This window comes from Streptomyces sp. P9-A2 (assembly GCF_036634175.1).
GTDB classification, from domain to species: domain Bacteria; phylum Actinomycetota; class Actinomycetes; order Streptomycetales; family Streptomycetaceae; genus Streptomyces; species Streptomyces pratens.
In genome coordinates, this window is the sequence record NZ_JAZIFX010000001.1 from 1,207,210 (window position 1) to 1,264,880 (window position 57,671).

Sequence of the window (57,671 nt, forward strand, 5' to 3'; positions counted from 1 at the left end):
CCGGGCTGCGGCTCGCCGGTCACCGTGCCGATCTCGACGTGGTCGAAGCCGAGCATCGCCATGCCGTCGACGCCGACGGCGTTCTTGTCGAAGCCGGCGGCGAGCCCGAAGGGGCTGTGCAGACGCAGGCCGAGGGCCTCGGTGCGCAGTTCCCTGTGGCGGGGCGCGAGCGCGGCGGCGACGAAGGTGCGCAGACCGGGGACGCGCGCGACGAGTCGGATCCAGCGGAAGGCGAGGTGATGGGCCCGCTCCGGATCCATCCGCCGGAACACCAGATGGAAGAAGTACTTGTACATGCCTGTGTCCTCGTGAAGGGCCTGAAGGGCCTCGTGAAGAGGGGGACACCGTTTCCGGTGTCCCCCTCCGGGCCGTCAGTCGCGGGCCGCTGTCAGGTGCTGCGCGTGTTCCTGGAGTGAGCGGACGCCGACCTCGCCGCGGTTGAGGGCGTCGATGCCCTGGACCGCGGCGGCGAGCGCCTGGACCGTCGTCAGGCACGGCACGGACCGTGCCACGGCGGCCGTACGGATGTCGTAGCCGTCGAGGCGGCCGCCGGTGCCGTACGGCGTGTTGACGATGAGGTCGACCTCGCCGTCGTGGATCAGCTGGACGATGGTCTTCTCGCCGTTCGGGCCGGTGCCCTCGGACTGCTTGCGCACGACGGTGGCGTTGATGCCGTTGCGCTTGAGGACCTCGGCGGTGCCGGAGGTGGCGAGCAGGTCGAAGCCGTGGGCGACGAGCTCGCGCGCGGGGAAGATCATCGAGCGCTTGTCGCGGTTGGCGACCGAGATGAAGGCGCGGCCCTTGGTGGGCAGCGGGCCGTAGGCGCCCGCCTGCGACTTGGCGTACGCGGTGCCGAACGCGGAGTCGATGCCCATGACCTCACCGGTGGAGCGCATCTCCGGGCCGAGGACCGTGTCGACGCCGCGGCCGTGGATGTCACGGAAGCGCGACCACGGCAGCACTGCCTCCTTGACGGAGATCGGCGCGTCGAGCGGGAGGTCGCCGCCGTCGCCCCGGGCCGGGAGCAGGCCCTCCGCGCGGAGCCCGGCGACGGTCGCGCCGAGCGAGATCCGGGCGGCCGCCTTGGCCAGCGGCACCGCCGTCGCCTTCGAGGTGAAGGGGACGGTGCGCGAGGCGCGCGGGTTGGCCTCCAGGACGTAGAGGACGTCGCCGGACAGCGCGAACTGGATGTTGATCAGGCCGCGCACCCCGACGCCGCGCGCGATGGCCTCCGTGGAGGCGCGCAGCCGCTTGATGTCGTGGCCGCCCAGGGTGATCGGGGGCAGGGCGCACGCCGAGTCGCCGGAGTGGATGCCGGCCTCCTCGATGTGCTCCATGACGCCGCCGAGGTAGAGCTCCTCGCCGTCGTAGAGCGCGTCGACGTCGATCTCGATGGCGTCGTCGAGGAACCGGTCGACCAGCACCGGCCGGGAGGGGCTGATCTCGGTCGATTCGGCGATGTAGGACTCGAGGCGGGTCTCGTCGTAGACGATCTCCATGCCGCGGCCGCCGAGCACGTAGGACGGGCGGACGAGGACCGGGTAGCCGATCTCGTCGGCGATGGCCCTGGCCTCGGTGAAGGTGGTGGCGGTGCCGTGCTTGGGGGCCGGCAGGCCGGCCTCCGCGAGGACCCGGCCGAAGGCGCCCCGGTCCTCGGCCGCGTGGATGGCCTCGGGAGGCGTGCCGACGACCGGTACTCCGTTGTCCTTGAGTGCCTGGGAGAGGCCCAGCGGGGTCTGGCCGCCGAGCTGGACGATCACGCCCGCGACCGGGCCGGCCTGCTGCTCGGCGTGGACGATCTCCAGGACGTCCTCCAGGGTGAGCGGCTCGAAGTACAGCCGGTCGGAGGTGTCGTAGTCGGTGGAGACGGTCTCCGGGTTGCAGTTGACCATCACGGTCTCGTACCCGGCGTCGCTCAGTGCGAAGGAGGCGTGGACGCAGGAGTAGTCGAACTCGATGCCCTGGCCGATGCGGTTCGGGCCGGAGCCCAGGATGATCACCGCGGGCTTCTCACGCGGGGCGACCTCGGTCTCCTCGTCGTAGGAGGAGTAGAAGTACGGCGTGTTCGCGGCGAACTCGGCGGCGCAGGTGTCGACCGTCTTGTAGACCGGGCGGATGCCGAGGGCGTGCCGGACCTCGCGGACGACGTCCTCGCGCAGGCCGCGGATCTCGGCGACCTGCTGGTCGGAGAAGCCGTGCCGCTTGGCTTCGGCGAGCAGGCCGGCGGTCAGCTCGGGCGCCTCGGACAGCTCGTCGGCGATCTCCTTGATGAGGAAGAGCTGGTCGACGAACCAGGGGTCGATCTTGGTGTGCTCGAAGACCTCTTCGGGCGTGGCGCCCGCGCGGATGGCCTGCATGACGGAGTTGATGCGGCCGTCGGTCGGGCGGACGGCCTCGCGCAGGAGTTCGGCCTTGTCGCCGGGCTCGCCGACGAAGGTGAAGTGGCTGCCCTTCTTCTCCAGCGAGCGCAGCGCCTTCTGGAACGCCTCGGTGAAGTTGCGGCCGATGGCCATGGCCTCGCCGACCGACTTCATGGTGGTGGTGAGGGTGGAGTCGGCGCTCGGGAACTTCTCGAAGGCGAACCGCGGGGCCTTGACGACCACGTAGTCCAGGGTCGGCTCGAAGGAGGCCGGAGTCACCCGCGTGATGTCGTTGGGGATCTCGTCGAGGGTGTAGCCGACGGCGAGCTTGGCGGCGATCTTGGCGATCGGGAAACCGGTCGCCTTGGAGGCCAGCGCCGAGGACCGTGACACGCGCGGGTTCATCTCGATGACGATGATGCGCCCGTCCTCGGGGTTCACCGCGAACTGGATGTTGCAGCCGCCGGTGTCGACCCCGACCTCGCGGATGACGGCGATGCCGATGTCGCGCAGGGTCTGGTACTCGCGGTCGGTCAGCGTCATCGCGGGCGCGACGGTGATGGAGTCGCCGGTGTGCACGCCCATGGGGTCGAAGTTCTCGATGGAGCAGACGACGACCACGTTGTCGTGCTTGTCGCGCATCAGTTCCAGCTCGTACTCCTTCCAGCCGAGGATGGACTCCTCGAGGAGCACCTCGGTGGTCGGCGAGAGGGTGAGGCCCTGTCCGGCGATGCGGCGCAGTTCGTCCTCGTCGTGGGCGAAGCCGGAGCCGGCGCCGCCCATGGTGAAGGAGGGCCGGACCACGACCGGGTAGCCGCCGAGCTCGTCGACGCCGGCCACGACCTCGTCCATGGTGTGGCAGATGACCGAGCGGGCGGACTCGCCGTGCCCGGTCTTGCGGCGGACCTCCTCCACGACGCCCTTGAACAGTTCGCGGTCCTCGCCCTTGTTGATGGCCTCCACGTTGGCGCCGATCAGCTCGACGCCGTACTTCTCCAGGACGCCGTTCTCGTGCATCGAGATCGCGGTGTTGAGGGCCGTCTGGCCGCCCAGGGTGGGCAGCAGGACGTCCGGCCGCTCCTTGGCGATGATCTTCTCGACGAACTCGGGGGTGATGGGCTCGACGTAGGTGGCGTCGGCGATCTCCGGGTCGGTCATGATCGTCGCCGGGTTGGAGTTGACCAGGATCACTCGAAGGCCCTCGGCCCTCAGGACCCGGCACGCCTGGGTGCCGGAGTAGTCGAACTCGGCGGCCTGGCCGATGACGATCGGGCCGGAGCCGATGACCAGGACGGACTGGATATCGGTGCGCTTAGGCACGCTGGCCCTCCATCAGAGAAACGAAGCGGTCGAACAGGTAGGCGGCGTCGTGCGGGCCCGCCGCCGCTTCCGGGTGGTACTGGACACTGAAGGCCGGCTTGTCGAGCAGCCGGAGCCCTTCCACCACGTTGTCGTTGAGGCAGACGTGGGACACCTCGGCGCGGCCGAACGGGGTGTCGGAGACCTGGTCGAGGGGGGCGTCGACGGCGAAGCCGTGGTTGTGCGTGGTGATCTCGACCTTGCCGGTCGTACGGTCCTGGACCGGCTGGTTGATGCCGCGGTGGCCGTACTTGAGCTTGTAGGTGCCGAAGCCGAGGGCGCGGCCGAGGATCTGGTTGCCGAAGCAGATGCCGAACAGCGGGGTGCCGCGCTCCAGGACGGCCCGCATCACGGAGACGGGGTGGTCGGCGGTGGCGGGGTCGCCGGGTCCGTTGGAGAAGAACACTCCGTCGGGCTCCACGGCGTAGACGTCGTCCACGGTGGCGGCGGCGGGCAGGACGTGCACCTCGATGCCGCGCTGGGCCATGCGCTGCGCGGTCATGCCCTTGATGCCGAGGTCGACGGCGGCGACCGTGAACCTCTTCTCGCCGACCGCCGGGACGACGTAGGGCTCGCTGGTGGCGACCTCGGCCGCGAGGTCGGCGCCCTTCATCGGGGGGACTTCCCGGACGCGGGCCAGCAGGGTGGCGTCGTCCGCCGCGGTGCCACCACTGAAGATGCCGACGCGCATGGCGCCCCGCTCGCGCAGGTGGCGGGTGAGCGCGCGGGTGTCGATGCCGCTGATGCCGACGATGCCCTGGGCGGCGAGTTCCTCGTCCAGGGCGCGGCGGGAGCGCCAGTTGGACGGCACGCGCGCGGGGTCGCGCACGACGTAGCCGGCGACCCAGATCCGCCGGGACTCGGGGTCGTCGTCGTTGACGCCGGTGTTGCCGACGTGCGGAGCGGTCATGACCACGACCTGGCGGTGGTAGGACGGGTCGGTGAGGGTCTCCTGGTAGCCGGTCATGCCGGTGGAGAACACGGCTTCGCCGAAGGTCTCCCCCACTGCCCCGTAGGCACGGCCGCGGAAGATCCGGCCGTCCTCGAGGACGAGTACGGCGGGAGTCCTGGCGGCTCCCTTGGTGGAGGTCGTCATCGTGCGCCTTCCGTTTCCGTCTTGTTGATCATGTTGTTCAGGTTCTCGACCCATGCGGTGTGCTCGGCCGCGTGGTCCGAGCGGAAGCCGGAGTCGATCAGCTTGTCGCCGTGCGCCCAGGTCACAACGAGCAGACCGCCCTCGGTGAGGACCTTGCCGGCGATGCCCTTGTCGAGCCGGGCCCCGCGCAGCGCGGCGACGGGGACGAAGAAATCGCTCGCGCCGGGGCGTACGACGTCCAGTCCCGCGTCCGTCAGGGTGAGCTCGGCCCGGCTGCGGGTACCCAGGCCGTGCGCCACGATGCGGTCCAGCCACTGCCCGGCGGTAGTGGAGCCGTGGTAGCGGCCGCTCATCGTCAGTTTCGCCGCACCCGGCGATTCCGGCACAGTGGGCAGCTCGGGCAGGTCGCCCTGGAGGGTGCCGCGCCACTTCCAGCCCTCGCGCATCAGCCAGTAGACGAGCGCGACGAAGAGGGCGAGTCCGACGACCCAGCCGATCCGGGCGGCCCAGTCGGTCACTTCCGCCGATCTCTTCTCGGCGGCCAGCAGGATTACAGGTGTCACGTGAGCTTCCCGTCGATGAGCGTGGCCGTGCCCCGGAGCCAGGTGTGCGTGACACGGCCCGGCAGCGCGCGGCCCTCGTACGGGGTGTTGCGGCTGCGCGAGGCGAAGCCCGCGGGGTCCACGGAACCACGGTATGCCGTGTCGACGAGTGTGAGGTTGGCCGGTTCACCCGCCGAGACGGGGCGGCCGTGGCCTTCGGCCCGTCCGATGCGCGCGGGTGTGAAGGACATCCGGTCGGCGACGCCGGCCCAGTCCAGCAGGCCCGTGTCCACCATGGTCTCCTGGACCACGGACAGCGCGGTCTCCAGGCCGACCATTCCCATGGCCGCGGCGGCCCACTCGCAGTCCTTGTCCTCGTGCGGGTGCGGGGCGTGGTCGGTGGCGACGATGTCGATGGTGCCGTCGGCGAGCGCCTCGCGCAGTGCCATGACGTCCCGCTCGGTGCGCAGCGGCGGGTTGACCTTGTAGACCGGGTTGTACGACCGGACCAGCTCGTCGGTGAGCAGGAGGTGGTGCGGGGTGACCTCGGCGGTGACGTCGATGCCGCGGGACTTGGCCCAGCGGACGATCTCGACGCTGCCCGCGGTCGACAGGTGGCAGATGTGGACGCGGGAGCCGACGTGCTCGGCGAGCAGCACGTCCCGGGCGATGATCGACTCCTCGGCGACGGCCGGCCAGCCGCCCAGGCCCAGCTCGGCGGAGACGACGCCCTCGTTCATCTGGGCGCCCTCGGTCAGCCGGGGCTCCTGCGCGTGCTGGGCGACGACGCCGTCGAAGGCCTTCACGTACTCCAGGGCGCGCCGCATGATCACGGCGTCGTGGACGCACTTGCCGTCGTCGGAGAAGACGGTGACGCCGGCCGCGGACTCGTGCATGGCGCCCAGTTCGGCGAGCGTGCTGCCCTCCAGGCCGACGGTGACGGCGCCCACGGGCCGTACGTCGCAGTAGCCGTGTTCCTTGCCGAGCCGCCAGACCTGCTCGACGACGCCGGCGGTGTCGGCGACGGGGAAGGTGTTGGCCATGGCGAACACGGCGGTGTAGCCGCCGCTCGCCGCCGCGCGGGTGCCGGTCAGCACGGTCTCGGAGTCCTCGCGGCCGGGCTCGCGCAGATGGGTGTGCAGGTCGACCAGGCCGGGCAGCAGCACCTTGCCGTCCGCCTCGACGACGGTCACCTCCTGCGCGTCTCCGGTACGACCGGCGTCCTCGGCGCTCAGCCCGGTGCCGACGGCCACGACGGTCCCGCCGTCGATCAGCACGTCCTGCGGGTCGCCGCCGAGCACCTTCGCACCGCGGATCAGGGTCTTGCTCATCGTGTTACTTCTCCTCCGTGGTGCGGACGGCGTGGGTGAGGGCGGGTTCGTTGCCCCCGAGCAGCAGGTACAGGACGGCCATCCGGATGGAGACCCCGTTGGTGACCTGTTCGACGACGGTGCAGCGCTCGGAGTCGGCCACCTCGGCGGTGATCTCCATGCCCCGGACCATGGGGCCGGGGTGCATCACGATCGCGTGTTCGGGCATCCGTCGCATGCGCTCGCCGTCGAGGCCGTAGCGCCGTGAGTACTCGCGCTCGGTCGGGAAGAACGCGGCCTTCATCCGCTCGCGCTGCACGCGCAGCATCATCACGGCGTCGGACTTGGGCAGGGTGCGGTCGAGGTCGTAGGAGACCTCGCAGGGCCAGGCCTCGACGCCGACCGGCAGCAGCGTCGGCGGGGCGACGAGGGTGACCTCGGCGCCCAGGGTGTGCAGCAGGTCGACGTTGGAGCGGGCGACCCTGCTGTGCAGGACGTCGCCGACCAGCGTGATGCGCCGGCCGGCGAGGTCCTGGCCGATCCCGGTGTCCCGGCCGACGAGCCGGCGCCGCATGGTGAAGGCGTCGAGCAGGGCCTGGGTGGGGTGCTGGTGGGTGCCGTCGCCGGCGTTGATGACGTGCGCGTCGATCCAGCCGGAGGTGGCCAGCCGGTACGGGGCTCCGGAGGCACCGTGCCGGATGACGACGGCGTCGACGCCCATGGCCTCCAGGGTCTGGGCGGTGTCCTTGAGCGACTCGCCCTTGGAGACGCTGGACCCCTTGGCGGTGAAGTTGATGACGTCCGCGGACAGCCGCTTCTCGGCGGCCTCGAAGGAGATCCGGGTCCGGGTGGAGTCCTCGAAGAAGAGGTTGACGACGGTCCGGCCGCGCAGGGTCGGCAGTTTCTTGATCGGCCGGTCGGCGACCCGGGCCATCTCCTCGGCGGTGTCGAGGATCAGGACGGCGTCGTCGCGGGTGAGGTCGGCGGCCGAGATGAGATGACGCTGCATCTTTCAGGCTCCGTAAGACAGTTCATTCGGAAGAACGGGAGAATCCGGGCAGCGCGGGGCGTGACGGCGCACCGGACCGGCGCGCGTGGGTGCCGCGCGCCCGGATCGCTACGGGGAGGGCTGCTTGGCGCCGAGCAGCACGGTGTCGCGACCGTCCTCCTCGGCGAGCAGGACCTTGACCGTCTCCCGCAACGACGTGGGGAGGTTCTTGCCGACGTAGTCGGCGCGGATGGGCAGTTCGCGGTGGCCGCGGTCGACGAGGACGGCGAGCTGCACCGCGCGCGGGCGCCCGATGTCGTTCAGCGCGTCGAGGGCGGCACGGATGGTACGCCCGGAGAAGAGCACGTCGTCGACGAGGACGACCAGCCGGCCGTCGATGCCGTCGCCGGGGATCTCGGTGCGGGCCAGCGTGCGCGGCGGGTGCATGCGCAGGTCGTCGCGGTACATGGTGATGTCGAGCGAGCCGACCGGGACCTTGCGCTCGGTGACCTGCTCGAGCTTGGCGGCGAGCCGCTGGGCGAGGAAGACGCCCCGGGTCGGGATGCCGAGGAGCACCACGTCGTCGGCGCCCTTGGCGCGCTCGACGATCTCGTGGGCGATGCGGGTCAGTACCCGCGCGATGTCGGGGCCTTCGAGAACGGGCCGCGCGTCGGAGTGCGTGTCCATGTGAACGGACCTCCTTCTCCGCCTCACGGGACGGACCTTAAAGGACGTCGGGATTACGGCGGCCACGCTACCAGGTGGGGAGCGACACCCCCGATTCCCCCTCCCGCCACCGCCGGCCACTCCATCGGCGCAACGGTCCGCGCCGGCTCCGGAAGAGTCGGTGTGGACCGTTCGGCTTGACGGGCGAGAGTAACTCTGCGTAACCTCACAGTGAGTTACCAGCCGCGCGGCCCGGAAATCATGCCGGTCGCGTCGACACAGTGCCCGGGAGCTATATGTCCAGCGAATACGCCAAACAACTCGGGGCCAAGCTCCGCGCGATCCGCACCCAGCAGGGCCTTTCCCTCCACGGTGTCGAGGAGAAGTCCCAGGGCCGCTGGAAGGCGGTCGTGGTCGGTTCGTACGAGCGCGGCGACCGCGCAGTGACCGTGCAGCGTCTTGCCGAACTGGCGGACTTCTACGGCGTTCCGGTGCAGGAACTGCTTCCCGGTACCACCCCGGGTGGCGCCGCCGAGCCGCCGCCGAAGCTTGTCCTCGACCTGGAGCGGCTGGCCACGGTGCCGCCGGAGAAGGCCGGTCCGTTGCAGCGGTACGCGGCGACGATCCAGTCCCAGCGCGGCGACTACAACGGCAAGGTGCTCTCGATCCGCCAGGACGACCTGCGCACGCTCGCCGTGATCTACGACCAGTCGCCCTCGGTCCTCACCGAGCAGCTGATCAGCTGGGGCGTACTGGATCCGGACGCGCGTCGCGCGGTCGCCTCGCACGACGAGGGCTGACCGCACCACCGCCCGAGCAGAAACGTACCGCCGGGGTGGCCCGACCTGCAGAGGTCGGGCCACCCCGGCGGTGTTCGTTCCGCGTTCGTTCCGCGGGCCGAGGAACAGGTCAGGGGGCGGCCGGGGGGAGCCCCGGACACGCCGGAGGGCCCGCAGCCAGTCGTGCTGCGGGCCCTCCGGCGTGTCCGTGCCGGTCCGGGCCTGTACGGCCGGCCGGTGCCGGATCAGACCTCGTCGCGGCGGAGCGAGGGCTTGAGCTCCTTGAACCGGCCGAGGAGGCCGTTGACGAACGAGGGCGACTCGTCCGTGGAGAACTCCTTCGCCAGCTGCACCATCTCGTCGAGGACGACGGCGTCCGGGGTCTCGTCGACCCAGATCAGCTCGTACGCGCCGAGACGCAGGATGTTGCGGTCGACGACCGGCATGCGGTCCAGGGTCCAGCCGACCGAGTACTGGGAGATCAGCTCGTCGATGCGCGACGCGTGCTGCGCGTAGCCCTCGACCAGCTGCATCGTGTACTCGCTCACCGGCGGCTGCCGGGTGTCGGACCGGGAGTGCCGGACCCAGTCCGCCAGGACCGTCAGGACGTCGGCGCCGCGCTGGTCGCCCTCGAAGAGGATCTGGAAGGCGCGCTTGCGGGCCGTGTTGCGGGCAGCCACGGTTAGCTGTTCACCCGGCCGAGGTAGTCGCTCGTGCGGGTGTCGACCTTGATCTTCTCACCGGTGGTGATGAAGAGCGGGACCTGGATCTGGTGCCCGGTCTCCAGCGTGGCCGGCTTGGTGCCACCGGTGGAGCGGTCGCCCTGGACGCCCGGCTCGGTCTCGGCCACGGTCAGCTCGACGGCGGCCGAGAGCTCGACGAAGAGCACCTCTCCCTCGTGCTGCGCGACGGTGGCTTCGAAGCCCTCGACGAGGAAGTGGGCGGCGTCGCCGACGACCTTGCGGTCGATGTGCAGCTGGTCGTAGGTCTCCATGTCCATGAAGACGAAGTAGTCGCCGTCCATGTAGGAGAACTGCATGTCCCGCTTGTCGACGGTGGCGGTGTCGACCTTCACACCGGCGTTGAAGGTCTTGTCGACGGTCTTGCCGGAGAGCACGTTCTTGAGCTTGGTGCGCACGAAGGCCGGGCCCTTGCCGGGCTTGACGTGCTGGAACTCGACGACGGACCAGAGCTGGCCGCCTTCGAGCTTGAGCACCATGCCGTTCTTGAGGTCGTTCGTGGAAGCCACGTTGCGGAATCTCCTGGACTGACGTGAGACGACTCGGGGCCGGCACTCGGCGCGAAGCTAGAGCGCCAGCAGCTCCTTGGTCGTGATGGTGAGTAGCTCGGGTCCGCCGTCCGCCTCGGGGCGCACGACGAGCGTGTCATCGATCCGGACACCGCCCCGGCCCGGGAGGTGAACCCCTGGTTCGACGGTGACCGGCACACAAGCGTCCAGTTTACCCATGGTCCCGGGGGTCAGTTGAGGGTCCTCGTCGATTTCGAGTCCGACCCCGTGTCCGGTGAGCGCCGGAAGGGCCGCCGCGTACCCCGCGCTGTCCAGCACCTGGCGGGCCGCGCGGTCCACGTCACGGCAGGCGGCACCGGGTACGAGGGACTCCCGGCCGGCCCGCTGAGCGGTGAAGACAAGGTCGTACAACTCGATCTGCCAGTCCGCGGGAGCGGTGCCGATGACGAACGTACGGCCGATCTCGCAGCGGTACCCGCGGTAGGCGGCGCCGAGACAGACGGAGAGGAAGTCGCCCTCCTCCACCCGCCGGTCGGTGGGCCGGTGGCCGGGCCGCCCGGCGTTCGGGCCGGTGGCGACGGAGGTGGCGAAGGCGGGGCCGTCTGCGCCGTGGTCGACCAGGCGGCGCTCCAGTTCCAGCGCGAGATGCCGTTCGGTGCGGCCGACGAGGATGGATTCCAGCAGCTCGCCGAGGGCCTGGTCGGCGATCTCCGCACCGATACGCAGACAGGAGATCTCCTCCTCGTCCTTGACCACCCGGAGCTGTTCGACGGCGCCGCCGACATCGGCCAGGCGCAGCCCGGGGGCGACCGAGCGGAGGGCGCGGTGCCGGGTCACGGTGAGGTGGTGCTCCTCGACGGCGAGGGAGTCGGCGCCCCCGGCGGCAGCGAGCCCGGCGGCCTCGACGGCGGGATCACCGCCGGTGCCGGGCACGACGTGCACCCGCAGCTCCTCGTCGGGCCGGCTCTGCTCACCACGGTCGTCGGGCAGCCCGGCGCACACCAGGAAGTCCTCGGTCTGGCTCAGCAGCAGCACGGCGCCTTCGGGGGCGGGGCCCGCGAGATAGCGCACGTTGGCGGGCCGGGTGACCAGCGCCGCCGCGCTGCCCCCCGCGTTGCAGCATTCCCTCAGCCGCGTCCGGCGGAGCGCGTACACCTCAGACATGTCCCGAGCCTATGAGCGGTGGCCGAAAACCGCCGGTCGAGAGGTCCGAGTGGGCGGCGGCACCCGGCAGCGTCCCGGGACAGCGCGACGAGGTACCGGCGCCGGGCGACCCCGGGCGGGCTGCTGCGGCCGTGTCCGGCGGGCGGGAGCGGGAACGGGGAAGGAAGCGGGAACGGGGACGGAAGCGGGGATGGGGACGGAAGTGGGTGAGGACGCCCGCTACGGAACGGCCGGAGACCCGGCCACCCGCCCGATGGGGCCGTCACCGGCGGCGCCCGGAGACACCACCACGGTAAGACGGAGGGAGTTGGCCGAGCGGCCCTCAGAGCCTGTCCGGCAGGTCCAGCGGGCCCGGCCGGCGGGAACACACCGCGCCTGCCCACGGCAGGCGTGCGGGCGCTGCCGGTGGGCCCGGCAGCATCGCGTGGCTCACCAGGACGGAGGGCTGGCGATGGACCTGGCGAGGACGTCGTCCAGGACGTCGGCCGTTTCCGGTACGCCGAGCTGGGAGTTGTCGATGATCGGGAGGCCCGAGCCGTACCAGCCGGCCATACGGCCGTGGATGCGGGCGACCTCCTCGTCGCCGAGGCGGCGGTTGCCGGACCGCTCGGCGTTGCGTTCCAGGACGATGTCCAGACCGGGCAGCAGCACGACCGGCAGCAGGCCGGGCCCCACATGCCGTTTCCAGCCACCGAGGCCGACGACCGGACGGTCGGGGAAGACTGCGTCGTCGAGGATGCAGGAGATCCCGTTGGCGAGGAAATTGCGCGCGGCGAAGCCGCAGGTGCGGCGGGCCAGCCGGTACTGCGCCTCCGAGTGGTCGTTCCACCCGGTCTGCGGATCGGCGAAGCCGGACCGCACCCACTCCCGTACGTCGTCCAGGCTGATGTGCGCGGTCGGCACCCGGCGGTGCTCCGCCCAGTACTTGGCGACGCTGGTCTTCCCGGCGCCCGCGGGGCCTATGAGCAGGACCGCGAGGGTCGTGCCGGCCGGGTCGGCCGCCGCGAGGGCCTGCGGGGCACTGGGCATGGCGACGGGGCCGCCCGGCGGCAGCGGCACGTGCCCGGTGGTGTCCGGTGGCGGATGCGGGGACCGCGGGACGCCCATGGGCTGCGGCGCCGGTCCGGGGTAGCCGGGGGGCGGCGGTGGCGCGGGCACCGGGACGGGCCCCTGGTGCGCTCCCGGGGGGTGCCCTCCCGGATGATGTGCGGCCGGTGACCAGCCGTCGGCCGGTCCGTGCCCCGGTCGGTGGGGCGGCGGCAGCGGAGAACCCACTGCGTGCTGCATCCGGTGCCACTCCGTCTCGGTCTGCTGGGCTCGGTTCACTCGCCGCAGGCGACAAGCACTGATGGCAGGGTGGGTCCCCGCGCTCTCCGACAGCCTAGAGCGTCGGGGCGGCTGTTCGAACGGGTACCGCCCCTGCCGTTGTCCGATGAACGGCCGAAAATGGCCCTGAGTGCCCAACCTGCCGCGCCGATTGCCCGGCGGGGCAGTGGCTTGCCCCGCCGGGCACCGGTCTGCCGACGGGGGCGGGGTCCACGGGTGCTACTTCGCGACTTCTCCGTACGCGGCGAGCAGCACCGCCGGGTCCGGTCCCTCCAGCACGGTGGGCTTGGCGAGGCCGTCGAGGACGATGAAGCGCAGCAGGTCGCCGCGGGACTTCTTGTCGACCCTCATGTTCTCCAGCAGCCTGGGCCACTGGTCGTGGCGGTAGTACAGGGGCAGCCCGACCGATTCGAGGACGGCGCGGTGCCGGTCGGCGGTGGCGTCGTCCAGCCGGCCGGCGAGCCGGCCGAGTTCGGCGGCGAAGTGCATACCCACCGACACCGCCGCGCCGTGGCGCCACTTGTAGCGCTCGTTCTTCTCGATGGCGTGGCCGAGCGTGTGACCGTAGTTCAGGATCTCCCGGCGGCCCGCCTCCTTCAGATCGGAGGAGACGACGTCGGCCTTGACCCGGATCGAGCGCTCGATGAGCTCGGCGGTGTGCGGGCCGGCCGGGGTGCGGGCGGCCTGCGGATCGGCCTCGATGAGGTCGAGGATCACCGGGTCGGCGATGAAGCCGGCCTTGATGACCTCCGCCAGCCCGGAGACGTAGTCGTTGGTCTGGAGGGAATCCAGGGCGGCGAGGTCGCACAGCACACCGACGGGCGGGTGGAAGGCGCCCACGAGGTTCTTGCCCTCGGCGGTGTTGATGCCGGTCTTGCCCCCGACGGCCGCGTCGACCATGGCCAGCACCGTGGTCGGCACCGCGATCCAGCGCACCCCGCGCAGCCAGGTGGCGGCCACGAACCCGGCCAGGTCGGTGCTGGCGCCGCCGCCCACGCCGACGATGACGTCGGTACGGGTGAATCCGGACTGGCCGAGCGCCTTCCAGCAGTAGGCGGCGACCTCGGCGGTCTTGGCCTCCTCCGCGTTCGGCACCTGGATGGCGACGGCCTCGTAGCCCTGCTCGGCGAGATCGGCGCGGAGCGCCTCGCCGGTCTCGGCCAGGGCCTCGGGGTGCACGACCGCGACCCGCTTGGCGGCGGTCCCGATCAGCCCGCCGAGCTCGCCCAGGAGCTGCCGGCCCACCAGGACCTCGTACGGGTCGGTGCCCGCGGTGCCGCCGACCTGAATCCTTGTCACCTGGTCTGTCACAACGTCCTCCGGCCGGGGGTCCGGGGGTTGTCCCCGGGGGATACGGTCTTCATCTCCAGTGCGTCCAGGGCGGAGCGGGTGACCTCTTCCGGCGTGCGGCCGTCCGTGGCCACGACGACCGTGGCCACCTCCTCGTACAGAGGGCGCCGGGCCTCCATCAGCTCGCGCCACTGCTTGCGCGGATTGACGGCGAGCAGCGGCCGGGCGACGTTGAGGCCGGTGCGCCTGGCCGCCTCCTCGACGTCCATCGACAGGTAGACGACCCGCTGCCCGGCGAGCAGCGCGCGCGTGTCGGCGTCGAGGACGGCGCCGCCGCCCAGGGCCAGGACACCCTCGTGTTCGGCGAGCGCGGTGCGCACAGCCTGCTTCTCGAGCGCGCGGAAGGCGGACTCGCCCTCGTCCACGAAGATCTCGGCGACGCTGCGGCCCGTCCCGGCGACGATGTCGTCGTCGGTGTCCCGGTAGCCGACGCCCAGGTGCTCGGCCAGCAGTTGCCCGACGGTGGACTTGCCGACGCCCATCGGGCCGACCAGCACGATCAGCGCAGTCACCGGATGGCCAGGTTCTCGAGGTAGGACGTCACGTTGCGGCGGGTCTCGGGAACGCTGTCGCCGCCGAACTTCTCCGCGACCGCGTCCGCGAGGACCAGGGCGACCATGGCCTCGGCGACGATGCCGGCCGCCGGCACGGCGCACACGTCGGAGCGCTGGTGGTGGGCGGCGGTCTCCTCGCCGGTGACGACGTCCACGGTCTTCAGCGCCCGCGGCACGGTCGCGATCGGCTTCATCGCCGCCCGGACCCGCAGCAGCTCACCGGTGCTCAGACCGCCCTCGGTGCCGCCGGAGCGGCCCGAGGAGCGCCTGATGCCGTCGTCGGTGGCGACGATCTCGTCGTGCGCCCGGGAGCCGGGCACCCGTGCCAGGTCGAAGCCGTCGCCGACCTCCACTCCCTTGATCGCCTGGATGCCCATGAGTGCGGCGGCCAGCCGGGCGTCCAGGCGCCGGTCCCAGTGCACGTGCGAGCCGAGGCCGACCGGTACGCCGTAGGCCAGCACCTCGACGACTCCGCCGAGGGTGTCGCCGTCCCTGTGGGCCTGGTCGATCTCGGCGACCATCGCCTTCGACGCGTCCGCGTCCAGGCAGCGCACCGGGTCCTCGTCCAGCTTCTCCACGTCGGCCGGGGTCGGGTACACCCCGTAGGGGGCCTGGGCGGCCGCCAGCTCCACCACGTGGGAGACGATCTCGATGCCGGCCGTCTCCTTCAGGTACGAGCGGGCCACCGCGCCCAGTGCCACGCGGGCCGCGGTCTCGCGCGCGGAGGCCCGTTCCAGGATCGGACGGGCCTCGTCGAAGCCGTACTTCTGCATGCCGGCGAGGTCGGCGTGGCCGGGGCGCGGGCGGGTCAGCGGGGCGTTGCGGGCCAGGCCGGCCAGCACCTCGGGGTCGACCGGGTCGGCCGCCATGACCTGCTCCCACTTCGGCCACTCGGTGTTGCCCACCATCACCGCGACCGGGGAGCCCAGGGTGAGACCGTGCCGCACACCACCGAGGAAGGTGACCTCGTCCCGCTCGAACTTCATCCGGGCACCGCGGCCATAGCCCAGCCGCCGCCTCGCGAGATGGTCCGCCACCATGTCCGTGGTGATCGGCACGCCGGCGGGAAGACCCTCCAGCGTCGCGACGAGTGCGGGACCGTGGGACTCCCCCGCGGTCAGCCAGCGCAACCTGCTCAACGGTGCTCCTCCATGCTCGCGCCCGGTACTGCCCCGCGCACGCGGCGTCGCGTACGACTACGGCGCGACGGGGTGCGCGGCCCCGGCCCGCCACGTCCGATCCTCCCACGTTCGTGCGGCGTGTCCGGTCGCCGGTCCATCAGTCGGACGAGCGGCGCCGGGGCGGAAGAGCCGCGGGTGCCAGGGTCCTGGCGAGGCGGTCCGGTCTCCCGGTCCGGTGGCCCCGGCCTCCGGCGGCCGGTCCCGGCCGTCAGGCCCGGCCGTCAGGCCCGGCCGTCATCCGGGCGCTGCCGCGCGGGTGCGTAGGCCCCGAGGAAGTCGGCACCGCTCTCCCCCGCCGTGACCTGCGCAGGGGCGTGTGGTGCGGGCGGGCGGGCCGGCCTGGCTGGGCCGCGGCGCGTACTGGCCCAGGTAGTCGGCTCCGCTGCCCTGCCCGTACTGGGCCGCCGCGTGGACCGGCCGGCCCGCGTCGGTGGCGCGCCGGTATGCGGCCCTGCGCTTGATCTTGACGGCGCAGGACCCGACGAAGGCGAGAACGATCAGGGCCAGCACCGTGATCTGCACCCAGCCGGGCAGAAAGCCCATCAACGCGTTTAAGATCTGAGACCTCACGGATGCCAGTGGTGTGCCTGCGGACATGAACACGTGCCCCTCCCCGGTTCCGCCCCCTGCGGAACCGGACGGGATCCTATCGGGCCGCGAGCGCCCGCTCCCCTGCTTTTCGCATGGCGTCCAGCGGGGCCGGTGAGCAGCCCGTCATCTGCTCGACCTGGAGCACCGCCTGGTGCACCAGCAGGTCGAGGCCGCCGACCACCGCGCCGCCGTACGCCGACCAGCGGGCCGCGAGAACGGTCGGCCAGGGGTCGTAGAGCACGTCGAAGAGAGCCGCGGGACGTTCCGGGACGGCTCGGGCGAGGCCGTCGGTGACGCCCGCCGGGGTCGTGGTGACCACCAGCGGGGCGTGCAGGGCCTGCTCGGCGTCGGCCCAGTCGGCGATGCGCACCGTCACGTCCAGGCGTTCGGCCCACTGCCGCATCTCGGCGCCGCGCGCGGCGCCGCGCACATAGACGACGACCTCGCCGGCGCAGATCCGGGACAGCGCGGCGAGCGCGGACGACGCGGTGGCTCCGGCGCCGAGGATCGCGGCGGTGTCCACCTTGTCGATGCCGTGCTCGCGCAGAGCGGCGACCATGCCGGGGATGTCGGTGTTGTCGCCGGTCCGCCGGCCGTCCTCGGCGAGAACGACGGTGTTGACCGCGTCGACCGCGGCGGCGGTGTCGCTGATCCCGTCCAGCAACGGGATCACGGCCCGCTTCAGCGGCATGGTCAGCGACAGCCCGGCCCAGTCGTCCCCGAGCGTCTCGAAGAAACCCGGCAGGGCCTGCTCGTCGACGTCGAAGCGGTCGTACGTCCAGCCCTCCAGCCCCAGCTCCGCGTAGGCGGTGCGGTGCAGCACCGGGGAGAGGGAGTGGGCGATCGGGGAGCCGAGGACGGCCGCGCGGCGGGGTGCGACCATCAGTTGCCCCTCGATGCATTCCACTTGTCGACCAGCTTCTGGTGCTCGGCGTTGGTCTTGGTGAACTCACTCGTCTTTCCGTCGAGCGAGATGAAGTAGTACCAGCCCTCGCCCGTCGGACTGAGCGCGCCCTTGATGGCGTCCTCGCCCGGGTTGCTGATCGGTCCGGGCGGCAGGCCCTTGTAGAAGTACGTGTTGTAGGGGTTGTCATAGTTCCTGAGCTCGCGGAGGCTCAGGTCGAGCTTGCTCTGGTTCTTGACGTAGTTGTAGGTGGAGTCGAACTCCAGCATGCCGTTGGTCTCGGTGTTGCCCGGCTTGAGCCGGTTGTAGATGACCTCGGACATCTTGCGGAAGTCGCTGTGGCTGGTGCCCTCGGCCTGGACGAGGCTCGCCACGGTGACCAGCTGCCACGGGTCCTCGAGCCCGAGACTCTCGGCCTTCTTCTCGACACCGAGTTTCTCGTAGGTCGCGGTGGCCTGCTCGACCATGCTCTTCAGCACGTCCTCGGGCGTCTGTCCCTCGGACACGCCGTAACTGGAGGGGAACAGGAACCCTTCCAACGGGTCCTTGACGTCCTCGCCGTTCACCGCCCAGTCGGGCAGGCCGAGCTTCTCCCAGTCCGCCTTGGCAACCTTCGCGGTGGTCCCGTCCTCGACCTCGAGGCGTTGGTCGATGAGCTTGTAGATCTCGGCGTTGCGCCTGCCCTCGGGGATGACCAGGTTGTTGCGGCTCTTCGGGCTGAGCATCAGCTCGACCGCGCTCTCGGCCGACATCTCCAGCTGAAGCGTGTAAACGCCGTCCTGGAGTGTCTTGCCCTGCGGGTTGCTCGCCTGGGCCGCGACGAAGGCGTCGACGCTCTTGACGACTCCTTCCTTCTTGAGCACCTGACCGATGGCGGACCCGGTCGAGCCCTTGGGGATCGTGACGGTGACCTGTTCACCATTCCCGTCGCCCGCGAAGTCCGGGGCGCTGGCGAAACGATCCTTGACGAACTGCCAGCCGACATAGCTCACACCGGCCACACCGCCGCCGAGGACCACCACCACCACGAGGCAGGCGACCCCGCTGCGTCGCTTCTTGTCCTTGGTGCCCTTGGCGCTCTTGGTGCCCTTGCCTCCCTTGGCGCTCCTGCCACGGCGCTCGCCGCGACCGCCGGGCTTGTCACCCTCGTCGCCCTCGTCATCGTCGTCGTCCGAGAAGAAGGCGTGTTCACCCTGGTCGGGGCCCGGGTCCCAGTCGGTCCGCGGCTCCGGTTCCGCGTCCTGCTCCGGCTGCCGTTCGGGCTCGGCGCCGCGCCGGGCGGGCGGCTCGGGCGGCGGGTAGGCGTCGGGGGTCGCGTAGGGGTCGGGCTGCTGGGCGCCGTACGCCCCGCCCTGCTGCCCGTACGGGTCCGTGGGATCGGCCGCCGCGTACGGGTCCTGCGGGTGGGCGTGAGCGCCGGTCTGCCAGCCGCCCGTGTCGTACTGCTGCTGGTCCGGGTTCTGCTGGTCCGGGTACTGCGCCTGCTGGGGGGCGTACTGCTGACCGTAGTGCTGCTCGCCGTACTGCTGCTGGTCGTACTGCTGGTGACCCTGCTGCTGATGGCCCTGCTGGTCGTGCGGCGCGTACTGCTGCTGCTGTCCGTACCCGCCCTGCTGCTCGGCGGTGCCCCAGTCGCCGTATTGCTGCTGGGGCTGCTGCGACTGCTGCGGGTAGAGCTGCGCCTGGCCGTCGTAGGGGGGCTGCTGGGGCTGCTGACCCTGCTGGGTCTGCTGCCCGGCCCATCCGCCGTCCCCGTACAACGGGTCGTCCGGATGCCACGGTTCGGAGCCTTGGCCCCGGCCATACTCAGTCATCGATCCCCTAGAGCCGCGAGGCGGCGGTCACGCGGCTGTGGGGGTGGCCGGCGTCCGTTGCGCCTCTCTTTCGCGGCGGCTGTTCGAACGCCACCGCATCGCGCGGAACGTTACCGTACCGCGATCACCTCGCCACTTCGACGCCCTCACCGGGTGCATTGCCTGACACCCGTTCGGATTCAAGGGCCTGCTGGAGGATGATCACGGCGGCGGCCTGGTCGATGACGGAGCGTCCCTTCTTCGACTTCACGCCCGAGGCACGCAGCCCCTGGCTCGCCGTCACCGTCGTCATCCGTTCGTCGATGAGACGCACGGGCACCGGGGCGATCCCGCGGGCCAGTTCCTGCGCGAAGGCCCGGACCTTGACCGCGGCGGGGCCCTCGCCCCCCTTGAGGGAGCGAGGGAGGCCGACGACGACCTCGATCGGCTCGTACTCCTCCACGAGCCCGCGAAGGCGCCGGTGAGCCGCCGGGACGTCCCGGCCGGGGACGGTCTCGACCGGGGTGGCGAGGATCCCGTCGGGGTCGCACGAGGCGACCCCGATCCGGGCGTCCCCGACGTCGATCGCGAGCCGGCGGCCGCGGCGCATGGTCCGGCCGCCCGAGGGATCGTTCACCGGTCCGCTCACTTGGCCGTGTCCGCCACGAGCCGCTCGACGGCGTCCACGGCGTCGCCGATGGCGGCCGGGTTCTGGCCGCCGCCCTGGGCGACGTCCGGCTTGCCGCCACCGCCGCCGCCGAGGGTCTTGGCGGCGGCGCGGACCAGGTCACCGGCCTTGAGACCGCGCTCACGGGCGGCCTCGTTGGTGGCGATGACCGTGAGGGGCTTGCCGTTGACGGTGGTGAACAGGGCGACCACGGCGGCCCGGCCGCCCTGGATCCGGCCGCGCACGTCGAGCACCAGCTTGCGCAGGTCGTCGGCGGTGGTGCCGTCCGGGACCTGGCCGGTCACCAGGGCGACGCCGTGGACGTCCTTGGCGGACTCGGCGAGGCCTCCGGCGGCCTGGAGCACCTTCTCGGCACGGAACTTCTCGATCTCCTTCTCGGCGTCCTTGAGCTTGCCGAGCATGGCGGAGACCTTCTCCGGGAGCTCCTCCGGGCGGCCCTTGATCAGCTCCTGGAGCTGGGCGACGACCGTGTGCTCGCGGGCGAGGAAGTTGTAGGCGTCCACGCCGACCAGGGCTTCGATACGGCGCACACCGGAGCCGATGGAGGACTCGCCGAGCAGCTTCACCAGGCCCAGCTGGGCGGTGTTGTGCACGTGGGTGCCGCCGCACAGCTCCTTGGAGAAGTCGCCGATGGTCACCACGCGCACGCGCTCGCCGTACTTCTCGCCGAACTCGGCGATGGCGCCCTGCTTCTTGGCCTCGTCGATGCCCATGACGTCGGCGCGCACGTCCAGGTCGCGGGCGAGCACCTCGTTGATCTTCTGCTCGACGTCGGTCATCACGGCCGTAGGAACGGCGGACGGCGAGCCGAAGTCGAAGCGGAAGCGGCCGGGCTGGTTCTCGGAACCGGCCTGGGCGGCCGTCGGACCGAGGGCGTCGCGCAGGGCCTGGTGGGTGAGGTGGGTGGCCGAGTGGGCGCGGGCGATGGCCGTGCGGCGGCGCTCGTCGATGGAGGCGTGGGCCTTGGCGCCGAGGGTGACCTCGCCGACCTGGACGACGCCCTTGTGCACGTAGACGCCCGGGACCGGCTTCTGGCAGTCGCGGATCTCGATGACGGCACCGGAGTCGGACCTGATCCGCCCGGTGTCGCCGATCTGGCCGCCGCCCTCGGCGTAGAAGGGGGTGCGGTCGAGGACGATCTCCACCTCGTCGCCCTCGGTGGCGGCCGGGGAGGAGACACCGTCGACCAGGATGCCCACGACGGTGGACTCGCCCTCGGTGGCGCTGTAGCCGGTGAAGTCGGTGGCACCGGCCCGGTCCGCGATCTCGCGGTAGGCGCCGAGGTCGGCGTGGCCGGTCTTCTTGGCCCGGGCGTCGGCCTTGGCCCGCTCCCGCTGCTCCTTCATCAGGCGGCGGAAGCCGTCCTCGTCCACGGAGAGGCCCTGCTCGGCGGCCATCTCCAGGGTGAGGTCGATCGGGAAGCCCCAGGTGTCGTGCAGCAGGAAGGCCCGGTCGCCGGACAGGACCGTGCCACCGGACTGCTTGGTCTCGGTGACGGCGGTGTCGAGGATGTTGGTGCCGGCCTTCAGTGTCTTGAGGAAGGCGTTCTCCTCGGCGACGGCGACCTTCTCGATCCGCTCGCGGTCGGTGACGAGCTCGGGGTACTGCTGTCCCATCATTTCGATGACGACGTCGACCAGGTCCTTGACGACCGGGCCGGTGGCGCCGAGCAGGCGCATGTTGCGGATGGCGCGGCGCATGATGCGGCGCAGCACGTAGCCGCGGCCCTCGTTGCCGGGGGTGACGCCGTCGCCGATGAGCATGACCGAGGTGCGCATGTGGTCGGTGACCACGCGCAGCGAGACGTCCGAGTCCTGGGCGTCGCCGTAGCGGACCCCGGTCAGGTCGGTGGCCTTGTCGATGACGGCCATGGAGGTGTCGATCTCGTACAGGTTCTGCACGCCCTGCAGAATCATGGCGAGCCGCTCCAGGCCGAGGCCCGTGTCGATGTTCTGGCTCGGCAGGTCCCCGAGGATCTCGAAGTTGTCCTTGCCGATGCCCTCGCCCCGCTCGTACTGCATGAAGACGAGGTTCCAGATCTCCACGTACCGCTCGTCGTTGACGGCGGGGCCGCCCTCGGCGCCGAATTCGGGGCCGCGGTCGTAGTTGATCTCGGAGCAGGGGCCGCAGGGGCCGGGGACGCCCATGGACCAGTAGTTGTCCTTCATGCCCAGGCGCTGGATGCGCTCCTCGGGCACGCCGACGACGTCGCGCCAGATGCGCTCGGCCTCGTCGTCGTCCTTGTAGACGGTGATCCACAGGCGCTCGGGGTCCAGGCCGTAGCCGCCGTCGTCCTGGGAGCTGGTGAGCAGCTCCCAGGCGAGTTTGATGGCGCCTTCCTTGAAGTAGTCGCCGAAGGAGAAGTTGCCGCACATCTGGAAGAACGTGCCGTGCCGGGTGGTCTTGCCGACCTCTTCGATGTCCGGCGTGCGGACGCACTTCTGGACGCTGGTGGCGCGCGCGAAGGGCGGCTTGACCTCGCCCAGGAAGTAGGGCTTGAAGGGCACCATGCCGGCCGGGACGAGGAGCAGAGTCGGGTCGTCCGCGATGAGCGACGCCGAAGGGACGACGGTGTGCCCGCGCTCCTCGAAGAAGCTCAGCCAGCGGCGGCGGATCTCAGCCGACTCCATCAGTGGTCCTCATTCCGGTTGTACGGGTTCGTCGGGTACGCCGAGCCCTCGGCGTACCGCGGGTTGTTCTTCGGGTTGTTGCGGTTCTCGATGGCGGCGTACCGGCGGGACGCCGGGAGTTCCCGGCCGACGGGGGCGTCGAGACCGAGGGCGTCGCCCAGTTCGGCCTCGCGGCGGGCCATGTTGTCGCGGACGTCGAGTGCGAAGTCCACCGCCCGGTCCTTGATGCGGCCGCCGGCCTCGATCGCCTTGTTCGCCGCGGTCGCGGCGAGGCTCTCGGGCGTCAGCTGCCTCAGTTTCCGGTTGACCTTGGTGGTGGCCCACACACCTGCGGCGACGCCGGTGGTGAACCAGAACGTACGGCGGAACATCGCTGGGTCAGTCCTTCTTTCCCCGGGTGCGCCTCGCCCGCCGCGTGCCCGGGACCGTACGGCCCACGATCACGGTGCGGCCCGGCGCCTTCGCGGGCTCGGTCCTGGCGGAGTCCGTCCTGGCGGGCGCGTCCTCCCTGCGGCCGCTGACGGCCCGGCGCACGCCGTAGCCGAACGCGGCGACCTTGACCAGCGGGCCGCCGAAGGTGGAGGCGACGGTGGTCGACAGGGCGGAGGCGTTGGAGGTGACCTCCTGGACGTCGGAGGCGATCGCGTCGACCCGCTCGATCTGGGTCTGCGCGGTGCGCACCGCGGTGGAGGCGTCGGCCAGCAGCGGGACGGCCTGGTCGGTCACGTCCGCCACGAGCTTGGTGGTCGCCCGGAGCGTCTGGGCCAGCCTCGCCAGTGCGACGGCGAGGAAGGAGACCAGGATCGCCCAGAACACGGCCACCAGGATTCCGGCCACCTCTCCACCGGACACTGTGCGCACCTGCTCCCTGAGAAACGTGCCTGAACATCGAGAAAATCGTGCACCGAGCCTATCGCGCCACCGGCGGGACTCCGTACCGGATTACCGCCCGCCGCGGGCGGAGTCGAGGGGAAGGCGGCCGAGGCGGCGGTGCTCCAGGGTGCGGCGGAGCGGATGTGGCCGTCGGTGGGGCTGTGGCTGTTCGGTTCGGCCCACTACAACACGCCGCACGAGCTGTGCGAGGCGCGGGCCCGGGAGCAACTGGGCGACGAACGGTACGAGGAGAGCGTGCGGCTGGGGCGCGGCTCGGCCGGGACGCGGCGGTCCGCCGGGCGGTGCGCGGGGCCGGCGCCGCGGTGGGCGATCCGTCGCCGGACGGGAGCGTGCGGCAGACGGCGGTCGGGGCGCCCACGCAGCAGCCCGCCGCCTCGCCCACCCGTAAGGGCGGGGAGACGGCGGGCTGAGTCACCGCGTGCCTGCTGGGGTCAGCGGGCGTAGTACTCGACGACGAGCTGCTCGTCGCAGATCACCGGGATCTCCTTGCGGTTCGGCTCACGGTCCAGGCGGAACGCCAGGGACTTGAGGTTCACCTGGAGGTAGCGCGGGGTCTCGCCGTCGGGGGCGAAGCCACCCTCGCGGGCGATCGTGAACAGCGTCTTGTCCTTGCTGCGCTCACGGACCTGCACGACGTCGTCCGGGCGGACACGGAAGGAGGGCTTGTCGACCTTCTTGCCGTTGACCTGGATGTGGCCGTGGGTGACCATCTGGCGGGCCTGGTAGATCGTGCGGGCGATGCCCGAACGCAGGACCAGGGCGTCGAGGCGGCGCTCGAGCTCGATGACGAGGGCGTCACCGGTCTTGATCGTCGTCTTGGCGGCGCGCTCGTACGCGCGGACGAGCTGGCGCTCGCTGACGTCGTACTGGGCACGCAGACGCTGCTTCTCCAACAGACGGACCTTGTAGTCCGAGTTCTGCTTGCGGCCGCGGCCGTGCTCGCCCGGCGGGTAGGGGCGGGCCTCGAAGTACTTGACGGCCTTCGGGGTCAGCGCGATACCGAGGGCACGCGACTTCTTGACCTTGGGGCGGGGCTGATTCGCCACTGTTCTTGTCTCTTTTCCAAAGTTTCCGGCTCACCAGGGTTAAGGGAGGTCGCATCCGCAGTCGGGGAAACCCCGCGGGTCCGCGCGGGACCTGCCGGGCAGCCGCTCCCCTGGCCTGGGCACATACGTGCAGCACGCGAGTGGCCCACCGGCCGGTCCCGGGAATCCGGGTGGTGGTGGGCTGCCCGCGACACCGTTCGACGGTGCGCGACGCTCCTGGATTCCCTGCCCCGGGGGGCGGGTCTCCGGCTGGATGTCCCGCTCTGGTGGTGCCGGTTTCCCTTGCGGGGCCGGACGCGGGACGCAGCTTCGGCAGATTCTACAGGGTGCTCACGGCTACTTCCGACCGAGGTGCTTCCTGGTCCACCCCACCGCGTCGGCGTACCGCGCCTCGGCACCGTGCCGGGTGGGTTCGTAGTACGCGCGGTCCTTGAGGGCGTCGGGGGCGTACTGCTGCCGGGCGATGCCCTCGGGCAGGTCGTGCGGGTACACGTACCCCTGGGCGTGGCCCAGTTTGGCCGCGCCCTTGTAGTGCCCGTCGCGCAGATGGGCCGGCACGGGCCCGGCCAGTCCCTTGCGGACGTCGTCGAGAGCGGCGCCGATCGCGGTGGTGGCCGCGTTGGACTTGGGGGCCAGGGCGAGGGCGATGGTGGCGTGGCTGAGGGTGAGGGCGGCCTCGGGAAAGCCGATCATGGCGACGGCCTGGGCGGCCGCGACCGCGATGGGCAGCACGTTCGGATCGGCGAGGCCGATGTCCTCGCTGGCGGAGATCATCAGACGGCGGGCGATGAAGCGCGGGTCCTCGCCGGCCTCGATCATCCGGGCGAGGTAGTGCAGGGCGGCGTCCACGTCGGATCCACGGATGGACTTGATCAGGGCGCTGGCGACGTCGTAGTGCTGGTCGCCGGAGCGGTCGTACTTCACGGCGGCCCGGTCGACCGTCTCCTCCAGGGTGGCCAGGGAGATCTCCGTCTCGCCCTTGTCCAGAGCGGCCCCCGCGGCGGCCTCCAGGGCGGTCAGGGCGCGGCGGGCGTCCCCGCCGGCGATGCGCACCAGGTGGTCGCCGGTGTCCTCGGGGAGGGTGAGGGCGTCCTTCAGGCCCCGCTCGTCGCCGAGCGCACGGTGGAGCAGATCCCGGATGTCGCCGTCGGTGAGGGGTTCGAGGGTGAGCAGGAGCGAGCGGGACAGCAGCGGGGAGATGACCGAGAAGTAGGGGTTCTCGGTGGTCGCGGCGATCAGCGTGACCCAGCGGTTCTCGACCGCGGGGAGCAGGGAGTCCTGCTGGGCCTTGCTGAAGCGGTGGATCTCGTCGAGGAAGAGAACGGTCTCCTTGCCGTACCCGCCGGAGGCGCGGCGGGCGCCGTCGATGACCGCGCGGACCTCCTTGACGCCCGCGGTGATCGCCGACAGTTCGACGAAGCGCCGGTCGGTGGCCTTGGACACGACGTGGGCCAGGGTCGTCTTGCCGGTGCCGGGCGGTCCCCACAGGAACACCGAGGACGGGCCCGCGGGGCCGGAGGCGCCCTCGCCGACCAGCCGGCGCAGGGGTGAGCCGGGCTTCAGCAGATGTTGCTGGCCCACCACCTCGTCGAGGGTGCGCGGGCGCATCCGGACGGCGAGAGGGCTGCCGGTCGGGTCCTTCTCCTGGCGGTCTTCGGCTGCGGCGGTGAACAGGTCTGGCTCCACACCGAAACCCTAAAGGACCGCACCGACAACGTGGTCGGTGCGGTCCTTGTGACTCCGGGGCGGTACGACCTCGAGGTCAGCTGGTCCAGAGTTCCCACCAGCGGGTCAGGATCAGCATGCCGATGATGCCGATGTGCAGGACGGGCATGACCCAGGTGAACTCGCCGAAGAAGCTCTTGAGCCGGCCGGGGCCGGGCAGGAAGCCCTTGCGGACGTTGAACGACGTGACGTACCAGAACATGATGATCGTGGCGACCCAGGCCAGACAGCACCACAGGCACAGGGCGTTGATCCGGTACAGGGACTGGAACATCAGCCAGGCGCAGAAGACGGTGCCGAAGAGGGTGCCCGCGTTGAGGGTGAGCCAGTACCAGCGCGGGAAGCGGGCCCCGGCGAGCAGACTCATGCCCACGCAGATGACGATGCCGTAGGTGACGAGGCCCAGCATCGGGTTGGGGAAGCCGAAGACGCTCGCCTGGTCGCTCTCCATGATGCTGCCGCAGGCGACCACCGGGTTGATGCTGCAGCCGGGGACGTAGGTCTCGCCCCTGGCCTTGGCCTCGAGCAGCTTGAACTTGTCCAGCGTGATGACCCATGCGGCGAGTACACCGGCGGCGCCGGTGATGACCAGCAGCAGGGCGAACGCACGGCCGGCGCCCTCGCGCGGTGGCCCGGCGGGGGGCCCCGGCACGGGGTCGGGCTCGGTGGAAACGTCCTTCACTGTCGTCTTGCTCATCACGCCGATTCCGTCACTGGAGAGTGTGGGCCTGCTTCGGGCAGGGCCATTGTGCCGCACGTGACTGTGGATCCACCGTCCGCCGGCCACAAGAGCGTATGAACAGGCCCCGCGGGCGTACGGTTTCGGCCGCAGTATGTGCCCCGGCCGTACATACACTCCAGCCTAAGTCCCCGATCGAGGGAATCGACGCCCGCGCTGTTGACTCGACGGGGCGCATCGACGCCGAAGGCGCCGGGCCCGCTGGGGCACACCGGCGCCTTCATGCGCGTGAGGGAAGGGCGGGGGTCAGCCGAGCCGGGCCTCCAGCTCGGCCACGATCTCGTGGACGCCCACCGCGGTCTGCTCGCCGGACTCCATGTCCTTGAGCTGGACGACGCCCTCGGCGAGGTCGCGCTCGCCGAGCACCAGGGCGTAGCGCGCGCCCGAGCGGTTGGCCGCCTTCATCGCCGCCTTCAGGCCCTTGCCGCCGTAGGCGAAGTCGGCGGCGACGCCGTTCTTGCGCAGTTCGGTGACCTTGGCGAACAGCACCCGTCGGGCCTCCTCGCCGAGCGGGACGGCGAACACGCTGGTGGTGGCCGGGAGCTCGAGTTCGACACCCTCCGCCTCCAGGGCCAGCACGGTGCGGTCGACGCCGAGCGCCCAGCCGACGGACGGCAGCACGGGGCCGCCGATCATCTCCGAGAGACCGTCGTAGCGGCCGCCGCCGCCCACCGCCGACTGGGAGCCCAGACCGTCGTGGACGAACTCGAAGGTGGTGCGCGTGTAGTAGTCCAGTCCTCGCACCAGCCTGGGGTCGTCCTCGAAGGCGACGCCCGCGGCCGTGACCAGCTCACGGACCTCCTCGTGGTACGCCTTGCAGGCGTCGCACAGGTAGTCGCGCAGCAGGGGGGCGCCGGTCAGCTGCTTCTGCACCGCTTCGCGCTTGTCGTCCAGGACGCGCAGCGGGTTGATGTCCGCGCGGCGCAGGGTGTCCTCGTCCAGGTCCAGTCCGCGCAGGAAGTCCTGGAGCGCGGTCCGGTAGACGGGGCGGCATTCCTTGTCGCCCAGGGAGTTCAGCAGGATGCGGAATTCGCTGAGCCCCAGGGAGCGGTACGCCTGGTCGGCCAGGATGATCAGCTCGGCGTCGAGCGCCGGGTCCTCGGCACCGATCGCCTCGGCGCCGACCTGGGAGAAGTGACGGTAGCGGCCCTTCTGGGGGCGCTCGTAGCGGTAGTACGAGCCGGAGTACCAGAGCTTGACCGGGAGGTTGCCCGCCTTGTGCAGGTTGGCCTCCAGGGCCGCGCGCAGCACGGAGGCCGTGCCCTCGGGCCGCAGGGCGAGGCGGTCGCCGCCCTTGGTCTCGAAGGCGTACATCTCCTTGGTGACGATGTCGGTGGACTCACCGACACCGCGCGCGAACAGTTCGACGTTCTCGAAACCGGGTGTCTCGATGTAGCCGTAGCCGGAGCCGCGCAGCGGGGCGGCGATGGCCTCGCGGACGGCGAGGTACGTGGCGCTGTCCGGCGGGATCAGGTCGTAGGTGCCCTTGGGGGCCTTGAAGGTGCTCACGGAAACTCTTGTCACATTCCTCGTCGGGGAGCGTCGGCGGCGCCGCGCCCTGGGCCGTCCGCCGCCACCTGCCGCAGATACGGGTTGGTGGCGCGCTCCTGGCCGATGGTCGTCCGGGGGCCGTGTCCGGCCAGCACCACGGTCGAGTCGTCGAGCGGCAGGCACACGCGGGCCAGCGAGTCGAGCAGTTCGGCCGTGTCACCACCGGGCAGGTCGGTGCGTCCGATGGAGCCGGCGAACAGCAGGTCGCCCGAGAAGAACACCGGCGGGATGTCCGCCGCCTCGGGCAGGCCGAAGGTCACCGACCCCTTGGTATGGCCCGGCGCGTGCGCGACCGTCAGCCGCAGCCCGGCCAGGTCGAGCTTCGCCCCGTCGGCCAGTTCCCTGACGTCGGCCGGCTCCCCGACGGTCAGCTCGCCCATCAGCGGCATGCCGATGGTGCGGCCGATGCCCTTCTCGGGGTCGCTCATCATGTACCGGTCGTCGGGGTGGATCCAGGCCGGTACGTCGTGCGCCCCGCACACGGGGACGACGGAGGCCACGTGGTCGATGTGTCCGTGGGTGAGGACGACGGCGACGGGCTTCAGCCGGTGCTTGCGGACCGCCTCCTCGACTCCGGGGGCGGCCTGGTGGCCGGGATCGATGATCACGCACTCCTCACCGGCGGCGGGGGCGACGAGATAACAGTTCGTCCCCCAGGCCCCGGCGGGGAACCCGGCAATGAGCACGTTCGTCCTTCGTTGTGTCGGTACGGGAGGCTTGCCACGGGGCTTCGCCCGTGGCCAGAGCCTACCGGCGCTGCCGTTTCCTCAGCCAACCCATATACGGTACGGGGCACACGCAGTCAGTCGGTCCGCCGCCCGCACGCGTATTCGGTCGGCACACGAGAGGCATGAGGAGTAACCCGGTGGTCAGCCAGGAGCAGCGGCGGCGTCAGCTCGCCCGGGAGAAGTTCTTGCGGCAGCAGCAGCGGCGTACCGAGGCGCGCCGCAAGGGGCGGATCCGTAACTCGGTGATCGCGTCCGTCCTCGGTGTGGTGCTGGTCGGCAGCCTCGGGCTGTACACGGCCGGGGCGTTCGAGCAGGACGAGGACACGTCCAACGCGAACGCGGAGGTCACGCCCAGCGCTGAGGCGCCGAGCAAGGCGCCCGACCCGTGCGAGAAGCCCGCGGGGGGCAAGGTCGCGACGAAGACCTGGAAGAAGGAGCCGGCGCTCTCCATCGACAAGTCGGCGAAGTACACGATGACGCTCGAGACGACCTGCGGCGCGATCGACATGGCGCTGAAGGCGTCGGCGGCCCCGCACACCGTCAACTCGTTCGAGTTCCTGGCCGGTGAGGGCTACTTCGACCACAGCACGTGCCACCGGATCACCACCAACGGCATCTACGTGCTGCAGTGCGGTGACCCGACGGGCGCCGGCACCGGCGGCCCCGGCTACACGATTCCGGACGAGAACCTGAAGGACGAGAGCCTCAAGGACAGCACCTACCCGGCGGGCACCGTCGCCATGGCGAACACCGGGCAGAAGGACAGCGGCGGCAGCCAGTTCTTCCTGGTGTACGAGGACAGCCCGCTCCCGCCGAGCTACACCCCGTTCGGCACCCTCTCGGAGGCCGGCCTGAAGGTCCTGAAGAAGATCGCCGGAGCCGGTGACACCACCGGAGCGGGTGACGGGCCCCCCAACGCGACGGTCGTCATCAACAAGGCGACGGTCACCAAATCCTGACCGCCCAGCTGCGGAACTTCGGTCGCGCGGGATGCGGACAGGCATCCCGTCGGTCGCCTATGTTGGCCGTGACGAAAACTGTGGACGATGCCCGGGGGCAGCAGAGCCCTCCGCAGGCATCATGTGGAGGAGGCGCTGTGAGCAGCGACCCGTGGGGCCGCGTCGACGAGACGGGGACCGTGTACGTGCGTACGGCCGACGGAGAGCAGGTCGTCGGTTCCTGGCAGGCGGGCTCCCCCGAGGAGGCTCTGGCCTACTTCGAGCGCAAGTACGAGGGCCTGGTTGTCGAGATCGGCCTCCTCGAGAAGCGAGTGAAGACCACCGATCTGTCCTCGAAGGACGCCATGACGGCGGTCGGGCACCTTCGGGAACAGGTCGACGCCCATCACGCGGTCGGTGACCTGGCCGCCCTGCGGGTGCGGCTGGACAAGCTCGTGGAGCTGGTGGACGCCCGGCGCGAGGAGCGCAGGGCACAGCGGGCGAAGCAGTCCGACGAGGCGCGCCACGCCAAGGAGGCGCTGGTCACCGAGGCGGAGGAGCTGGCGGGCTCGGACCAGTGGCGGGCGGCCGGTGAGCGGCTGCGGGCGCTGGTGGACACCTGGAAAGGTCTGCCGCGGCTGGACCGCAAGTCCGACGACGAGCTGTGGCACCGCTTCTCGCACGCGCGGTCGGCGTTCTCCAAGCGGCGCAAGCAGCACTTCGCGCACCTGGACGCGCAGCGCGAGGAGGCCCGCAAGACCAAGGAACGTCTGGTCGCCGAGGCCGAGGGGCTGTCGAAATCGACGGACTGGGGTGTGACGGCGGCGCGCTACCGGGACCTGATGTCGGAGTGGAAGGCCGCGGGCCGTGCCCAGCGCGAGCACGAGGAGGACCTGTGGAACCGCTTCCGCGGCGCCCAGGACGTCTTCTTCGCCGCCCGCGGCTCGGTCTTCGCCGAGCGTGACGCGGAGCAGACGGAGAACCTCAAGCTCAAGGAGGAGCTGGCCGGGGAGGCCGAGAAGCTCCTGCCGGTCACGGACCTGAAGGCCGCCCGTGCCGCGTTCCGCGCGCTCAACGAACGGTGGGAGGCCATCGGTCATGTACCGCGGGACGCCCGGCCGAAGGTCGAGGGCCGGATGCACACCGTGGAGCGGGCCCTGCAGGAGTCCGAGGAGACCGAGTGGCGCCGGACCAACCCGGAGGCACGCGCGCGTGCCGAGGGTCTGACCGGCCAGCTCCAGGCGGCCGTGGACAAGCTGAAGGGCCAGATCGAGCAGGCACGGGCGCAGGGCAACAACTCCAGGGCCCAGAAGCTCGAGCGGGAACTGGAGGGCCGTCAGGCGCTCCTGGACCAGGCCCTGAAGGGGCTGCAGGAGTTCGGCGGCTGACGCCGAGGACCAGCACGGCAGAGGGGCTCCCGTACCGCGTGTACGGGAGCCCCTCTGCCGTGCTGGTCGTGCGCCGTAACCGGTCTACGTCCGGTTGCGGGCCGAGGTCACCCTGTACACGTCGTAGACGCCCTCCACGCCCCGTACGGCCTTCAGGACGTGCCCGAGGTGCTTCGGGTCGCCCATCTCGAAGGTGAAGCGGGAGGTGGCGACGCGGTCGCGGGAGGTCTGGACGGCCGCGGAGAGGATGTTGACGTGCTGGTCGGACAGCACGCGTGTGACGTCCGACAGCAGCCGGGAACGGTCCAGCGCCTCGACCTGGATGGCGACCAGGAACACCGAGGACTGGGTGGGCGCCCACTCGACCTCGAGGATGCGTTCGGGCTCACGGGACAGCGAGTCGACGTTCACGCAGTCGCTGCGGTGCACGGAGACGCCGCTGCCGCGGGTGACGAAGCCGATGATGGGGTCGCCGGGGACCGGTGTGCAACAGCGGGCCAGCTTGACCCAGACGTCGTCGACGCCCTTGACGACGACCCCGGGATCGGCGTTGGAGCGGCGCTTGCGGCCCCGCCCGCGGGCCGGCGGCACCGACTCGTCGATCTCCTCGGTGGCCGCCTCCTCGCCGCCGAGGGCCTGCACCAGCTTCTGGACGATGTTCTGCGCGGTGACATGACCCTCGCCGATCGCCGCGTACAGCCCGGAGATGTCCGAGTAGCGCATCTCGTGCGCGAGGGTGACCAGTGAGTCGCCGGTGAGGATGCGCTGGATCGGCAGGTTCTGCTTGCGCATCGCACGGACGATGGCGTCCTTGCCCTGCTCGATCGCCTCGTCGCGTCGCTCCTTGGAGAACCAGGCGCGGATCTTGTTGCGGGCGCGCGGCGACTTGACGAAGCCGAGCCAGTCCCGGGAGGGGCCCGCGCCGGCCGCCTTGGAGGTGAAGACCTCCACCAGGTCGCCGTTGTCCAGGGTCGACTCGAGCGGGACGAGCCGGCCGTTGACCCGGGCTCCTATGGTGCGGTGGCCGACCTCGGTGTGGACCGCGTACGCGAAGTCCACCGGGGTGGCGCCCGCGGGGAGCGCGATGACATCGCCCTTGGGGGTGAAGACGAAGACCTCGTTGCGGGACAGGTCGAAGCGCAGGGACTCCAGGAACTCGCCGGGGTCCTCGGTCTCCTTCTGCCAGTCGAGCAGCTGCCGCAGCCACGCCATGTCGTTGACGGCGGCGGATTCCTTGTCGGCCTTGCCGGATTTGCCCGGGGTGACGTCGGTGCGCACCTTCGAGGCCCCGGCGACGGCCTCCTGCTTGTACTTCCAGTGCGCGGCGATGCCGTACTCGGCGCGGCGGTGCATGTCGAACGTGCGGATCTGCAGCTCGACGGGCTTGCCGCCGGGGCCGATGACCGTCGTGTGCAGCGACTGGTACATGTTGAACTTGGGCATCGCGATGTAGTCCTTGAACCGGCCGGGGACCGGATTCCATCGCGCGTGCACCGTGCCGAGGGCCGCGTAGCAGTCGCGGACGGTGTCCACGAGGACGCGGATGCCCACCAGGTCGTAGATCTCCGCGAAGTCCCGGCCGCGGACGATCATCTTCTGGTAGACGCTGTAGTAGTGCTTGGGGCGGCCTGTGACGGTCGCCTTGATGCGGGCCGCGCGCAGGTCCTGCTGCACCTCGTCGGTGACGATCGTCAGGTACTCGTCGCGCTTGGGGGCGCGTTCGGCGACCAGGCGGACGATCTCGTCGTACATCTTGGGGTAGAGGATCGCGAAGGCGAGGTCCTCCAGCTCCCACTTGATGGTGTTCATGCCCAGCCGGTGGGCGAGCGGCGCGTAGATCTCCAGCGTCTCGCGCGCCTTCTTCTCCTGCTTCTCGCGCTTGAGATAGCGCATGGTGCGCATGTTGTGCAGGCGGTCGGCGAGCTTGATGACCAGGACACGAGGGTCCTTGGCCATGGCGACGACCATCTTGCGCACGGTCTCGGCCTGCGCGGCCTCGCCGAACTTGACCTTGTCCAGCTTGGTGACGCCGTCGACCAGCAGGGCGACGGTGTCGCCGAAGTCGCGGCGGAGCTGTTCCAGGCCGTACTCGGTGTCCTCCACCGTGTCGTGCAGCAGGCCGGCCATCAGGGTGGCCGGGTCCATGCCCAGCTCGGCGAGGATGGTGGTGACGGCCAGTGGATGGGTGATGTACGGGTCGCCACTCTTGCGCTTCTGTCCGCGGTGCCAGCGCTCGGCGACCTGGTAGGCGCTCTCGATCTGGCGGAGGGTGGCGTTCTCGATCTTGGCGTCGTTGCCGCGCACTATCCGCAGCAACGGCTCCAGTACCGGGTTGTACGGGTTGGCGCGCTGGACCCCGAGCCGGGCCAGACGGGCGCGGACGCGGTGGGAGGAGCCGGAGCGGGCCGGCTGCCCGCTGTTGGGGCGGACCACGGGTGCGGAGCGCTCGGACGACGGGGATCCCCCCGCTCGGGCGGAGTCACGAACGGGGGACGGTTTGGGCCGTGGCTGCTCGGGCTTGTCCGCCGCCGCGGCCTGGCCGTGCTGGACCGGCCCGCGCGGGTCGTTCTTCGCGTGGGGCGTGCTCGGCACGGGCTTGGCCGCGGCAGCCGAGCCCGACTCGGGCTTGTCTGCGGTCAGGTGCTGGGCCTCGTCTGCCAAGAGGACTCCTCGTACACGATCCGGGCCCCAGATAAGGTTCCGGAGCCCCCATGGTAGCCATCCCGTGCCTGCGGATCTCCCTCGGACCGGCTGGGCGGATCGTTCACCCTTGAAACGCACGGGGCGGGCCCCGGGTTCCCCCGGTGCCCGCCCGCGCGGTGTCCGTCACACCCGTCCGGCACACCGCGTCGCCGGTGGGAAGGTGTCCCCCGGCGCTCGTCAGAGCGTGAGCAGCGCCTCCAGGGGGGCGCCGGCCAGGGCCGGCTCCACGCGCGCCCGGCCGCCGAGGAAGCCGAGCTCCATCAGTACGGCGAGGCCCGCGACGTCGGCGCCCGCCCTGCGGATGAGCTGGACCGACGCCTCGGCGGTGCCGCCGGTGGCGAGCACGTCGTCGATCACCAGGACGCGGTCGGCGGCGGTGAGGTCCTCGGCGTGCACCTCGATCTCGGCGGAGCCGTACTCCAGGTCGTACGCCTGGCTGAGGGTGGCTCCGGGGAGCTTGCCCGCCTTGCGCACGGGGATGAAGCCCAGGCCCGCGCGGACGGCGACCGGGGCGCCGAGGATGAAGCCGCGGGCCTCCAGGCCGACGATCTTGGTGGCGCCGGTGCGTCCGGCGATCTGTGCGAGGGCGTCACTGAGGGCGGTGAACGCCTCCGGGTCGGCCAGGAGCGGGGTGATGTCCTTGAACATCACCCCCGGCTCCGGATGGTCCGCCACGTCCCGGATGCGGTTCAGCAGCAGTGCGGAGATATCGGTGAGTTCGGTCATCGGCGCTTTCCGGAAGGTCGGCCGCGCCCGCGGCTGCGGGACACGGACTGGTCACGTGGGCCGACGACGGCGGCAGCGGCGTCGTCCGGCCCATTCTCGTAGTTGTCGTCGGGCACCCGGACACCTCTCGGCTCGTCGCCCGTGTCGGTGCCCTGGGCACGCTTGGCCAGGACACGCTTCTTCAGGGACCGCATCCCGGGCTCGAGCTCCTTGAGGTCGGCGACGAGCGGAGTGGCGATGAAGATCGACGAGTACGCACCGGCGGCCAGGCCGACGAACAGGGACAGCGAGATGTCGTTCAGCATGCCGGCGCCGAGGACACCGCCGCCGATGAACAGCAGGGCCCCCACCGGCAGCAGCGCGACCACCGTGGTGTTGACGGAACGGACCAGGGTGCTGTTGATGGAGCGGTTGGCGATCTCGCTGTAGGTCCAGCGGGACTGCTTGGTGATGTCCTTGGTCTGTTCCTTGAGGCTGTCGAACACCACGACCGTGTCGTAGAGCGAATAGCCGAGGATGGTCAGCAGTCCGATCACCGTGCCCGGTGTGACCTCGAAGCCCACGAGGGCGTACACGCCGACGGTGATGGTGATGTCGTGGATCAGCGCGATGAACGCCGCGACCGCCATGCGCCACTCGAAGGCGATCGCCAGGTAGATCACGACCAGGAACAGGAAGATGCCGAGGCCCTGCCAGGCCTTGTTGGCGATCTGCTCGCCCCAGCTGGGACCGACCAGGTCGGCGTTGATCCGCTCGGGGTCGACCTTCAGGTCCTGGGAGAGCTCCGTCTTGATCCTGTCCGAGGCGCTGGTGTCGATGGCCGCGATCTGGATGCGCAGGCTGCCGTCACCGAGCTTCTGGACGATGGCGTCGTGCCCGGAGGCCTCTTCCGCGTAGGTCTCGGCCTGGGAGACCGAGGCGCTCATGTTCTTCGGTGTGGTGAAGACCGCCCCGCCCTGGAACTCGATGCCCATGTGGAGGCCGCGCACCGCCAGGCCGACGATGGCGAGGACGGTGATCAGGATGGAGATGCCGTACCAGATCTTGCGGCTCTTGATGAAGTCGTAGCCGACCTCACCGTGGTGCAGTCGGGCGCCGAGACTACCGAGCTTCGACATCTCTCACGCCTCCTTCGGCTGGGAGGGGGTGGAGTGGCGGCGGGTGCGGCGCAACGGCGGCTTCGCTCCCAGGGCCTTCGGATCGAGGCCGGACCACTTGTGACCGCTCGCGAAGAACTTCCGGCGGGCCATCAGCGTCAGCAGCGGCTTGGTGAACAGGAACACCACCACGACGTCGAGCACCGTGGTCAGACCGAGCGTGAACGCGAAGCCCTGGACCTTGCCGACGGTGACGACGAAGAGCACCGCGGCGGCGAGGAACGAGACGAAGTCGGAGACCAGGATGGTGCGCCGGGCACGCGGCCAGGCACGCTCCACGGCGGTGCGCAGGACACGGCCCTCGCGGATCTCGTCCCGTACCCGTTCGAAGTACACGATGAACGAGTCCGCCGTGATGCCGATGGCGACGATGGCTCCGCAGACGGCCGGCAGGTTCAGCGCGAAACCGATGGTCGGGCCGAGCAGTGCCATGATCACGTAGGTGAGGGACGCGGACACCAGCAGCGAGGCGATCGCGATGAACGACAGACCGCGGTAGTAGACCAGCAGGTACAGCACGACCAGGGCGAGGCCGATCGCGCCGGCGATCAGGCCCGCGTGGAGCTGGTCCCCGCCGAGTGCGGCGGTGACGGTGGTGACGCTGTCCTCGCGGAACGTCAGGGGCAGTGCGCCGTAGGACAGCATGTTGGCGAGTTCCTCGGACGACTTCTGGTCGAAGTTGCCGGAGATCTCCGCGTTGCCGCCGGTGAGGGCCTGGCTGACGTACGGGTCGGAGACGACCTCGCCGTCCAGGACGATGGCGAACTGGTTCTGCGGGGACGGGTTCTGCGCCAGCTTGCCGGTGATGTCGGCGAACTTCTTGCTGCCCTTGTCCGTGAAGTCCATGGTGACGGTCCAGCCGGCACCGGTCTGCGTGTTGAGGACGGCCTTGGCCTCGTCGACGTCCGTACCGTCGACGGCGGCGGGGCCGAGGATGTACTTCTGCCACTGGCCCTGGGAGTTCTGGCCGCAGGCCACGGTCGAGTCGGTGGCCTTGGTGCCGTCACCGGCGGTGGCGCGGACGTCCGCCTTGGTGCAGTCGAGCGCGGCGTACTGGGCCTGGAGCTTGCTGTCCGCCTCGGCGGGGGCGCTCTCCGTCGCGGACGCGGAGGGGCTGGCCTCGGTCTCGGCCGAACCGCTGGGGGTCGCGGACGGAGTGGTGTCGGCCTTCAGGGCCTCGGTGACCGCACGGCCCTGGGTGGTGGCGTCGGCCGACGGGCTGGTGGAGGCGGACGGGGACCCCTCGTCGGTGGTCTTGTCCGTGGCCTTCTCGCTCACGCCGTCGGTGGCCTTCTCACCCTCGGTACCCTCGGCGGAGGCGTCACCAGTGCCGCTCGGCGTGGGGGCTGCTCCGCCCGCGGCGAGTTCGGTGGCGACGACCGGACGGAAGTAGAGCTTGGCGGTGGTGCCGACCTGTTCCCGGGCCTGTTCGGAATTGGTGCCCTTGGGAATGTTGACGATGATGTTACGGTCACCCTGCGTCTGGACTTCGGCCTCGGAGACACCGAGACCGTTGACGCGACGTTCCATGATGGAGACCGCGGTCGCCATATTGGTCGGGTTGATCGCGGATTCCTGGCCGGCCTCGGGGACGGCCGCCAGCGTGATGCTGGTGCCGCCGGCGAGGTCGATACCCAGCCGCGGAGTGTCGTGCCCGGAGGCGAACATCCCTCCGGTGAGCGCCACCATGGCGATCAGAATCAGGGCCAGCGAGCGCCACGGCTTACTTGTGACGCTCGCATTATTTCCCTTTTTGAGTGCTGCCACCTTCTCGTACTCCCTCTCGGGCCGCCTCGCGCCCGGTCAGGTGGCGGGCAGCCATGACATGGTCTCGGGCTTCCGCTCGAGCTGGGCACGTCCCGGGATGCACGGGCAGCACGGCCCGCGCACCCCGGGGCACGACTACTTCGCCTCGGAACCGCCGTCGGACTTCTTCGCCTGCTCGTCCGTCTTCGCCTTGTCGGCGGCGTCGGCCGGCTCGGTGTCAACGGTGTCTGCGGGCACGTCGGCCGCGTCAGCCGTGTCCTTCTTACCGAAATCGACCGGCGCGTCGTCGGAGGCGACGGAATCGTCGGTCTCGGTGAGGGAGGAGGCATCGTCGGGGACGACATCGGCGTCGGAGTTCAGGTCGTGCTCGATGCCGTGAACGATGTGGTTGTACTCCTCGTCGGTCAGTACGGCACCGATGGAGTTCTTCGCGAACAGCAGGTCCACGCCGGGTCCGGCGTCGAGGAGGACCGTGTCCTCACTGACCTCCTTCACCGTGGCATACATGCCCCCGATCGTGCGGACACCGGAACCCGGCTGCATCTGGTTCCGCATATCGATGGCCTGCTGCTGCTTCTTCTTGGCCGACCGGGTCATCAGGAACATGGCCCCGATGAGCACAATGAACGGGAGGAGGGTCAGGAGACTCACGGGTCGGACTTCCTTCACACGACCGCGATGGTGAACGGCCTGTTGGTTGGGGGTATGTGATGCCGCCGACAAGGCGTGGCACCGGCGGAGTCTAGGCGAGTCCGCGCGCAGGGAACAACGCTCAGCATGGCACCGGGGTTCCTCTCGTGACCAGTGCCGTCCCTCTCACTCCCCGAACAGGTCCGGTTGTCCGTTTCCGGCAGGTCGGGAGCCGGGCGGGACGAGGCCGAGGTGCTCCCATGCCGCCGGTGTGGCGATCCGGCCGCGCGGGGTGCGGGCGAGCAGCCCCTCCCGTACGAGGAAGGGCTCGGCGACCTCCTCCACGGTCTCCCGCTCCTCCCCCACCGCGACCGCGAGCGTGGACAGACCGACCGGTCCGCCGCCGAACAGCTTGAGCAGGGCCTTCAGCACCGCCCGGTCGAGCCGGTCCAGGCCGCGGGCGTCGACCTCGTAGACCGCCAGGGCCGCCTCGGCGATCTCCCTGGTGATCCACCCGTCGGCCTTGACCTGGGCGTAGTCGCGGACGCGGCGCAGCAGGCGGTTGGCGATGCGGGGCGTGCCGCGCGAGCGGCCGGCGATCTCCGCGGCACCGTCGGCCTCTATCCCGACGTCCAGGAGGCTTGCCGAGCGGTGGACGACCCGCTCCAGCTCGGTGGGCTCGTAGAACTCCATGTGGCCGGTGAAGCCGAAGCGGTCGCGCAACGGCGGCGGCAGCAGGCCCGCGCGCGTGGTGGCGCCGACCAGGGTGAACGGGGGCAGCTCGAGGGGGATGGCGGTGGCGCCGGGACCCTTGCCGACGATGACGTCGACGCGGAAGTCCTCCATCGCCATGTAGAGCATCTCCTCGGCGGGCCGGGACATGCGGTGGATCTCGTCGAGGAAGAGGACCTCACCCTCCTGGAGGGAGGAGAGGATCGCGGCCAGGTCGCCCGCGTGCTGGATGGCCGGCCCCGAGGTGATGCGGATGGGGGCGTCCATCTCGGCCGCGATGATCATGGAGAGGGTGGTCTTGCCGAGGCCGGGGGCTCCGGAGAGCAGCACGTGGTCGGCGGTGGCACCGCGCGCGCGGGCGGCCCGCAGCACGAGGTCGAGCTGCTCGCGGACCCTCTCCTGGCCGATGAACTCGTCCAGGTCCTTGGGGCGCAGGGCGGCCTCGACGGCCTGTTCCTCCCCGTCGGCGACAGATCCCACCAACCGCTCGGCGGCAGCGGGGTCGGTCGTGTCGTCCCAGTTCACTGAAAGTCTCCTAGCCGGGTGGGGCGGGGCGGTACAAGGGTGCGGGTCTTATGGGGAAGGGACGGCGGTACGGGCTAGCGGGCGCGGTTCAGGGTCTGCAGGGCCGCCTTCAGCAGCGCGCCCACCTGGGGTGTGCCCCCGGCCGCCTCGGCCTGGGGGGTGACGGCGGCGACGGCCTCGTCGGCCTCGCGCGTCGCGTAGCCGAGGCCGATCAGGGCGGCGTGCAGCTGATCGCGCCAGCCGGCGACGACGGGGCTCGCGGCGGTCGCCGTGCCCACCGGCGCGCCGAGGCGGTCCTTCAGCTCCAGGAGCAGCTTCTGGGCGCCCTTCTTGCCGATGCCGGGGACGGCGGTGAGCGCCTTCTCGTCGGCGGTCGCGACGGCCCGGCGCAGCGTGTCCGGGGCGTGCACGGCCAGCATCGCCTGGGCGAGGCGGGGGCCGACGCCGCTGGCGGTCTGCAGCAGTTCGAAGGTCTGCCGCTCGTCGTCGTCCGCGAAGCCGTAGAGGGTGAGCGAGTCCTCGCGTACGACGAGGGAGGTGGCGAGCCGGGCGGTTCGGCCGACCCGCAGCGTGGACAGCGTGTTCGGCGTGCACTGGACGGCCATGCCGACGCCGCCGACCTCGACGACCGCGGCGTCGGGTGCGAGCGCGGCGACCGTGCCGCTGACGAAGGCGATCATGCGGTGCGCCCCTTCGATGGGTCGGGTGATGGGTTCGGTGAGGGGATCGGTGCTGTGGGTGTTCTCGGGCCGGACGCCCTCGAGGCGGCCGTGCGCGCAGTGGTCGTGCGGGGGGCGGTGCGCGGTGCGGTGCGCGAGGCGTGCAGAGCGGCGGCCTGCTGGAGCCGGTTCTGCGCGGGGGCCCGCCAGATGTGGCAGATGGCTAGGGCGAGGGCGTCTGCCGCGTCGGCGGGCTTCGGGGGCGCGTCGAGCCGCAGCAGACGGGTGACCATCGCACCGACCTGGGCCTTGTCAGCGCGCCCGGAACCGGTCACGGCCGCCTTGACCTCGCTGGGGGTGTGCAGGGCGACGGGAATCCCCCGGCGGGAGGCGCACAGCAGGGCGACGGCGCTCGCCTGGGCGGTGCCCATCACCGTACGGACGTTGTGCTGGCTGAAGACGCGCTCGACGGCGACGAACTCCGGCCGGTACTCGTCCAGCCACTGCTCGAGGCCCTGCTCGACGGCGACGAGACGGTGACCGAGATCGGCGTGGGCGGGCGTGCGCACGACGCCCACGCCGAGCATGGTCAGCGGTCGCCCCGCGACCCCTTCGACCACCCCGACACCGCATCTCGTCAGTCCCGGGTCCACCCCCAGTACACGCACTCTGCACCCCTCTTCGCGGCTGATCCGCCGCCGCTCTCGCGGACCTGGTCGATCGCCGTCGGGGTTCCTCAATCGCTGGTTGCGGTCCGGCGGACGGTGATCCTTGACGTGTGCCAGGCTATCGGCTGCCACTGACAGGAGCGGCGGGCCGACGGGGAGGTCTCCCCGTCGGCCCGCCGGAATCGTCGTGCACGCGGCAGCGCTACGCCTCGACCTTCTCCATGATCTCGTCGCTCACGTCGAAGTTGGCGAAGACGTTCTGCACGTCGTCGCTGTCCTCCAGCGCGTCGATCAGCTTGAAGATCTTCTTGGCGCCCTCCTCGTCCAGCTCGACCTGCATGGTCGGGACGAAGTGGGCGTCGGCGGAGTCGTAGTCGATCCCGGCGCCCTGCAGAGCGGTACGGACCTCGACCAGGTCGGTGGCCTCGCTGAGCACCTCGAAGGACTCACCGAGGTCGTTGACCTCCTCGGCGCCCGCGTCCAGGACGGCGGTGAGGATGTCGTCCTCGGTCAGCTCGCCCTTGGGGACGATCACGACACCCTTGCGGTGGAACAGGTACGACACCGAACCCGGGTCGGCCATCGAGCCGCCGTTGCGGGTCATCGCGACGCGCACGTCGGAGGCGGCACGGTTGCGGTTGTCGGTGAGGCACTCGATGAGCACCGCGACACCGTTCGGGCCGTAGCCCTCGTACATGATCGTCTCGTAGTCGGCACCACCTGCCTCGAGACCGCCGCCGCGCTTGACGGCGGAGTCGATGTTCTTGTTCGGCACCGACTGCTTCTTGGCCTTCTGAACGGCGTCGTAGAGGGTCGGGTTGCCCTCCAGATCGACACCGCCCATACGCGCGGCGACCTCGATGTTCTTGATCAGCTTCGCGAAGAGTTTGCCGCGCTTGGCGTCGATCACGGCCTTCTTGTGCTTCGTCGTGGCCCATTTAGAGTGGCCGGACATCTGCCTGTCTCCTTCGCGTAACCCATCTCTGCAACGAACGCAGGAATCCTACAAGGACCTGTCCGGGATTTTCCCGTCGTCCGCCCGTAGGGCGGGCCCGGCGGCGTCATGGGGGTCCCCCCTGCTCGAGCGGAGCCGAGAGCTTGGGGGAGCGTGCGATCGCAAGGCGCCGGAGTGCCCTCGTGGCGAAGTCACGTGGGCGGTTCGGCAACGCCGCTGGGGGTCCCCCCTGCTCGAAAAACTTGGGGGAGTACGTGCCGGACGCCGCCGGGCAGGCGGGAAAATCCCGGACAGGCCCTGGAGCGTGTTTCGAAAGGAGCGTCGGCCGCCCGGAGGGCGGGCCCCGCGGTGTCATGGGGGTCCCCCCTGCTCGAGCGGAGCCGAGAGCTTGGGGGAGTGCGTGCCGGACGCCGCGGGGCAGGCGGGACTTTCGAAAACGCCCTAGGATCCGGCCGCCCGGTACCCGCGCGCCATGTCGACGAACAGGCCGTGCACTCGGTGATCACCCGTCAGTTCCGGGTGGAACGACGTGGCCAGCGCATTGCCCTGGCGGACGGCGACGATGCGTCCGTCGTGCTCGGCGATCACCTCCACGCCGGCGCCGGCGGACTCGACCCAGGGGGCACGGATGAAGACCCCGTGCACGGGACCGCCCTCGATGCCTCTGACGTCGACCGCCGCCTCGAACGACTCGTTCTGCCGTCCGAACGCGTTGCGGCGCACGATCATGTCTACGCCTCCCACGGTCTCCTGACCGGAGCGAGGGTCGAGGATCTTCTCGGCGAGCAGGATCATCCCGGCACAGGTGCCGTAGACCGGCATGCCCTCCCGCACGCGTGTGCGCAGGGGCTCCATCAGGCCGAACAGGACGGCCAGCTTGGAGATGGTGGTGGACTCCCCGCCGGGGAGGACCAGGCCGTCGACCTCGGCGAGCTCCTCCGGGCGCCGCACCGGCCTGGCGACGGCGTCGGCCGCGGCCAGGGCGACGAGGTGCTCCCGTACGTCGCCCTGGAGGGCCAGGACACCGATGACGATGTCGCTCATGCCCGGGGCCTACCAGCCGCGGTTGGCGTAGCGCTCGGCCTCGGGGAGGGTGTCGCAGTTGATGCCGACCATGGCCTCGCCGAGGTTGCGGGACGCCTCCGCGATGATCTTCGGGTCGTCGTAGAAGGTGGTCGCCTTCACGATGGCGGCGGCGCGCTTGGCCGGATCGCCGGACTTGAAGATGCCGGAGCCGACGAAGACGCCCTCGGCACCGAGCTGACGCATCAGAGCGGCGTCGGCGGGGGTGGCGACACCACCGGCGGAGAACAGCACGACCGGCAGCCTGCCCAGCTCGGCGACCTCCTTGACCAGCTCGTACGGGGCGCGCAGCTCCTTGGCGGCGGCGTACAGCTCGTGGTTGTCGAAGCCGCGCAGCCGGGCGATCTCGTTCTTGATCTGACGCAGGTGGCGCACGGCCTCGACGACGTTTCCGGTGCCGGCCTCGCCCTTGGAGCGGATCATCGCGGCGCCCTCGGCGATACGGCGCAGGGCCTCGCCGAGGTTGGTGGCACCGCAGACGAAGGGGGTGGTGAACGACCACTTGTCGGAGTGGTTGACCTCGTCGGCCGGGGTGAGGACCTCGGACTCGTCGATGTAGTCGACGCCGAGCGACTGCAGCACCTGCGCCTCGACGAAGTGGCCGATGCGGGACTTGGCCATGACCGGGATGGAGACGGCCGCGATGATGCCGTCGATCATGTCCGGGTCGGACATACGGGCCACGCCACCGTCCTTGCGGATGTCGGCGGGGACGCGCTCCAGTGCCATGACGGCGACGGCGCCCGCGTCCTCGGCGATCTTCGCCTGCTCCGGTGTGACGACGTCCATGATCACGCCGCCCTTGAGCTGCTCGGCCATGCCGCGCTTCACACGGGCGGTGCCGGTCTCGGGACCCTGGTTTTCGGAGAGCGTGCTGGACACGAGTGACCTCACTGATGACGAAGAGGGGGGATTGCTGCACCACCGAGGAAACGTGAACGGACCAGTCCACGGCAAGAGCCAATGGAGAGACGGTGGATCGTTTTGGGCGGAACTCCCGGCCGCCCTCCCGGCGGGTGCCGCCGACAGGGCCCGTCCGGCGGATCGTTCCGGAGCGGCGGGGCCGGGATCCTAGGCCGCGCGTTCGATCAGGGCGGCCGGGGGTTCGTCGTCCGTTTCGAACGCCATCGGGAACGGCGCGTGTCCCGCCAGCCGGAACCAGCGCACCTTCCGGTGCCGGCGCAGGGCGCGTGCGGCCCGTACGGCGTCGTTGTGGAAACGGCGGGCCATCGGCACCCTGCGGACCGCCTCGGCGAGTTCCACCGCCGCGTTCTCTCCCCCGGGCGCCTCCTTGACCGCGTCCACCTGCTGCGACTCGGCGAAAACGGCCCGCAGCGCCTGGCTCAGTTCGCTCTCGGCGACCTCCCGCTGCTCCTCCACCGCCTGCCGCGCGGCGTGCGCGGCCTCGTAGAGCACGATCGAGGCGGCCGGGTCGAGCACCCCTGACGTGGCCAGTTCCTGGGCCACGGAGGCGCGGCGCAGCAACTGCGCGTCCAGTGCGGCGCGTGCGGCGTCGATCCGGGCGTGCAGCCGGTCCAGCCGCCCCGCCGTCCAGCTCAGGTAGAGGCCGATCACGACAAGGGCGACGAGGATCCAGATCAGGGTTGCGGTCACGGGCGGCAAGGCTACCGGGGCGCCGCGCCCGCCCGGGCGAGTGCCCGCGGCGCCCCGGGCCCCGACGCCCTCGCTCGTCGCCGTTCACCGGAGGTACGGCTGTCATGGCCGGGCCCTGCCATGACAGCCGTCCTCAGTCCCTCACCGGCCCGAAGCGCGACCACAGTCCCGTCGTCCGCTCGTCGGCCGCCACCGCCGCCGCTCCGGCGGTCACCGTCTCGTAGACGGACATGATGTCCGCGCCGACGGTCGACCAGTCGAAGCGGCGGACGTGGGCGCTGCCCCGCTCGCGCAGCTTCGCACGCCGTTCCGGGTCTCCCAGGAGGCGTACCGCGGCCTCGGCGAGCGCGTCGGCGTCCTCGTTGGGGAACAGCTCGCCGGCCGCCCCCCGGTCGAGTACCTGGGCGAAGGCGTCCAGATCGGAGGCGAGCACCGGTGCCCCCGCGGACATCGCCTCGACCAGGATGATGCCGAAGCTCTCGCCGCCGGTGTTGGGCGCCACGTACACGTCGACGCTGCGCAGGAAACGGGCCTTGTCCTCGTCGCTGACCATGCCGAGGAACTCGACCCGGGAACGGAGTTCGGCGGGCAGCCTCTGCACCGCCTCCTTCTCGTCGCCGCGCCCCGCGACCAGCAGCCGCGTCTGCGGGCGGGCGGCGAGGATCTTCGGCAGGGCCCGCATCAGCACCGGCAGGCCCTTGCGGGGCTCGTCGATGCGGCCGACGAAGCCGATCGTGTCGCCCTGCCACGCGGGTTCGGGCTCGGCCCGGGCGAAGAAGTCGACGTCCACCCCGTTCGGGATCACCACCGCGTCGCCGCCGAGATGTTCGACGAGTGTGCGGCGGGCGTACTCGCTCACCGCGATCCGTGCGCTGATCTTCTCCAGCGCCGCCTGCAGGATGGAGTACGCGGCGATCATGGCCCTGGAGCGCGGGTTGGACGTGTGGAAGGTGGCGACAATGGGTCCCTGGGCCGCCCAGCAGGCCAGCAGGCCGAGTGAGGGCGAGGTCGGCTCGTGGATGTGGATCACGTCGAAGGCGCCCTCGTGGAGCCAGCGACGCACCCGGGCCGCCGACAGGAAGCCGAAGTTGAGCCGGGCCACCGAGCCGTTGTACGGCACCGGCACCGCGCGGCCGGCCGAGACGACGTACGGCGGCAGCGGGGTCTCGTCGTCGGCCGGGGCGAGGACGGACACCTCGTGGCCGAGGCGGATGAAGTACTCGGCCAGGTCACGGATGTGGAACTGGACGCCGCCCGGTACGTCCCAGGAGTACGGGCAGACGATGCCGATCCTCACGGAGTCCCCTCCCGGGCGTCCTGGCCGGGGTCCCGCGCCGGATCGAGATCCTTGAGCCACAAGCGCTGCAGCATGTGCCAGTCCTCCGGATGGTCGGCGATCCCCGTGGCGAAGGCGTCGGCCAGCGCCTGTGTCATGACGGACGTCTTCTCGGCCCGCGTACCTGACTCGGGGACCGGGACCGCTGGATGGACCCGGCCCCGCATCACGGGCGAGTCGTCGTACCAGAGCGTCGCCGGCAGCAGCAGCGCCCCGGTGTGCTGGGCGAGCAGGGCGGGGCCGGCCGGCATCCGCGCGGTCTCCCCGAAGAACTCGACCTCCACACCGGAGGCCGACAGGTCGCGGTCGGCGACCAGGCAGACCAGTCCCCCGTCGCGCAGCCGCCGGGCCAGCGTGCCGAACGCGCTGCCGCCGCTGTGCGGGAGCACCTCCATGCCGAGGCCCTCGCGGTAGGCGACGAAGCGGTCGTACAGCGTCTCCGGCTTCAGACGCTCGGCGACGGTGGTGAACGGAATACCGAGCCCGGTGGTGGCCCAGGCGCCCGCGAGATCCCAGTTGGCGAGGTGCGGCAGCGCGAGGACGACACCCTTGCCGGCCGCCATGCCGTCGGTCACCCGGTGGATGTCCTTGATGTCGATGCCGTTCGCGATGCGCTCCGGGCTCCAGGCGGGCAGCCGGAATGACTCCATCCAGTACCGCAGGTACGAACGCATGCCCGCGCGGGACAGTTCGGCGAGCCGCTCGGGGCCCGCGTCGGGCACCACGCGCGCGTAGTTGCTCTCCAGCCGGAGCACGCCCTGGCCGCGCCGCTTCCAGGCGATGTCGGCGATGGTCCGGCCGAGCCGCACGGCGACGGGTTCGGGGAGCTTCTTGACGGTGGCCCAGCCGGCGCCGTACAGAGCGTCGCTCAGGCGGTCCCGCGCGCTCACTTCGCGGCCCCGCTCCCGCGGGCCTCCTGCTCCCCGACGGCCTTCTGCTGCCCGGCGGCCTCCTGCTCCTCGGCGGCCTCCGCCTCGGCGGACTCCCGGCGCACCGTGACGACCCGCTGGATCAGCGTGATCAGGCTGCCGACGGCGACGATCCACAGGGCGACCGGCAGCAGGTACTGGATACCGGGGACACCGAACGCGTGCAGACCCGCCAGACCGGCCGCGACCAGCGAGATCACGAGCCGCTCGGCCCTTTCGATCAGCCCGTTCACGGCCACCGGCAGTCCGATCGACTCGCCGCGCGCCTTGGTGTACGACACCACCTGGCCGCTGGCCAGGCAGAAGATCGACACGGCGCACAGCACGATGTCGTCGCCCCGGCCCGCGTACCACAGGGCGAAGCCGCCGAAGACGGCCCCGTCGGCGACCCGGTCGAGGGTGGAGTCGAGGAAGGCACCCCAGCGGCTGGAGCGGCCCAGCTGGCGGGCCATGTTGCCGTCGACGAGGTCGGAGAACACGAACAGCGTGATCACGACCGTGCCCCAGAAGAACTCGCCCAGGGGGTAGAAGACCAGCGCGCCCGCGACCACACCGGCGGTGCCGATGAGCGTGACCGTGTCCGGGCTGACCCCCCGCCGGATGAGAAACGCGGCGAACGGTGTGAGGACACGCGTGAAGAATGCACGCGCGTACTTGTTCAGCATGGCCTTCCCGACGGTCGGTGTGACCGTGTGGCCCCACTGGCCACCGGCTGGCCCATCGTAGTCACGTGCGCGTGCCACCGACGGCCCTGGCACCTGAGGACCCGGTACGGGACCGCCGCCGCACGGCCCCGCGGACCGGACCGGGCCGAACGTCGCGGCCGGAGCCGGCGCCGGGACGGCCGAAGGCACCATCGGGCAGCGCCGGGAGGCGCGGGATCGCGTCCTTCGTATGGACGCGCCGTGACGGGAGTGGAAAGCTCGAAGGACCGCGGGCGTCGCCGGAGCCGTCACCGCTCGGGGTGCCCCCGGGCAGGCCCGGGGAGGATTCCGCGCGTCCGCGCCCACAACGACCTCACCGTGCACGGGAGGCAGGACCATGGGCGACAAGGCGCACACACACCCCGGAGCCGCCGGAAGGGCACAGGCGGCCGACCACCCCACGTCCGTACGGAACGTGGTGCTGGTCGGCCACTCCGGATCGGGCAAGACGACCCTGGTGGAGGCTCTCGCGCTGACCGCGGGAGCCGTGAACCGGGCGGGCCGGGTGGAGGACGGCGGCACCGTGTCCGACTACGACGACATCGAGCACCGGCAGCAGCGCTCGGTACAGCTCTCCCTGGTGCCCCTCGAATGGGACGGCATCAAGATCAACCTGTTGGACACTCCCGGATACGCCGACTTCGTCGGTGAACTCAGGGCCGGTCTGCGAGCGGCGGACGCGGCCCTCTTCGTCGTCTCGGCCTCCGACGGCGTGGACGGCCCCACCCGCATGATGTGGGACGAGTGCGCGGCCGTCGGCATGCCGCGGGCCATCGTCGTCACACACCTGGAGGCGGCACGCGCGGACTTCACCGAGATGACGCGCGTGTGCGCCCGGACGTTCGGCGGGGACGACCCCGACGCCGTCCTGCCGCTGTACCTGCCGCTGCACGGTCCGGAGGGACCCGACGGACACGCGCCCGTGACGGGCCTGATCGGACTGCTGACCCAGAAGCTGTTCGACTACTCGTCCGGCGAGCGCAAGGAGTACGAGCCCGACCCGGACCGGCTGCCGCTGATCGAGGAGGCCCGCGACCGGCTGATCGAGGGGATCATCGCGGAGAGCGAGGACGAGACTCTCATGGACCGCTACCTCGGCGGCGAACCGTGCGACGTCAAGACCCTGATCGAGGACCTGGAGAAAGCCGTCGCGCGCGGTGGGTTCTTCCCCGTCCTGGCCGCCGCCCCCGCGGCCGAGGGCACCCGCCAGGGCCTCGGCACGGTCGAACTGCTGGGGCTGATCACCGGCGGCTTCCCGACCCCGCTGGAACACGGCACACCGCGGGTGACCACCGTCGACGGCACACCGCGCGAGCTGAACCCGTGCGACCCCGACGCCCCGCTGGTCGCGGAGGTCGTCAAGACGTCGTCCGACCCGTACGTCGGGCGGATCTCGCTGATCCGGCTGTTCTCCGGCACCCTGCGCGCCGACCAGACGGTGCACGTCTCGGGACACGGGCTGGCCGACCGGGGCCACGAGGACCACGATGTCGACGAACGGATCGGCGCCCTGTCCACACCGTTCGGCAAGCAGCAGCGCCCGGTGTCCCACGTCATCGCGGGCGATCTCGCGTGCGTGGCGAAGCTGGGCCGCGCGGAGACCGGGGACACCCTGTCCGCCAAGGACGACCCCCTGCTGATGGAACCCTGGGAGATGCCCGACCCGCTGCTGCCCCTGGCCATCCAGGCACACAGCAAACCGGACGAGGACAAACTCTCGCAGGGACTGGCCCGCCTCGTCGCGGAGGACCCCACCATGCGCCTGGAGCACAACCAGGACACCCACCAGGTGGTCCTGTGGTGCCTGGGCGAGGCCCACGCGGACGTGGCCCTGGAGCGCCTGCGCAGCCGGTACGGCGTCCAGGTGGACGTCGTGGCCCACCGGGTGCCCCTGCGCGAGACCTTCGGCGGCAGGGCCTCCGGGCGCGGACGGCACGTCAAGCAGTCCGGCGGGCACGGGCAGTTCGCCATCTGCGAGATCGACGTGGAGCCGCTGCCGGGCGGTTCGGGCATCGAGTTCGTGGACAAGGTCGTCGGCGGCGCGGTGCCACGGCAGTTCATCCCGTCCGTCGAGAAGGGCGTACGGGCCCAGGCAGCCAAGGGAGTCGCGGCCGGTCACCCGCTGATCGACGTACGGGTGACACTGAGGGACGGAAAGGCGCACTCGGTGGACTCCTCCGACGCGGCCTTCCAGACGGCCGGCGCGCTGGCGCTGCGGGAGGCGGCCGCGGACGCGCCGATCAACCTCCTGGAGCCGGTGGCCGAGGTGGGCGTGCTGATCGGTGACGACTACGTGGGCCCGGTGATGAGCGATCTGTCCGGCCGGCGCGGCCGGGTGCTCGGCACCGAGCAGTCGGCGGGCCGACGCACCCTCATCAGGGCCGAGGTCCCGGAGATCGAGATCGGCCGGTACAGCGTCGATCTGCGGGCGCTCTCGCACGGCACCGCGCGTTTCAGCCGCCGGTACGTGCGGCACGAGCCGATGCCGGCGCAGGTCGCCGAGCGGGTCCGGGAGGAGACGCTCAGCGCCTGACCGCGGACGGGACACGTGCCTCCTCCTCGTCGCCATGGCCCGGGATCCGGCGCAGGACACCCTCGGGACACTCCCGGCAACTCCGCGGGCGCCCGCGCACCACCGCGCCCGGACATGCGCCCGGAAGCGGCGGAACGCGCCCCCCGCGGGGCCTCGCTTCGTACCGGCAGACGGCTTTCGGCCGTCCACCGACGGACGCCGCCGGCTGCGGATATCCTGAAGACCAGTTCAACAGGTGTGCGGAGCAGGGAAGTCGGGAAGGCCGCAAGACGACAGTCACGGCGATCGGGGGCGGGAATGGCCGTTGAAGGCGGTTACGCGGAGTTCTTCGGCCCGCAGGTGCCACGCACCGGCGACGAGGGCCAGACCCCGACGTTCGCGCTGGCCTCGGCCGCCTACCGGGACAACGAGGCCGACGAGATACTCAAGGCCGACACCGAGTGGCACAAGTCGTCCGTCGGCAAGCCCCGGATCGCGCTGTTCCGGCCGAATCTGGGCGAGGCGTTCTCCCGGGCGGTCATCGACCGGATGCTGGGTTCCGGGCGGGCACCGCTCATCCAGTCCTTCGGCACCCAGCCGCAGGTGGTCGTGGAGCACAGCCTCGCGGCGCACCGCATCCGCAGGGAACGGGACAACTGGCTCAGTGCCGTGATGGTCCTGTGCGGCGTGCTGTTCCTGCCCGGGTTGCTGGTCTGGCTGCTGGTCTTCCAGATCCGCACCACCATCGCCAGGCGCGAGGACAAGCGGGCCGGCGCGCTCGCCACCACGCTGCTGATCGCGATGGGACTCCTCGCCGTGGTCTTCCTGCTCCGGATGCCCTTCGACGGATTCTGGGGCTGGTACGCGCGCGCTTGTGTCGTCGCCCCGGTGATCGGCTGGTTCTGGGCCAAGCGGATCTGCGAGCGCACGGCACGGGACCTCAGGGAGCGCTGGAGCAGTCTCCTCTCCGGCGGCAGCGTGGGCGCCAAGGTGCCCGAGGCGGTACCGAGCAGCCCCGGCGAGACGGCCGCCGAGGAGCTGCGGCAGTCGCTGGCCCGGCTCAGCGCCGAACAGCAGTCCAACTCCGTTTTCTACGCCGGGCCCAAGGGGATACTCGGCATGGGCACGCGCTGGGGCAGCTGGCAGCTCGCCGAGGAGCTGCTCCCGGTCGACCCGGACCGGGAGATCAACCCGTTCCGCAGCTGGGACGTCATCAAGGCCGTCCACGACCGGCTGCGCATGCTGGAGCGCGGCCCGCTGCACACCGGCGGTTTCACCAAGCCGACGGTGCGGCACTGGATCGTCACCCCGATCGGGGAGAACGCGGGAGCGGTGTCCCGGCCCGACGGCACCGATGTCGAGGCGTACCAGATCAAGTCGCACGCCATACAGGAGATCTGCAACAACCAGCAGTTCGGCGCGGGTGACCGGCACTACCTGGGCGTGCAGTGGACCCTGTGGGACGGCCAGCTGGTCATCACCATGCTGATCACGGTGACGGTGCTGCACGAGACGCTGCGCATCGAGGTCACCGGGCATGCCCTGGGCCCGGTGCACTCCCTGTTCACGAGCAAGCCGGCGGCCAAGGAGAAGAGCGTCCAGAAGTCGGTCAAGTTCTGGGAGACCCGGACGGTGAAGCTCCCGCTGGTCGACACCGACGAGGTGGTGCGTCTGGCCGCCCGTGCGCCGCTGACCTGGTATCCGCCGCTGCTCTACTGGCTGGGCGGCAAGCTCTCGCTGCCCGAGCCCTTCGGCCTGCGGCACGCCTGGGCGGACAAGCCGTGGCGGCACCGCTTCATGGCCGACGACGCGCTGCGCGCGGCCACGCCGGTCCTCCGGGCGGTGCACTCGGCGGCGATCAAGGTGCTGAAGGAGAACGGCGTGGACACGGAGAAGTTCGGTGCCCGATCGGCGGGCCTGAGCGGTGCCATCCAGGACGCGGCGCCCAAGAAGGCCGACGTGTACGACGCGTAGGCCTTCGGCCGTGGGCGGGGCGGCCGCCGAGGCTGTTGTCCCGCCCCTCGTCGACCGGGCGGATCACGCCGTGGGCCAGGCCTCCGCGAGCATCTTGCGGGTGTCGGCCAGCAGTTGCGGCAGTACCCTCGTGTGGCCGATCACGGGAAGGAAATTGGTGTCGCCGCCCCAACGCGGCACGATGTGCTGGTGCAGGTGAGCAGCGATGCCCGCGCCGGCCGCCGAACCCTGGTTCATTCCGATATTGAAGCCATGAGCACCAGACGCGGCGCGCAGAGCTGTCATCGCTTGCTTGGTCAGCTCGGCCAACTCGACCGTTTCCGCGTCGGTGAGATCCGTGTAGTCGGCGACATGTCGATAGGGCACGGCCATCAGGTGGCCACCGTTGTAGGGGTAGAGGTTGAGCACCGCGTACACATGCTCACCCCGCTTGACGATCAGCCCGTCATCGTCGGACTTGGCCGGGATCGAGCAGAAGGGGCACCCGTCGTCGGCGCCGGGACCGCTCGGTTTGCTCTCGCCCTGGATGTAGGCCATCCGGTGCGGCGTCCACAGACGCTGGAACGCGTCGGGCGTTCCCACTCCCAGCTGCTGTTCCGGCTCACTCGTCATGAGGTCCAGCATATGGCTTCGCCACGGGGGTAGGACAAAGGCCCCCGGGCTCGCTCCCGGGGGCCGATCCCCGCGTCGGCGGGGAGCACGCATCGTCCGTCCCGACGAACTTCTCCGGGTCCGGATCACCCCCGCTCAGGCGGGGACCACGTCAGACCTGAGCCCGGCGCTCCACCACGTCAACGATCTCGGCGATCGCTTCGTCACGGGGAATGCCGTTCTTCTGCGACCCGTCGCGATAGCGGAACGACACCGTGCCCGCGTTCATGTCGTCGTCGCCGACGATCACCATGAACGGCACCTTCTGCTTCTGGGCGTTCCGGATCTTCTTCTGCATGCGGTCCGAGGAGGGGTCCACCTCGACCCGCAGGCCCTGCTTCTTCGCGTCGGCAGCGAACTTCTCCAGGTACTCCACGTGGGCGTCGCCCACCGGGATGCCCACCGCCTGCACCGGCGCCAGCCACGCCGGGAAGGCACCCGCGTAGTGCTCCAGCATCACCGCGAAGAACCGCTCGATGGAGCCGAACAGCGCGCGGTGGATCATGACCGGGCGGGTCTTGGAGCCGTCCGCGGCGGTGTACTCCAGGTCGAAGCGCTCCGGCAGGTTGAAGTCGAGCTGGATGGTCGACATCTGCCAGGTGCGGCCGATCGCGTCGCGGGTCTGGACGGAGATCTTCGGGCCGTAGAAGGCGGCACCGCCCGGGTCCGGGACCAGCGGCAGCCCCTGCTTCTCGGCGACCTGGCGCAGCGTCTCGGTGGCCTCCTCCCACGCCTCGTCCGTGCCGACGAACTTCGTCTCGTCCTTGGTGGACAGCTCCAGGTAGAAGTCGGTCAGGCCGTAGTCGCGCAGCAGGTTCAGGACGAAGGTGAGGGTCTTGTCGAGCTCGTCCGCCATCTGCTCGCGGGTGCAGTAGATGTGCGCGTCGTCCTGGGTGAAGCCGCGGGCGCGAGTCAGGCCATGCACGACGCCCGACTTCTCGTAGCGGTACACGGTCCCGAACTCGAAGAGCCGCAGCGGCAGTTCACGGTAGGAGCGGCCGCGCGCGTCGAAGATCAGGTTGTGCATCGGGCAGTTCATGGGCTTGAGGTAGTAGTCCACGCCCTCGTCGAGCTGCATGGGCGGGTACATGCCGTCGGCGTACCAGTCCAGGTGGCCCGAGGTCTCGAAGAGCTTCCCCTTCGTCGCGTGCGGGGTGTAGACGAACTCGTAACCGGCCTCCTCGTGCTTGCGCCGCGAGTAGTCCTCCATGACCCGGCGGATGATGCCGCCCTTGGGGTGGAAGACGGCGAGGCCGGAGCCGATCTGCTCCGGGATCGAGAACAGGTCGAGCTCGCTGCCGAGCTTGCGGTGGTCGCGCTTCTCGGCCTCGGCGAGGAACTCCAGGTGCGCCTTCAGCTCGTCCTTGGACGGCCAGGCGGTGCCGTAGATGCGCTGGAGCATCGGGTTCTTCTCGCTGCCGCGCCAGTAGGCGGCGGCGTTGCGCATCAGCTTGAACGCCGGGATGTTCCGGGTGGTCGGCAGATGCGGACCGCGGCAGAGATCCCGCCAGCACAGCTCGCCCGTCTTGGCGTCGAGGTTGTCGTAGATCGTCAGCTCGCCGGCGCCCACCTCGACGTCCGCGCCGTCGTCGTGCGACGCGGAGCCCTTGAGGCCGATCAGTTCGAGCTTGTACGGCTCGTCGGCGAGTTCCTCGCGGGCGGCGTCGTCGGTCACCACGCGGCGCGAGAAGCGCTGGCCGCGCTTCTGGATCTCCTGCATGCGCTTCTCGACGGCCTTGAGGTCCTCGGGCGTGAACGGCTTCTCGACGTCGAAGTCGTAGTAGAAGCCGTCCTTGACCGGCGGACCGATGCCCAGTTTGGCCTCGGGGAACAGCTCCTGCACGGCCTGGGCCATGACGTGCGCGGTGGAGTGGCGCAGGATGCCGAGGCCGTCCGGGGACGAGATCTCGACGGCTTCGACGGTGTCGCCGTCCTCGACCTCGTGGGCGAGGTCCTTGAGCTCACCGGCCACCCGCGCGGCGATGACCGAGCGCTCGCCGGCGAAGAGCTCGGCGGCCGTGGTGCCCGTCGTCACCACGCGTTCTTCCCGCTCGGAATCGCGTTGGATGACCACACGGACGTCTGACACCGGTTTCTCCTGACTGAAGGCTGGGCCGCGGCGCCATACCTGAGCGCACGCATGGGTGCGATCGTACCGACCCGGACCGGTGCGGGGCGAAATCATTGCCCGCGGCCGTATCCGCCGCCGTCCTCGCCGGCGTCCCTCGTGCCGTCCCGGGGGTCGCCCGCGACGCCGCAGGTCTCGCCGGAGAGGACCGCGGTTTCCACGACGTGGTGGTGTTTCCGAAGGTCGCTCGCGCAGTGGGCCACCGCTTCACGTTTCGCCTGGAGCGCCTGTCCCCCGGCAACCTCCCCACCCCGCGGGGAGTGCGGCACGTGGGCCGGGGCCTTCGGGTCTGGTTCACCCGCGGCGGCACCTCGGAGCCGGTCGCCCCTGCCTGGTCCTTGCCCGATCCCGCGCCCGAACCTCGGGCGGTGGCGGGGGCCCTTCCGGGCTCGCGGCCCCGAACGCGAAGAAGCCGGTCCGCCTGGGGCGGACCGGCTTTCCCGGTGGGCGATACTGGTTTCGAACCAGTGACCTCTTCGGTGTGAACGAAGCGCTCTCCCACTGAGCTAATCGCCCGGGAACGGACTGAACAATACAGGCCCCGGCGGGCTTGGTTCAAACCGCTTGGAGGTGCGCGGCCAGCCCGCGCCGCCCGGAGCGCATCATCAGGGCGTGGTTCGCGTGGAAGAGGGGGCGGCCCGGCACAGCGAGGCGGCGCAGCAGAGGTTTGCGGACGTCGACCTCCTGGTCGTAGCGGGCGAGTGCGGTGCCGGGGCCGGCGGGGGTGACGGTCCAGCGGGCCCAGCCGTCGAGGTCCCCGGACAAGCGCGTCTCGAGGACTCCGGCCAAGGGGTCGCGCCGTGTCTCCCGCAGGGTCGCCGTCAGGTCGAAGGGCAGGACGGAGCGGATCCGGACGACCCCGCCGGCGGCGTCGAGCCGGGTCGCCTCACACACCTGCGGCCACCAGCGGGGATAGTCCTCGATGCGTTCCAGGGCGCGGTACACCGGCTCGGCGGGCGCGGGCAGGCTCCACAGACTGCGGAAGCGGTAATGGTTCCGGTCCATGGAAGGAGTGTGCCCACCCGCGCCCGGGACGTACGGTCTCCTGCCGCCCCCTACGACCTCACCCGCGATAGGGAGTGGATCAGCGAGCGGCGTCATGCGGCTTCGCATCCGAGGCGGAGGAGGGAGTGATGGCGGAGCCATCGCGACCGACGACGACGCCGGAGGCGAAGCCGCAGGGCGTCGGGAGCCCGCTCGCTATCGCGGGTGAGGTCGTCAGGGCATCCGGTGTCCCAGCAGGGCGAGGTTCTCGATGGCGGCGAGGCCGTAGAGCGCGGTGTCGTTGGTGGACACCCAGGTGGCCTCACTGCCGGCGACCAGGGCGGTCGGCCCGGTCACCTTCTCGGTCTGCCAGGGGGCGGATTCCTTGTACCCGTCGGAGTTGTAGAACTTGTCCCAGGCCCGGTCGGCGAGTTCGTCGTCGCCGGTCTGCACGGCGGCGTAGGCGTCCAGGCGGGAGTGGCCCTGGAAGAGGATCAGGCTGCCGAAGTTCGATCCGTAGCGTGCCGCCTGTTCCGTCTTGCTCGCGTTGAAGTAACGGCAGTAGTCGTAGTACGCCTCCTCGAAGGCCGGCATGTCGACCAGGTCGATGAGTTCGGCGCACAGTTCGTTCAGGCCGAAGACGGCCGACAGATGGGAGACGCCGACCACGGGTTCCTCGGCGATCGCGAACTTCCCGGTGTCCAGGTCGTACAGTCCGCTGCCCTGCACGAATCCGTTGGGCTGGGCGGCGATGGTCTCCATGGTGGACAGGACGCGTGCCTTCGCCTTCTCCCACTTCGGGCCCCGGCGTTCCCATTCGGTGAGCCAGGCCGAGACCAGGCCGCTCCAGTCGGTGCCGAAGCCGATGGACAGGGCGTGCCGGTCGGGGGTGTACGGCTCGGTGCGGATCTTGCGCAGGGGGTCCAGGGCGAGGAAGGTCTCGTCGGAGTCCACGTTGGCGTGCATGAGGTCGCCGACGCGTTCGTCGGCGGTGAGGAAGTAGTAGTAGCGCCGGTAGGTGGTGTTGGCGATGCGCTGCTGCTTGGCGCTGTCGGCCCAGTGCTGGACGCCGTGCCGGGTGCCGAGGCCGGCCCACTCGCCCAGGTGGTAGACGTCGACCTCGCCGGTGTGCCGGGTCATCGCCTCGGCGAAGCGGAAGATGTCGGCGCGGCCGGAGCGCAGGTAGGCGTACCAGAGCCAGAGGTCGGGCGAGAGTTCGGAGTTGTCCCAGGCATAGCCGCCGACGTCGTAGCGCCACTGGTGGCGGGCGGTGTCGTAGGTGTGCATGATGTCGCCGTAGTCCCAGAAGCCGTACCAACGGCGCATCTCCACCTGGTCCTTGTAGTAGGTGAGGAGGAAGTCGAGGTGGTCCTCGATCTTCGCCTTGGCCGGGGTGGAGCGGTCGGGTGCGGAGAACAGGCCGGGGCCGAACACCTTGGCGCCGATGAGTTGCTTCGGCGGTGCGGCGAGTTGCGGGAGGACGCGGACGGCCTCGACCTGTCGGGCGAGTTCCTCGGCGCTCGGGGTCGACTCGTTGGCCCAGAAGAGGAGTTCGGAGGTACGGGCGATGCCGTAGGGGGTGCCGAACTCGGGCTCGTAGTCCTCGTAGGTGATGTTGAGGCCTTCGAGCTGTTCGGGGAAGGTGTCCTGGCCCATGCCGTCGTGGTAGAAGCGCAGGTCCATGGGCTGCGCCTC

The 57,671-nt window shown here is 70.6% G+C and carries 50 protein-coding genes, 1 tRNA gene and 1 pseudogene (2 of these 52 only partly in view); 6 read left to right on the forward strand and 46 right to left on the reverse strand.

Going from position 1 to position 57,671, the window contains the following annotated elements; genetic code table 11:
• The 7 genes from V4Y04_RS05385 to pyrR all read right to left on the reverse strand — a co-directional run.
• Positions 1–296: the beginning of a quinone-dependent dihydroorotate dehydrogenase gene (locus V4Y04_RS05385; RefSeq protein ID WP_332426149.1), read on the reverse strand. 811 nt of this gene lie to the left of the window's left edge; the window shows 296 of its 1,107 coding nt (coding positions 1–296); it begins with the start codon at positions 294–296; its stop codon lies beyond the left edge, outside the window.
• Between the two features lie 75 nt (positions 297–371).
• Entirely contained in the window at positions 372–3,680 is a 3,309-nt protein-coding gene (gene carB, locus V4Y04_RS05390; protein ID WP_332426150.1) for a carbamoyl-phosphate synthase large subunit, read from the reverse strand.
• On the reverse strand, positions 3,673–4,815 hold the full coding sequence (gene carA, locus V4Y04_RS05395; RefSeq protein WP_332426151.1) for a glutamine-hydrolyzing carbamoyl-phosphate synthase small subunit: 1,143 nt from the start codon (positions 4,813–4,815) through the stop codon (positions 3,673–3,675). The genes carB and carA overlap by 8 nt, the downstream gene beginning before the upstream one ends.
• Positions 4,812–5,378 (reverse strand): PH-like domain-containing protein, encoded by a 567-nt coding sequence (locus V4Y04_RS05400; protein WP_332426152.1) that lies wholly within the window; start codon positions 5,376–5,378, stop codon positions 4,812–4,814. The genes carA and V4Y04_RS05400 overlap by 4 nt, the downstream gene beginning before the upstream one ends.
• Positions 5,375–6,688, reverse strand: a complete 1,314-nt coding sequence (locus V4Y04_RS05405; protein WP_332426153.1) for a dihydroorotase — start codon at positions 6,686–6,688, stop codon at positions 5,375–5,377. Before V4Y04_RS05405 ends, V4Y04_RS05400 begins: the two co-directional genes overlap by 4 nt.
• Before the next feature lie 4 nt (positions 6,689–6,692).
• The gene (locus V4Y04_RS05410; RefSeq protein ID WP_332426154.1) at positions 6,693–7,676 is read right to left on the reverse strand and encodes an aspartate carbamoyltransferase catalytic subunit; all 984 of its coding nucleotides are present in this window, start codon (positions 7,674–7,676) and stop codon (positions 6,693–6,695) included.
• A 108-nt stretch (positions 7,677–7,784) separates the two neighbouring features.
• Positions 7,785–8,342, reverse strand: a complete 558-nt coding sequence (gene pyrR / locus V4Y04_RS05415; protein ID WP_332426155.1) for a bifunctional pyr operon transcriptional regulator/uracil phosphoribosyltransferase PyrR — start codon at positions 8,340–8,342, stop codon at positions 7,785–7,787.
• 275 nt (positions 8,343–8,617) lie between these two features.
• On the opposite strand from pyrR, the gene bldD reads away from it, so the two are divergent.
• The gene (gene bldD, locus V4Y04_RS05420) at positions 8,618–9,121 is read left to right on the forward strand and encodes a transcriptional regulator BldD (RefSeq protein WP_055572227.1); all 504 of its coding nucleotides are present in this window, start codon (positions 8,618–8,620) and stop codon (positions 9,119–9,121) included.
• Positions 9,122–9,345: 224 nt separating this feature from the next.
• Here bldD and nusB read toward each other — a convergent pair whose 3' ends face one another.
• From nusB to V4Y04_RS05490, 14 genes are all read right to left on the reverse strand, one after another.
• Entirely contained in the window at positions 9,346–9,780 is a 435-nt protein-coding gene (nusB, locus tag V4Y04_RS05425; protein WP_332426156.1) for a transcription antitermination factor NusB, read from the reverse strand.
• Positions 9,781–9,782: 2 nt separating this feature from the next.
• Entirely contained in the window at positions 9,783–10,349 is a 567-nt protein-coding gene (efp, locus tag V4Y04_RS05430) for an elongation factor P (RefSeq protein ID WP_055572225.1), read from the reverse strand.
• A 57-nt stretch (positions 10,350–10,406) separates the two neighbouring features.
• Positions 10,407–11,513: an aminopeptidase P family protein gene (locus V4Y04_RS05435; RefSeq protein WP_332426157.1), complete on the reverse strand. Its 1,107-nt coding sequence runs from the start codon at positions 11,511–11,513 to the stop codon at positions 10,407–10,409.
• Between the two features lie 429 nt (positions 11,514–11,942).
• Positions 11,943–12,800, reverse strand: a complete 858-nt coding sequence (locus V4Y04_RS05440; protein WP_332426158.1) for a Pro-rich N-terminal domain-containing protein — start codon at positions 12,798–12,800, stop codon at positions 11,943–11,945.
• Between the two features lie 258 nt (positions 12,801–13,058).
• Entirely contained in the window at positions 13,059–14,150 is a 1,092-nt protein-coding gene (aroB, locus tag V4Y04_RS05445; protein ID WP_332426159.1) for a 3-dehydroquinate synthase, read from the reverse strand.
• Entirely contained in the window at positions 14,147–14,671 is a 525-nt protein-coding gene (locus V4Y04_RS05450) for a shikimate kinase (RefSeq protein WP_332432716.1), read from the reverse strand. The genes aroB and V4Y04_RS05450 overlap by 4 nt, the downstream gene beginning before the upstream one ends.
• 26 nt (positions 14,672–14,697) lie before the next feature.
• Positions 14,698–15,882 (reverse strand): chorismate synthase, encoded by a 1,185-nt coding sequence (gene aroC, locus V4Y04_RS05455; RefSeq protein ID WP_332426160.1) that lies wholly within the window; start codon positions 15,880–15,882, stop codon positions 14,698–14,700.
• A gap of 276 nt (positions 15,883–16,158) precedes the next feature.
• Complete coding sequence (locus V4Y04_RS05460; RefSeq protein WP_332426161.1) at positions 16,159–16,494, reverse strand: hypothetical protein; 336 nt, start codon at positions 16,492–16,494, stop codon at positions 16,159–16,161.
• Between the two features lie 76 nt (positions 16,495–16,570).
• A complete protein-coding gene (locus V4Y04_RS05465; RefSeq protein ID WP_332426162.1) occupies positions 16,571–17,398 on the reverse strand; it encodes a shikimate dehydrogenase in 828 nt (275 codons plus the stop codon).
• Positions 17,398–19,233, reverse strand: a complete 1,836-nt coding sequence (gene mltG / locus V4Y04_RS05470) for an endolytic transglycosylase MltG (protein WP_332426163.1) — start codon at positions 19,231–19,233, stop codon at positions 17,398–17,400. The genes V4Y04_RS05465 and mltG overlap by 1 nt, the downstream gene beginning before the upstream one ends.
• Before the next feature lie 124 nt (positions 19,234–19,357).
• Complete coding sequence (gene ruvX, locus V4Y04_RS05475) at positions 19,358–19,822, reverse strand: Holliday junction resolvase RuvX (RefSeq protein ID WP_332432717.1); 465 nt, start codon at positions 19,820–19,822, stop codon at positions 19,358–19,360.
• A gap of 35 nt (positions 19,823–19,857) precedes the next feature.
• Positions 19,858–22,530: an alanine--tRNA ligase gene (gene alaS / locus V4Y04_RS05480; RefSeq protein WP_332426164.1), complete on the reverse strand. Its 2,673-nt coding sequence runs from the start codon at positions 22,528–22,530 to the stop codon at positions 19,858–19,860.
• Positions 22,530–22,901, reverse strand: a complete 372-nt coding sequence (locus V4Y04_RS05485) for a hypothetical protein (RefSeq protein WP_332426165.1) — start codon at positions 22,899–22,901, stop codon at positions 22,530–22,532. Before V4Y04_RS05485 ends, alaS begins: the two co-directional genes overlap by 1 nt.
• Before the next feature lie 7 nt (positions 22,902–22,908).
• The gene (locus V4Y04_RS05490; protein WP_332426166.1) at positions 22,909–23,391 is read right to left on the reverse strand and encodes a DUF948 domain-containing protein; all 483 of its coding nucleotides are present in this window, start codon (positions 23,389–23,391) and stop codon (positions 22,909–22,911) included.
• Between the two features lie 105 nt (positions 23,392–23,496).
• On the opposite strand from V4Y04_RS05490, the pseudogene V4Y04_RS05495 reads away from it, so the two are divergent.
• A pseudogene (locus V4Y04_RS05495) lies at positions 23,497–23,834 on the forward strand (regulator); the annotation flags it as partial.
• 21 nt (positions 23,835–23,855) lie between these two features.
• Here V4Y04_RS05495 and rpsD read toward each other — a convergent pair.
• From rpsD to V4Y04_RS05520, 5 genes are all read right to left on the reverse strand, one after another.
• A complete protein-coding gene (rpsD, locus tag V4Y04_RS05500; protein WP_055573891.1) occupies positions 23,856–24,470 on the reverse strand; it encodes a 30S ribosomal protein S4 in 615 nt (204 codons plus the stop codon).
• A 336-nt stretch (positions 24,471–24,806) separates the two neighbouring features.
• Positions 24,807–26,156 carry a replication-associated recombination protein A gene (locus V4Y04_RS05505; RefSeq protein ID WP_332426167.1) on the reverse strand — a complete coding sequence of 450 codons (1,350 nt, stop codon included), beginning with the start codon at positions 26,154–26,156 and terminating at the stop codon, positions 24,807–24,809.
• A 76-nt stretch (positions 26,157–26,232) separates the two neighbouring features.
• Positions 26,233–26,892, reverse strand: a complete 660-nt coding sequence (locus V4Y04_RS05510) for a vitamin K epoxide reductase family protein (RefSeq protein ID WP_332426168.1) — start codon at positions 26,890–26,892, stop codon at positions 26,233–26,235.
• A 288-nt stretch (positions 26,893–27,180) separates the two neighbouring features.
• On the reverse strand, positions 27,181–28,443 hold the full coding sequence (gene hisS, locus V4Y04_RS05515; RefSeq protein ID WP_332426169.1) for a histidine--tRNA ligase: 1,263 nt from the start codon (positions 28,441–28,443) through the stop codon (positions 27,181–27,183).
• Positions 28,444–28,454: 11 nt separating this feature from the next.
• The gene (locus tag V4Y04_RS05520; protein ID WP_332426170.1) at positions 28,455–29,171 is read right to left on the reverse strand and encodes an MBL fold metallo-hydrolase; all 717 of its coding nucleotides are present in this window, start codon (positions 29,169–29,171) and stop codon (positions 28,455–28,457) included.
• Positions 29,172–29,350: 179 nt separating this feature from the next.
• Between V4Y04_RS05520 and V4Y04_RS05525 the strand changes: the two genes are divergently transcribed.
• A complete protein-coding gene (locus V4Y04_RS05525) occupies positions 29,351–30,172 on the forward strand; it encodes a peptidylprolyl isomerase (RefSeq protein WP_332426171.1) in 822 nt (273 codons plus the stop codon).
• Between the two features lie 137 nt (positions 30,173–30,309).
• Positions 30,310–31,539 carry a DUF349 domain-containing protein gene (locus V4Y04_RS05530; RefSeq protein WP_332426172.1) on the forward strand — a complete coding sequence of 410 codons (1,230 nt, stop codon included), beginning with the start codon at positions 30,310–30,312 and terminating at the stop codon, positions 31,537–31,539.
• A gap of 84 nt (positions 31,540–31,623) precedes the next feature.
• Here the strand turns inward: V4Y04_RS05530 and V4Y04_RS05535 are convergent, their stop codons facing one another.
• From V4Y04_RS05535 to pgsA, 15 genes are all read right to left on the reverse strand, one after another.
• Entirely contained in the window at positions 31,624–34,200 is a 2,577-nt protein-coding gene (locus tag V4Y04_RS05535) for a RelA/SpoT family protein (RefSeq protein WP_332426173.1), read from the reverse strand.
• 219 nt (positions 34,201–34,419) lie between these two features.
• Entirely contained in the window at positions 34,420–34,968 is a 549-nt protein-coding gene (locus V4Y04_RS05540; RefSeq protein WP_332426174.1) for an adenine phosphoribosyltransferase, read from the reverse strand.
• The gene (gene secF / locus V4Y04_RS05545; protein WP_332426175.1) at positions 34,965–36,086 is read right to left on the reverse strand and encodes a protein translocase subunit SecF; all 1,122 of its coding nucleotides are present in this window, start codon (positions 36,084–36,086) and stop codon (positions 34,965–34,967) included. The genes V4Y04_RS05540 and secF overlap by 4 nt, the downstream gene beginning before the upstream one ends.
• A 3-nt stretch (positions 36,087–36,089) precedes the next feature.
• Positions 36,090–37,892, reverse strand: a complete 1,803-nt coding sequence (secD, locus tag V4Y04_RS05550; protein WP_332426176.1) for a protein translocase subunit SecD — start codon at positions 37,890–37,892, stop codon at positions 36,090–36,092.
• 135 nt (positions 37,893–38,027) lie between these two features.
• Positions 38,028–38,543, reverse strand: a complete 516-nt coding sequence (gene yajC / locus V4Y04_RS05555) for a preprotein translocase subunit YajC (RefSeq protein ID WP_332426177.1) — start codon at positions 38,541–38,543, stop codon at positions 38,028–38,030.
• Between the two features lie 165 nt (positions 38,544–38,708).
• Positions 38,709–39,779, reverse strand: a complete 1,071-nt coding sequence (gene ruvB, locus V4Y04_RS05560; protein WP_332426178.1) for a Holliday junction branch migration DNA helicase RuvB — start codon at positions 39,777–39,779, stop codon at positions 38,709–38,711.
• A gap of 74 nt (positions 39,780–39,853) precedes the next feature.
• Positions 39,854–40,459, reverse strand: coding sequence for a Holliday junction branch migration protein RuvA (gene ruvA, locus V4Y04_RS05565; protein WP_332426179.1), 606 nt, complete (start codon positions 40,457–40,459; stop codon positions 39,854–39,856).
• Positions 40,456–41,106 carry a crossover junction endodeoxyribonuclease RuvC gene (gene ruvC / locus V4Y04_RS05570; RefSeq protein ID WP_332426180.1) on the reverse strand — a complete coding sequence of 217 codons (651 nt, stop codon included), beginning with the start codon at positions 41,104–41,106 and terminating at the stop codon, positions 40,456–40,458. Before ruvC ends, ruvA begins: the two co-directional genes overlap by 4 nt.
• Positions 41,107–41,308: 202 nt before the next feature.
• A complete protein-coding gene (locus V4Y04_RS05575; protein ID WP_332426181.1) occupies positions 41,309–42,061 on the reverse strand; it encodes a YebC/PmpR family DNA-binding transcriptional regulator in 753 nt (250 codons plus the stop codon).
• Between the two features lie 441 nt (positions 42,062–42,502).
• Positions 42,503–43,105, reverse strand: a complete 603-nt coding sequence (gene pdxT / locus V4Y04_RS05580; protein WP_332426182.1) for a pyridoxal 5'-phosphate synthase glutaminase subunit PdxT — start codon at positions 43,103–43,105, stop codon at positions 42,503–42,505.
• 9 nt (positions 43,106–43,114) lie between these two features.
• Entirely contained in the window at positions 43,115–44,026 is a 912-nt protein-coding gene (gene pdxS, locus V4Y04_RS05585; RefSeq protein ID WP_332426183.1) for a pyridoxal 5'-phosphate synthase lyase subunit PdxS, read from the reverse strand.
• Positions 44,027–44,215: 189 nt separating this feature from the next.
• Positions 44,216–44,758: a hypothetical protein gene (locus tag V4Y04_RS05590; protein ID WP_332426184.1), complete on the reverse strand. Its 543-nt coding sequence runs from the start codon at positions 44,756–44,758 to the stop codon at positions 44,216–44,218.
• Between the two features lie 133 nt (positions 44,759–44,891).
• Complete coding sequence (locus tag V4Y04_RS05595; RefSeq protein ID WP_332426185.1) at positions 44,892–46,055, reverse strand: glycosyltransferase family 4 protein; 1,164 nt, start codon at positions 46,053–46,055, stop codon at positions 44,892–44,894.
• Positions 46,052–46,984 carry a phosphatidylinositol mannoside acyltransferase gene (locus V4Y04_RS05600; protein ID WP_332426186.1) on the reverse strand — a complete coding sequence of 311 codons (933 nt, stop codon included), beginning with the start codon at positions 46,982–46,984 and terminating at the stop codon, positions 46,052–46,054. The genes V4Y04_RS05595 and V4Y04_RS05600 overlap by 4 nt, the downstream gene beginning before the upstream one ends.
• On the reverse strand, positions 46,981–47,688 hold the full coding sequence (gene pgsA / locus V4Y04_RS05605) for a phosphatidylinositol phosphate synthase (protein WP_332426187.1): 708 nt from the start codon (positions 47,686–47,688) through the stop codon (positions 46,981–46,983). Before pgsA ends, V4Y04_RS05600 begins: the two co-directional genes overlap by 4 nt.
• A 376-nt stretch (positions 47,689–48,064) precedes the next feature.
• Between pgsA and V4Y04_RS05610 the strand changes: the two genes are divergently transcribed.
• Together V4Y04_RS05610 and V4Y04_RS05615 are read left to right on the forward strand one after the other, a co-directional pair.
• Positions 48,065–50,260: an elongation factor G-like protein EF-G2 gene (locus V4Y04_RS05610; protein WP_332426188.1), complete on the forward strand. Its 2,196-nt coding sequence runs from the start codon at positions 48,065–48,067 to the stop codon at positions 50,258–50,260.
• Positions 50,261–50,557: 297 nt separating this feature from the next.
• Complete coding sequence (locus V4Y04_RS05615) at positions 50,558–52,213, forward strand: hypothetical protein (RefSeq protein WP_332426189.1); 1,656 nt, start codon at positions 50,558–50,560, stop codon at positions 52,211–52,213.
• Positions 52,214–52,276: 63 nt separating this feature from the next.
• Here V4Y04_RS05615 and V4Y04_RS05620 read toward each other — a convergent pair whose 3' ends face one another.
• The 5 genes from V4Y04_RS05620 to V4Y04_RS05640 form a co-directional block, all read right to left on the reverse strand.
• Entirely contained in the window at positions 52,277–52,837 is a 561-nt protein-coding gene (locus V4Y04_RS05620; RefSeq protein ID WP_332426190.1) for an HIT family protein, read from the reverse strand.
• A 139-nt stretch (positions 52,838–52,976) separates the two neighbouring features.
• Positions 52,977–54,953: a threonine--tRNA ligase gene (gene thrS / locus V4Y04_RS05625; protein ID WP_332426191.1), complete on the reverse strand. Its 1,977-nt coding sequence runs from the start codon at positions 54,951–54,953 to the stop codon at positions 52,977–52,979.
• A gap of 483 nt (positions 54,954–55,436) precedes the next feature.
• Positions 55,437–55,508 (reverse strand) — tRNA-Val (locus V4Y04_RS05630).
• 39 nt (positions 55,509–55,547) lie between these two features.
• Complete coding sequence (locus V4Y04_RS05635) at positions 55,548–55,997, reverse strand: SRPBCC family protein (protein WP_332426192.1); 450 nt, start codon at positions 55,995–55,997, stop codon at positions 55,548–55,550.
• Positions 55,998–56,210: 213 nt separating this feature from the next.
• Positions 56,211–57,671, reverse strand: the 3' portion of a protein-coding gene (locus tag V4Y04_RS05640) for an exo-rhamnogalacturonan lyase family protein (RefSeq protein WP_332426193.1). Its footprint extends 1,275 nt past the window's final position; 1,461 of the gene's 2,736 nt are visible here — the last part of the coding sequence; the start codon falls outside the window, past its right edge; the stop codon is at positions 56,211–56,213.

Excerpts from the sequence above, each read along its gene's own strand:
- pdxT (WP_332426182.1), bottom strand. The coding sequence starts at position 43,105 with ATGAGCGACATCGTCATCGGTGTCCTGGCCCTCCAGGGCGACGTACGG.
- alaS (WP_332426164.1), bottom strand. The coding sequence starts at position 22,530 with ATGGAGTCGGCTGAGATCCGCCGCCGCTGGCTGAGCTTCTTCGAGGAG.
- bldD (WP_055572227.1), top strand. The coding sequence starts at position 8,618 with ATGTCCAGCGAATACGCCAAACAACTCGGGGCCAAGCTCCGCGCGATC.
- pgsA (WP_332426187.1), bottom strand. The coding sequence starts at position 47,688 with ATGCTGAACAAGTACGCGCGTGCATTCTTCACGCGTGTCCTCACACCG.
- carA (WP_332426151.1), bottom strand. The coding sequence starts at position 4,815 with ATGACGACCTCCACCAAGGGAGCCGCCAGGACTCCCGCCGTACTCGTC.
- ruvX (WP_332432717.1), bottom strand. The coding sequence starts at position 19,822 with ATGCGCCGCGGCCGCCGGCTCGCGATCGACGTCGGGGACGCCCGGATC.
- V4Y04_RS05540 (WP_332426174.1), bottom strand. The coding sequence starts at position 34,968 with ATGACCGAACTCACCGATATCTCCGCACTGCTGCTGAACCGCATCCGG.
- V4Y04_RS05635 (WP_332426192.1), bottom strand. The coding sequence starts at position 55,997 with ATGGACCGGAACCATTACCGCTTCCGCAGTCTGTGGAGCCTGCCCGCG.
- V4Y04_RS05510 (WP_332426168.1), bottom strand. The coding sequence starts at position 26,892 with ATGAGCAAGACGACAGTGAAGGACGTTTCCACCGAGCCCGACCCCGTG.
- pyrR (WP_332426155.1), bottom strand. The coding sequence starts at position 8,342 with ATGGACACGCACTCCGACGCGCGGCCCGTTCTCGAAGGCCCCGACATC.
- V4Y04_RS05620 (WP_332426190.1), bottom strand. The coding sequence starts at position 52,837 with ATGCTGGACCTCATGACGAGTGAGCCGGAACAGCAGCTGGGAGTGGGA.
- secF (WP_332426175.1), bottom strand. The coding sequence starts at position 36,086 with ATGTCGAAGCTCGGTAGTCTCGGCGCCCGACTGCACCACGGTGAGGTC.
- V4Y04_RS05615 (WP_332426189.1), top strand. The coding sequence starts at position 50,558 with ATGGCCGTTGAAGGCGGTTACGCGGAGTTCTTCGGCCCGCAGGTGCCA.
- V4Y04_RS05465 (WP_332426162.1), bottom strand. The coding sequence starts at position 17,398 with ATGGTCGCACCCCGCCGCGCGGCCGTCCTCGGCTCCCCGATCGCCCAC.
- V4Y04_RS05450 (WP_332432716.1), bottom strand. The coding sequence starts at position 14,671 with ATGGGCGTCGGCAAGTCCACCGTCGGGCAACTGCTGGCCGAGCACCTG.
- V4Y04_RS05575 (WP_332426181.1), bottom strand. The coding sequence starts at position 42,061 with ATGTCCGGCCACTCTAAATGGGCCACGACGAAGCACAAGAAGGCCGTG.
- mltG (WP_332426163.1), bottom strand. The coding sequence starts at position 19,233 with ATGACTGAGTATGGCCGGGGCCAAGGCTCCGAACCGTGGCATCCGGAC.
- V4Y04_RS05610 (WP_332426188.1), top strand. The coding sequence starts at position 48,065 with ATGGGCGACAAGGCGCACACACACCCCGGAGCCGCCGGAAGGGCACAG.
- V4Y04_RS05410 (WP_332426154.1), bottom strand. The coding sequence starts at position 7,676 with ATGCAGCGTCATCTCATCTCGGCCGCCGACCTCACCCGCGACGACGCC.
- V4Y04_RS05485 (WP_332426165.1), bottom strand. The coding sequence starts at position 22,901 with ATGTTCCGCCGTACGTTCTGGTTCACCACCGGCGTCGCCGCAGGTGTG.
- V4Y04_RS05405 (WP_332426153.1), bottom strand. The coding sequence starts at position 6,688 with ATGAGCAAGACCCTGATCCGCGGTGCGAAGGTGCTCGGCGGCGACCCG.
- V4Y04_RS05440 (WP_332426158.1), bottom strand. The coding sequence starts at position 12,800 with ATGCAGCACGCAGTGGGTTCTCCGCTGCCGCCGCCCCACCGACCGGGG.
- V4Y04_RS05435 (WP_332426157.1), bottom strand. The coding sequence starts at position 11,513 with ATGTCTGAGGTGTACGCGCTCCGCCGGACGCGGCTGAGGGAATGCTGC.
- ruvA (WP_332426179.1), bottom strand. The coding sequence starts at position 40,459 with ATGATCGCCTTCGTCAGCGGCACGGTCGCCGCGCTCGCACCCGACGCC.